Source organism: Pseudoalteromonas sp. 78C3, from assembly GCF_002836695.1.
Taxonomy (GTDB): Bacteria; Pseudomonadota; Gammaproteobacteria; order Enterobacterales; family Alteromonadaceae; genus Pseudoalteromonas; species Pseudoalteromonas arctica.
In genome coordinates this window covers 1-57,671 of sequence record NZ_PJAV01000169.1, presented here as the reverse complement: position 1 = coordinate 57,671, position 57,671 = coordinate 1, and the positions used below count along the sequence as shown (strand labels likewise).

Genomic DNA, 57,671 nt, shown 5'->3' with positions numbered 1-57,671 from the left:
GATGAAACATCTTTTGGTATTAGTGCGTCGGGTAAAATAAACCTTGGTGAAGACAACCTTAAATTTATGCTTACTCAAGGTAAAGGCTTAGGCCGTTACGTAGGCTTAAACGTTGCTCACGGCGCAGTACTTAATGGCGATGAACTAGATGCCATTGATTCGACTTCTGGTTTTGTTGCTTACCAGCACAAGTGGACAAGCCAATGGCGTTCAACATTCTTATACTCTTTCTTCTCTGCTGATAACAACACTGATTTATTAGCTATTTCTGGTGATCCGACTGAATCAAGCCAAAGCTATAGCGCTAACATTTTATATTCCCCTGTTAAACGCCTAACATTTGGAGCTGAGCTAAAACATGCTGAGCGTGAAACTGAAAGTGGCGTAGATGGCGATTTAGATCGTTTACAATTCTCTGTTAAATACTCTTTTTAATAACTAAAAAGCTAACTACTTTAAATAAGCGGCCTAGGCCGCTTTTTTTATAATTCAATTTAAGTTAAAAAAAACAACCATATTTTTATAAGTCATATCGCTTATCCTAATCATAATATTATTTACAGACTAAGTAATTTTCCCTAAAACAGCGTAAACGCGTTTACAAATGATAATAGTTTTTGTTTGAGTTTGTTAATTCTAAATAGTAGAATGTCCCAATTATTTAAATAAACTCAAATAATATTAAATATTAATTAAGGGAAAACATGAAACTCAATCGCACTTTTGCACTTTCTTCATTAGTTTTAGCTATGGGTTTTTCAGCTCAAGCGCAAGAAACACCAACTAAGAATACAGTTGAAAATAACAATGAACAAATGGAAGAAATATTAATAGTAGGTGTACGCCAAGATCGAGTTAGCCAAGGTGCTACCGGTTTAACTATGGAGCTTAACGAAACACCACAATCTATTAGTGTAATTGGCGCAGAGCAACTTCAAAACTTTGCAGCAAATAGTATTAATGACGCATTGAAAATGGCTACGGGTATTACTGTAGAACAAGGTGAAACTAACCGCACACGATACACGTCTCGTGGTTTTGATATTAAAAGCACTCAAGTTGATGGTGTTGGTCTACCTAATAACTGGGGCCTTGTTACTGGTGCTATGGAAAGTTACGGTTATGAAAAAATAGAAGTTATTCGTGGTGCTAATGGGCAATTAACAGGCGTTGGTAATGCAGCTGGTACTATTAATTATGTTCGAAAACGCCCAACAAATGAGAATGAAGGTGAAGTAGGTATTTCTGTAGGTACTTATGGTTTAAAGCGCTTACAAGCTGATTATTCATTTTTATTAACAGATTCTGGTAGCTGGGCTGCACGTGTTGTTGGGGCTGCAGAAAGCTCTGATTCATACCTTGATGGTTTAGAAAACGATCGTACTTACTTCTCTGCTGTAGTTGATGGACAACTTACTGGTAATTCAACACTTTCATTTGGTGCTTCACATCAAGATGCGAATACAGATGGAACCATGTGGGGAGGATTACCACTTTCATATGCCGATGGCACACAAGCGCAGTGGGATGTAAGTACAAGTACAACCCAAGAGTGGACTAAATGGGATACTCTTAATACCACAGCTTTTATTGAATATACTTATGTATTCGATAATAACTGGGAAATTAAAACAACTTATAATTACCAAGACTCAGAAGATCAAAGTAAATTACTTTACCTTTATGACGCTTATGGAATGTTTGATAGTGAAACTAATTTAGGTTTAGTCAGTATTCCTGGACGATATGATACAGAATTCTCAGCTGATTTATTTGATATAACAGCTAAAGGTGAGTACAGCTTGTTTGGTCAAGAGCATGAGTTAATGCTTGGTGGTAGTATTTCACAAAGTACATCTTACTCTTTTACTAACTCTTACGATGCAGCAACAACTGAAGCTTATGGTTTAGCGCCTGCTTTTCCATACGCATTAGATGCGATTGCTGAACCTATTTGGGGTGAACGAACTAAGTATGCTGATATTGATGTTACTTTAAAGCGTTTTTTTGGTTCTACTAAATTAAACCTAACAAGTGACTTATTTGTTATTGCGGGCTTTAACGCTATCGATTATGAGCGCACAGGCTTTAGCCAAGGCGTTGATATAGATAATGATGAAAGTGAGGTAAGCCCTTACCTTGCAACAACGTATGCAATTAATGATGATGTTAATGTATATGTAAGCTATTCCGATATTTATCAGCCACAAGAGCAGTACGATTACGATGGTAACTTTTTAGATCCAAGTAAAGGTGTTAATTACGAAGTTGGAGTGAAAACTCAATGGTTTGATGATCAACTACTTGCAACCTTTGCCGTATTTAGTGCAAAACAAGATAATATTGCAACTTATGCAGGGCTAAACGCATCTGGATTTACTTACTATAAAGGAGCTGATCAAGATACCCAAGGCTTTGAATTAGAATTAACCGGACACATAACTGATGATCTAAATGCTGTATTTGCATATACATACTTAGATATAAATGATGACGCAGGCGACAGTTCTCATGAATGGGAACCTGAAAATGTTGTTAATTTTTCATTAGATTATACGCTGCCTCAACTACCTGAGTTTCAGTTTGGTTTAGCCGGTAAATGGCAATCAAAAACAGAAAATATAGCCAGCAATGTTAAGCAGGATTCTTATTTACTTATGAACGCATTTGCTCGATGGGATGCTAGCGAAGACTTATCAATTCAAGCTAACATTGATAACATCACAGATGAAAAACATATTACTAGCTTAGCTAATGTCGGTTTTTATGGCTCTCCTATTAGCGGAAAAGTTAGCTTAACTTATCGCTTTTAAAGTTCTATTTTAATTAGGTCGCATTCTTTAACTATTAGGGCGTGCTTATCTTTGGTGGTTGAATTTGCAGCAGCATGTTTGGTTTTTAGGCAAGGCAGAGCCTATATAGTGTGGTTATTCCCCATAAATAGGCAATAACGCAGCATAAATACCAAACATGCGCTGCCCTTTGGGTTCTTTCTAGGGATGATTAACTCTTTGTTGCTCGATTTTTACTTAGTCCACTAGGTTACAAATCTCACGCCGCGATTTAACCGCCCCTAGATTGAACAAATTTTAATCCACAAAGATCAACACGCCCTAAAGAATGCTTTTATCTGATTAAAACGTATAGCGTATGATCGCTCTGCTCTTCATTTAGTATAGTAATTACTAATACAGTGCCTACTCATGCGCGATGTAACCGTAGATTTTTATAGGTTAAATTAAAAAACGACACATTTTTAATGTGTCGTTTTTATTTTTATCCGCTTTAAGTTTTTAATAACAAAAAAACGCTAATCATTACTGATTAACGCTTTTTAAAGCTCGGGTCAAATCAAGCTTAAAAACTCATTTGAGGCTGTTAAAGATCAGCGTCATCGCCCAACTTATCTTCACCATCATCTGGTTCAATAGTTGCTTTTAATAAAAGCATTTCGCGTAACTTGCCTTCAATCTCATCTGCAATTTCTGGGTTTTCTTTCAAAAACTTAATTGAGTTAGATTTACCTTGGCCAACCTTGTTGCCACAGTAGCTATACCAAGCACCAGCTTTTTCAACAATTTTATGCTTAACGCCTAGGTCAATTAGCTCGCCTTGCTTAGAAATACCTTCACCATACATGATGATAAATTCAGCTTGTTTAAACGGCGGCGCTACTTTGTTTTTAACAATTTTAACGCGAGTTTCGTTACCAACAACTTCATCGCCTTCTTTAACAGAACCAATACGACGAATATCAATACGTACCGATGCGTAAAACTTAAGTGCATTACCACCCGTTGTTGTTTCTGGGTTACCAAACATAACACCAATTTTCATACGGATTTGGTTAATGAAAATACATAACGTGTTAGAGCGTTTAATGTTACCAGTAAGCTTACGTAATGCTTGCGACATTAAACGTGCTTGTAAGCCCATGTGCGAGTCGCCCATGTCGCCTTCAATTTCAGCTTTTGGTGTTAGTGCAGCAACCGAGTCAATTACAACAACGTCTACCGCGCTTGAGCGTACTAACATGTCACAAATTTCTAGTGCTTGCTCACCAGTATCTGGTTGAGATACAAATAATTCATCTATATTTACACCCAATTTCTGGGCATATACTGGATCTAGAGCATGCTCTGCATCAATAAAGGCACATGTTTTGCCTTCTTTTTGTGCCTCTGCGATAACTTGTAAAGTAAGCGTTGTTTTACCAGATGACTCAGGTCCGTATACTTCAACAATACGTCCCATAGGTAAACCACCTATGCCTAAAGCAATATCAATACCTAATGAGCCTGTAGATACAGATTCAATGTTTAACGCTTTGTTATCACCCAATTTCATAATTGAGCCTTTACCAAATTGACGTTCAATTTGTGATAGTGCAGCGTCCAACGCTTTTTGTTTGTTATCGTTCATTTTATTCTCCAAATCCAGCTAATGGAATCAAGTATACTGTATGAAATCACAGTATCAAGCTAATTTTTTTATTTTATCTCATCTATTACACTTTTCAATGCAAATACAATAGCTTGCAGTCTAACTTGAGCCCTATCGCCAGAGAATACTTGTTTAAAGGTCAGTACTTTGTCATTAATTTGTATGCCAAACCACACAAGTCCCACAGGTTTACCTTCTGTTGCCCCGCCAGGTCCTGCAATACCCGATACAGCTATAGATATATTTGCATTTGTTGCTTTAATAGCACCTAATGCCATTTCACGCACTGTTTGTTCGCTCACAGCACCGTACTTTGCTAATGTGCTTGCACTTACATTTAGCAAATCTTGCTTTGCTTGGTTGCTGTAAGTCACAAATGCGCGGTCAATATAAGCAGAGCTTCCGGGCGTATCTGTAAGGGCATAACTCACTCCGCCACCAGTACATGACTCAGCACTAGTGATCCATAAGCATTTATCCGTTAAAATAGCGCCTAATTGCGCAGCAAGTGTTTTAATCTCTTGATGTAATTCCATATTCAGCCTTTGGGTAAATACATGTCGTTTGATCTTTATGCACCACACACTATAAAACAACAAACCCCTATGATGCAGCAGTATCTAAAAATAAAATCAGAGCATCGCGATATTTTATTGTTTTATCGTATGGGCGATTTTTACGAACTCTTTTTTGATGACGCTAAACGCGCCGCTCAATTACTCGATATTTCGCAAACACATCGCGGTAAAGCCGGTGGCGATCCTATCCCTATGGCGGGCGTGCCTTATCATGCAGTAGAAAACTACCTAGCACGCTTAGTTCAAATGGGTGAATCAGTGGCTATTTGTGAGCAAGTTGGTGACCCTGCAACCAGTAAAGGTCCTGTCGATCGTAAAGTTGTTCGTATAGTTACACCTGGTACAATTTCTGACGAAGCGCTTTTACAAGAACGACAAGACAACCTCCTTACCAGCGTTTGGCAAAGTAAAAAAGGTCTGTACGGTATCGCGTACCTTGATATTAACTCTGGTCGCTTTAACGTTGTAGAGGTTAACACCGACGAAGCCTTTAGCTCAACTATTCAGCGCTTAGCTCCGGCAGAACTTCTGTATAGCGAAAGCTTTGAAAACTTTCATTTAATTGAGCATATAAAAGGTGCCCGCCGCCGCCCAGAGTGGGAGTTCGACTTAGATACGGCCGAGCACTTATTATGCGATCAGTTTGGTACTAAAGATTTAGTTGGTTTTGGTGTTGATAAAGCCCACAGCGCGCTTGTTGCTGCCGGTTGTTTAATGCAATACGTAAAAGATACACAACGTATTGCACTGCCACATATTCGTGCAATTACACTTGAGCACAACGAACACGCTGTTATTTTAGATGCCGCTACTCGTAAAAACTTAGAACTTACCGTTAATTTATCAGGTGGGTTTGAAAATACACTTGCCCAGGTACTTGATAAAACAGCAACACCTATGGGCTCTCGTTTACTTAAGCGCCGTATTCATACACCTGTACGTAATAAAGACGAGCTAAATTCTCGCTTAAATGCAATTAGCGCTATTTTAGATGTACAACTGTGCGGCGAATTACACGAATCATTAAAAGAGATTGGTGATGTAGAGCGAGTTATTGCACGCCTAGCTTTATGCACAGCTCGCCCGCGCGATTTAACTCGCCTTCGCAGCGCATTACAAGCACTTGCGCCACTACACACTTTGTTAGGTGATGCTAACGATCCTCGTATAGCGGGTATTATCAAGCACTCGCCTGAGCTCCCTGATTTACAAGAGTTATTAGAACGTGCAGTGATAGAAAACCCACCGGTACTTATTCGTGACGGTGGCGTTATTGCCCCTGGTTACAACAGCGAACTAGATGAGTGGCGTAACTTAAGTAAAGGTGCAACCGATGTACTTGATCAACTAGAGTTGCGTGAACGCGAACGCACGGGTATTAGTACGCTTAAAATTGGTTATAACCGCGTACATGGCTTTTTTATTGAAGTAAGCCGCGCCAATGCCCACTTAGTGCCAGCCGACTACATTCGTCGTCAAACACTCAAAAATAACGAACGTTACATTATTCCAGAGCTTAAAGAGCACGAAGATAAAGTACTTGGTAGCCAATCAAAAGCCTTAGCGCTTGAAAAACAACTATACGAGGAGCTGTTCAGATTTATCGCTCCACATATTGAACAGTTGCAAATGATGGCAGCAGCACTGGCCGATTTAGACGTATTAAATAACTTGGCCGAACGTGCATTTGCACTCAATTATGCAAAACCAGAACTGTGCGATAACGACAATATAAGCATTAAACAAGGTCGTCACCCTGTTGTTGAACAAGTAATGAAAGAACCGTTTATTGCTAACCCTGTTGAATTAAACAGCCAACGTAAAATGTTGATTATTACGGGTCCAAACATGGGCGGTAAATCAACCTATATGCGCCAAACAGCACTTATTGTACTAATGGCTCACATTGGCAGTTATGTACCTGCAGACAGCGCTAAAATTGGTAATATTGACCGCATATTTACACGTATTGGTGCTAGCGATGATTTAGCATCAGGTCGCTCAACCTTCATGGTAGAAATGACCGAAACAGCGACTATTTTAAATAATGCCACGGCGCAGTCTTTAGTGTTAATGGATGAAATTGGTCGCGGTACAAGTACCTACGATGGGCTCTCGCTTGCGTATGCAACAGCCGATCATTTAGCGTCAAAAATATCTGCTAAAACATTGTTTGCTACGCACTACTTTGAGTTAACAGAACTTGCTGAACAAACAACAGGCCTTGTAAACGTGCACCTCGATGCAATAGAGCATAACGATACAATCGCCTTTATGCATACAGTACTTGATGGCGCAGCAAGTAAGAGCTTTGGCTTACAGGTAGCTGCTCTTGCGGGTGTGCCAAAAGCTGTTATTGCACAAGCAAAGCAAAAACTTAAGTTACTTGAAAATCATCAAAGCGTTACTGCACCAAATACAGAGCAACAAGCCTTTACTTTTAATAACGAAATTGCACAAAGTACACCTTCAGAAGTAGAAGAACAATTAAGCGCAATTGACCCTGATAATTTATCGCCACGCCAAGCGCACGATTTGTTATATAAACTAAAAGCATTGTTGTAATTTATATCATCTAATTTACAAGCATAAAAAAGCCGAAGAATAAATTCTTCGGCTTTTTAACACACATAGTCTCTTATACTATTTAACTAGTTACGAAAACTGATTAAACAAGCTATCTGTACTTAAACCTTCTTGTTGCAAAATGTCTTTTAAACGACGTAATGCCTCTACCTGAATTTGTCTTACACGCTCACGTGTTAAGCCTATTTCACGACCTACATCTTCAAGTGTAGATGGCTCGTAGCCAAGTAATCCAAATCGACGAGCTAACACTTCGCGTTGTTTAGGGTTCAATTCACCTAACCAATCTACAATGTGTTTATTAATATCATTATTTTGTACTTCGCCTTCAGGGCCTGCACTTTTTTCATCTGGGATGATATCAAGCAGTACACTGTCGTTTTCACCACCAATCGGCATATCAACCGATGCTATTCTCTCGTTTAAACGTAGCATTTTAGTTACGTCTTCAACGGGTCTGTCTAGGCAAGCTGCAATTTCGTCAGCTGTTGGTTCATGGTCAAGTTTTTGAGTTAATTCACGCGCTGTACGTAAGTAAACATTAAGCTCTTTAACTACATGGATAGGTAAGCGAATGGTACGCGTTTGGTTCATAATGGCACGTTCAATTGTTTGACGTATCCACCATGTAGCGTAAGTAGAAAATCTAAAGCCACGTTCAGGGTCAAATTTTTCAACAGCGCGAATTAAGCCTAAGTTACCTTCTTCAATTAAATCGAGTAGAGCAAGGCCACGGTTATTGTAACGGCGTGCTATTTTAACAACTAAACGTAAGTTACTTTCAATCATACGTTTGCGTGAGGCTTCACAACCTCGAAGTGATTTGCGAGAAAAAAACACTTCTTCTTCTGCGCTAAGCAAAGGAGAAAAACCAATTTCGCCTAAATAAAGTTGGGTTGCATCAAGGTTTTTAGTTACTTCTTCTTTTGCAAAGATTTCATCGTCTTCTACTTTATCTAGTAAAGTTGTGCTTTCATCAGCAGCGATGTCATCGAATTTCTCGTCAGTCGTAGTGTGTTTGTCAAGTTTTGCTGCGCTAGCCATAAGCCTTCTCCCGAGCAATTATCAATACCTGAAAATTAGGGTAGGTATTTAGCAGGATTGACAGCTTGCCCTCGGTAGCGAATTTCAAAACGAAGCGCGGTGACCGGAGATTCTGAATTACCAATTTCTGCTATTTTTTGTCCTGCCTTAACCTTCTGCTTTTCTTTAACAAGTAATTTCGAGTTATGTGCATAAGCACTTAGGTAATCATCATTATGTTTCAATATGATTAAACTACCATAACCTCGTAGAGCGTTACCCGCGTATACCACTGTTCCTTGTGCCGCAGCTAAGACTGAAGCCCCTTTACGATTAGTAATCTGTAAACCTTTATAACCGTTTTCCTTATTAGAAAAGCGTTTGGTAATTTTGCCCTTTGCAGGCCAAAACCAATTAACTTTACTGCTCGACAAACGTTTAGCATTACTAACTTTGTTACTGGCTTGTTTCTGAACATACTCTCGTTGTTTTGGAGGATCAAGCTCTTTCTTTAATATTATGTTATTTTTTTGTGTGTTTTTTATAGACTTTTTACTCGAATTCGTATATTTTTCATCCCTTTTTGTTTTTTCGGGCTTGGGGGTTAAGGAGATGTTTTGCCCAGGGAAAATTGTGTAAGGTGATGGAATTGAATTGTTTTTTGCAAGTAATCTAAAATCTTTACCGGCGCTAAAGGCTATTGAATAGAGCGTATCACCTTTTTGCACCTTATAAACATCGCCATTTATGTTAATGGTATGACCTAAATCATTAACATTATTATTTAGGCTGCTAACAGGCGCTGGAATATGGCGAGAAGAGCAACCAGAAAGAAAAACACCAACAAATATAGTCACATACAGTAAAAACTGTTTATTCATTGTATTTTTCTCCCAAATTAGACAATTGATATTTTTAACGCTTAACGCAATAAAAAGTACGCTAGCGCAATTAATACCACTAATCCCCAACCAAGTATTTCAATATATTGACGTAATTTTGCTTCCATTTTAGCCCCGCCCCACTTCATTAAGGCTGAAACTAAAAAGAATCGCGCACCACGTCCAATCGCCGATGCGAGTAAAAATGGTAAAAATGCCATTTGTAAAACACCTGCGCCAATGGTAAATACTTTATATGGTATAGGCGAAAAACCAGCTAAAAACACAACCCAAACACCGTAATCTTTAAACCAATTTAATGCGATATCAAACTTTTCTTGCCAGTGCATTTGTGCAATCAATGGCTCAACAACGGGTTCAAATAGCCAAAAACCAAGCAAATAACCAACTACTCCACCAACAACCGATGCTATTGTGGCAAAGCTTGCAAAACGCCATGCTTTTTTGGGCTGTGCAAGCGACATAGGTGCAAGCATTACATCAGGCGGTATCGGAAAAAAAACTGACTCTGCAAAGCTCATTGCAGCTAAATAACGTTCCGCATGGCGGTGCTTTGCCCACACTAGGGCCATATCGTATAACTTGGTAAACAACTTCAAAATGAATTCCTATTCAATATCGCCAGGTACTAACGGCACAAATCTAACGGGAGCAATAACATGCTCTTTATAATTATCGCCTTCGCGGATAACCATTACTAATTTTTGATCGCTCTCACCAATGGGCGCTAATAACACGCCTCCATCGGCTAACTGAGCAAGTAAGTCTTGCGGAACTTTAGAGGCCGCAGCAGTCACTATAATACCATCAAAAGGTGCTTGTGATTGCCAGCCTTGCCAACCATCACCATGCTTCATGGTTACATTATATAAATCGAGTTGCTGCAATCGACGCTTTGCCTGCCACTGAAGCGTTTTAATACGCTCTACCGAATAAACCTTTGTAAACGTTTTGGCTAATATTGCAGTTTGATATCCAGAGCCAGTACCAATTTCCAGCACTTTATTGCGCACACCAGCTAAGCGAAGTAGCTCTGTCATGCGCGCTACTATATAAGGCTGGGAAATAGTTTGCCCTTGCCCAATAGGTAGCGCCGTATTTTCATAAGCTTTGTGTTTTAGCACATCGTCTACGAATATGTGTCGCGGAATATCAGCTATAGCACTCAGTACTTGTGTATCTTCAACGCCTTCGCGCTTTAGTAAGTCAGATAGCGCTTTTGCACTGCGGGTATAATTAGCGAGCACGATTAATCTCCAAATCGGCTAACCAGTCTCCTACTGCTTTTAGGCTGTCTTTGGCTGTCATATCAACACTTAATGGCGTAACAGAGGCATAACCGTTATTGATTGCGTAAAAGTCGGTACCCTCACCTGCATCGCTTTCTATGCCCAGCGATCCATACCAATAAATATCTCGACCCCAAGGATCGGTTTGTTTGGTCATGGTTTCTGCTTTATGACGAGCACCTAAACGTGTTACTTGCACCCCTTTTAATTCACTTAGTGGAATATCTGGCACATTTATATTTATTATTTGATCTTTTGGAAGCGGATGCGAAGCCAAACCTTTAATAATATTTACGGTAACAGCAGCGGCTGTTTCAAAATGCTCGCCCTTATGTGAGCAAAGCGATACTGCAATTGCAGGTAAGCCTAAATGGCGACCTTCAGTTGCAGCGGCAACAGTGCCAGAGTAAAGCGTATCATCACCTAAATTGGCACCATGGTTAATACCAGCAACAACAAGGTCTGGTTTTTCATCAGCTAACTGATTTACACCTAAATGTACACAATCAGTAGGTGTGCCATTAACCGACATAAAACCATTTTCGAGTGTAGTCGCTCGTAGCGGGTTCATTAGTGTTAAAGAATTACTCGCGCCACTACAGTTGCGATCAGGTGCCACAAGGGTTACATCTGCAATTTGTATAAGCGCCTGATATAAAACCGCAATGCCTTTAGCATTTACGCCATCATCGTTACTTAACAGTATCTTCATTTATGTCATTATCCTTTTCTTTACGCTCTCGAGGGCTAGCATCTTTATAATCCACCAGCTCACGTAATAATGCAGTTGCAAAACACCCTTTTGGCAAACCAAAACTCAGTTTTAAACTGGTTTCATCTATGGTCTCAACCGTTAAGTTTTGCGGAATTAAACGCAGCATTCTGCGCTCATTTTTAAGGCCTAGCTCACCTAAGCCATCGCACCATGTTTGGAAAGGTTCAAGCCATATTTTTTCTTGTTCGGTCAAACCTTTTTCGCTTTTCCCCACCATAGGTGCCGACATCATAATATCGCCAGTGGCTAATCGTTCTATGTTTTCGTCGTTAATTACATCTTCAAAAAATGCATTACTGCCGCTGAGCATAAATACTTCACGGTGCATTGTTTTAGCTAAACCATGCTCTTTAACACGTAAATTTACTATTTGATTAAACACATGAGAACGCGCTGCTGAAATAATAATGCCGCGCAGTTTTTTATCGCGAATGCGCTCCCCAGCAAACATTTTTTCAGCCATTACTAAGTTATGACCGCCATGCCCAAAGCGTTGTTCACCAAAGTAATTAGGCACACCTGCGCGTACTGCATTAATACGGCATAAAATATCAAGGGGCTTGGTTACATTACGAAGCGTAATAGTAAATCTATTACCTTTGTGGCAACCCGTACGTAATTTACGGTCGTGGCGCTGTTGCGACACAATAAAAATACTCTCGCTATTTAAATCGCTAAAATCGATAGGCTTTTTAATCGGTACTTTTACACTAAACCACTGTGAGCACACTCCGTGGCGATCTTTCATGCCGGCGTAACTTACGTCTCGCGGTGAAACACCCGCACGTTGTGCAATTAGCTTTGCAACGTATTGCGTATTTTCGCCTTTTTTAACCACCTGTAAACACACGTGTTCGCCACTGCCGGTAAATTCTATACCTAGGTCTTCATCAACCATAAAGTCTTCAGCAGTGGTTTTAAAATCAGCTTTAGAAAGCGGTGCACCGTATAAATAATTTAAATCGCTCATGCGTTTTTTGTACTCGCAAGCTCTTTACTCATAATAACCACCGCATGGCTAGAAATGCCTTCCCTGCGCCCTTCAAAGCCTAGCTTTTCGGTAGTAGTGGCTTTAACGTTAATTTGGCTAAGGTCACAATTTAAATCGCTGGCTAAATTAGCACGCATAGCTTGAATGTGTGGCAGCATTTTTGGCGCTTGTGCAACAATAGTCACATCGCCATTGCCAATTACATAACCTTGCTCTTTAGCTAAGCTCACCACATGGCGAAGTAAAATACGGCTGTCGATATTTTCATACTCGCTAGCCGTATCTGGAAAGTGCTTACCAATATCACCCATTGCAAGCGAGCCTAAAATAGCATCACATAATGCATGAATAGCGACATCGCCATCTGAGTGCGCTAAAAAGCCTTGTGGATAATCAATTTTTTCACCACAAATAGTTAACGGGCCTTCGCCGCCAAATTTATGTACGTCAAAACCATGGCCAATTCGTATCATAATGCACTCTCGTTTTGTTGTTTATGTAATAAAAACCCAGCCAAATCTAAATCCTCTGGCGTGGTTATTTTAATATTATCGCTGCGCCCTGCCACAAGCTTTACCGGTTTGCCCGCCCATTCAATAGCACTGGCTTCGTCTGTAATAGTTGCCCCACTTGCTAATGCGTTTTGAAGTGCATTTTTAAGCTCGTCATATTTAAAAAATTGTGGGGTAAGTGCTTGCCATAAATCGTCTCGTGGCACAGTTTGTAGGGCATGTGTGTGGCCACGTTTTATAGTGTCTTTTACTTTGCTAGCTAAAATACCGCCTTCATCAGCACACATGCATTCATCAATTAAGCGTTCTATATCACTAATATTAACTAACGGGCGGGCAGCATCGTGCACCAACACCCATGTAGGCGGGTTAGGCGCTAAAAAAAGTAAGCTATTGAGTACTGAATCTGCACGCTCTTTACCGCCACTGGCTCGCACAATGCGCTTATCAAGCAGTGGGAGTTCGTCAAAATAGGGGTCGCTGTCGCTAAGGGCAACAACAATAGTGCGTAATTGAGATAATTGAGAAAGTTTAGCTAAGGTGTGTTCTAAAATGGTTTTACCGGCTAATTGTATATATTGCTTAGGCGCATTGTGCTGCATTCTACTGCCAACGCCCGCAGCAGGTACAATTGCTGCAATAGTCTGTTTATTTGTCATATTGTTTGCCCGGTAAAACACGAATAAATGTTTCGTCCGGTTTAATCATTCCCAATTCGTTGCGTGCACGCTCTTCAATGCCTTCCTGGCCAAGCTTTAAATCTTCAATATCTGCTTTAAGTACTTTATTACGTTTAATGAGCTTTTCGTTGGTTTCTTGATGCGACGCTACAGCACCTTTTAGCCGTGTGTAGTCTTGTAAACCATTATGACCAAACCATAATCTGTATTGTACAAACAGTGCTAAGCACAGTAAGCCAACTTGAAAAATACGCATTTAACACTCCTTATTTTAAATTCCAAATACCTTAACTTTAATACGCTAAGGGGCGCTTTAAATTGCGCCAATTAATACTACCCGCTAAAAGCATTTCGCGTAGTGATAAAACCCGTGGCATACAACGCTTCGAAAATTGCCACTGATGCCCGCAACATGCAGCGGTTAAACTCACTTTACTTGGCTTTATTAACTGAGCATTTTGCTGCTCTAGCCCATTTCCTAAAAAATCAAACCAACCAAGCTCGTTACAATGCAGCTTATTTTCGCCTAACTGATCGATACTGTCTATTCTAAGACGCACCTGATCGTAGCCATGTAATATAACGGGCACTATAAGCCCCACTTTGGCATACGTTTGATAAAAAAGTTCATTAGCTTGAACATTCACATCGGGTGGGGTCGGTTTTTGCTTTTCAAGCCACGTACCATTTTGCGCGTCCAGCGTAAAAGGCGTGTCACCATTGGCAACTAACGTTGCAGCTCGCTCAATATAATAAGGTAGGCTTTTTAACTGACGGCGCAGTTTATCGGCATTAGGCTCTGCAACTAATCGCTGAACCTCACGCTGATAAAACGCATTGCACAATTGTGCATACAACACTTTTTGTGCATCAGTTTGCCAAATTTCAACTTGCTGCTGAGCACCAAGTGACTGATTTTTAGCGACCAAAAGCTGTACTCAAAAATATTCAGATAAATGTTTTATAACACAGTATTGAATGTTTTTTAAGCGCAGCGCACTAATTAAGCGCTTGGCTTTTCACCTAATTTTGCTTTACCTGATTCTAAAAATTGCACAACCGTATTACGCTTTTTACCAATCAGCAAACTGCCATCAGCTAAAAACATAAAGTTTTGCCAATTGCGTTTAAATACATCAAATGTTGTTTCGATAATATTATCGCGTGCCATACAAAAATAAACAGTGGTGTTAGCTTCCCAATCTAAAAACGTTAAGATTGCTTCTGGTGGTTGCGCATCACCATTTTCCCACGCATCTTGCCAATCTACTTCTTGGCTAAAGCTTTTTTCTTGGCCACACCAATCGGTGTCTTCAAAAAAATCTGGGTGATCAAACTCACGGCTTACCATGGTTGTCCAAAGTACGGCTGCGCGCTCATCTCCCATAGGCTTTATTTTTACTGCGTCTTCATCTGATACAGGTAAGTCTTTATGACGAAAAACCCATGCTTTTTTGTAATCATCTAGCGAAATATAGTTCATAGTATTGGCAAATTAGTTAACATTAAAAGTGCAAAGCCAAATTATACAAGAGATCAAAACATGACTACAGCAATAAAACCACTTTCACTCAAACCAGGCATATACCAACACTACAAAGGGCCGCAATACAAAGTTGTTCATGTTGCCACCCATAGCGAAACCGAGGAGCAGCTTGTGATTTATCAAGCGCTATATGGTGAATTTGGTATGTGGGCGCGCCCACTTAGTATGTTTTTAGAAACTGTTGAAAAAGAAGGTGAGGTCATACCGCGTTTTGCCTACCTTGGACCTGCCGTTTAACTATGGCATTATAGCAAAACAACTTACTCCTCAGACCAGACAAGGGTACACCGTGCAATTTAATTCAACTGACAATTACATAGCGAGTAGCGCGCTTAAACAAGCTGTAAATGCTGCCATTATGCTTGAAAAACCACTTTTAATTAAAGGCGAACCTGGCACAGGTAAAACTATGCTGGCTGAGGAGTTGGCTAAAAGCCTAGATACCACGCTTATTCAGTGGCACATAAAATCGACCACTAAAGCGCAGCAAGGCTTATACGAGTACGACGCGGTTTCGCGCCTGCGCGACAGCCAATTAGGTGACGAGCGCGTACACAACATTAGTAACTACATCGTTAAAGGTAAGCTTTGGCAAGCGTTTACATATGCAGAGCTTAATGGCAAACGCCCAGTACTATTAATTGATGAAATAGACAAAGCCGACATAGAGTTCCCAAACGACTTACTACTTGAGCTCGATAAAATGGAGTTTCATGTTTATGAAACTAACGAGCGTATTGTCGCAAAAGAGCGCCCTATTGTGATCATCACATCAAATAACGAAAAAGAATTACCGGACGCATTTTTACGCCGCTGCTTTTTTCATTACATTGATTTTCCTAGCAGCGATGAAATGCAGCAAATTATTGACGTGCACTACCCTAACGTTAAACAGGATTTAGTACGCCAAGCACTTGAAGTGTTTTTTAATCTGCGCGAAGCTAACGGCCTTAAAAAGAAGCCATCCACCAGCGAATTACTCGACTGGCTTAAACTGCTTATGGCAGAAGACATAGACGCTAAAACACTGCACGACAAAGCTAAAAAAGGCGGTTTAATGCCAATGTTTGGCGCATTACTTAAAAATGAGCAAGACATAAGCCTAATCGAAAAACTCGCGTTTATGAGTCGTCGCTAACATGTTAGTACAGTTTTTTTTCACGCTACGTAAATACCGTTTACCAGTAAGCCTGCGCGAGCTACTCGATTTAATAAACGCCTTAAAAAAAGGCGTTATATTTGCCGACGTAGACGCCTTTTACCATTTAGCACGCACCATAATGGTAAAAGACGAAACGCACTTTGACCGATTTGACAAAGCCTTTAGCGACTATTTTAGTGGTATTGCTGACCTCGATTTGCTCGAGAGCTTAAAGCAACAGCACAACTTACCTGAAGACTGGCTACGTAAAGAATTCGAAAAAAACCTAAGCGAGGAAGAAAAAGCCCAACTTAAAGCCATGGGCGGACTCGACGAGCTTATGAAAACCCTAAAAGAGCGTTTAGAAGAGCAACAAAAACGCCACGCAGGCGGCAATAAATGGGTGGGCACTGGCGGCACATCACCTTTTGGTGCGTACGGCTATAACCCAGAAGGCATGCGCATAGGGCAAGACGGCAACCGTAATCGCCAAGCGGTAAAAGTGTGGGACAAACGAGAATACAAAAACCTCGACACCGACAGAGAAATTAGTTCGCGCACAGTTAAACTCGCCCTTAAAAAGTTACGTAAGTTTGCCCGCACTGGCGCAAGCGACACGCTAGATTTAAACGAGACTATTCGCGCTACCGCAAAGCAAGGTGGCATGCTTGATGTAAAAATGGCGCCCGAGCGCCACAATGCAGTAAAAGTACTCATGCTGTTTGATATTGGCGGCTCAATGGATGACTACATTCATACCTGCGAAGAGCTATTTAGCGCAGCCCACAGCGAATTTAAACATTTAGAATTTTACTACTTTCATAACTGTTTATACGAGCACGTTTGGCAAGACAACGCGCGCCGCCATTCAAACGTGATTGACACCATGACGCTCATAAACAAGTTCACCAGCGACTATAAAGTAATATTTGTCGGTGACGCCACTATGGGACCTTACGAAATAGCTTATGCGGGCGGCTCGGTAGAACACTACAATGAAGAGCCCGGCAGTGCATGGTTACAACGAGTCACAAACCACTTTGATAAAGTCGCCTGGCTCAACCCACAACCCGTTGAACACTGGCCGTACTATCAATCAATTGGCTTTATAAAAGAGTTAATGAACAACCGCATGTATGCGCTGAGCTTAGATGGGATAAGTAGAGCAATAAAAGAGCTAAGTTAGATGCGAATTAACGACAGTTCAGTGCCAGCAGCGGACCCTCAAAGCGTTTATCTGAAACTCTGTTGGGTGGCTTCGCCACTTATCCGACAAAAATGATGAATTTACTAAAAACAACACGACTTACCGCGTTGCAAATAATACTCGCATAAATTGCGCCATCGAAGACAACAAAATTGTTGTACCCCGAAAATCACTTAATACTCAATTTTAAGATGTTTATCAGCGGAGAACAGTTGAACATAAGGTTTTCTCCTAACTTCATTCATTAACTCCCAGTAACAGTTTTTCGTAAACTGGGTTTTTATGTTATCAGGAATCAAGTACTTATAACTACCTTCATCTCTATTTATCCATGTATGACTACGCTGAAATTCTGGAAGCAAATAAAAGTGTATCCCCCAGCGTATATTATTTATCATTTCGCAAAGGTAGCTAGCGTGGTAGCTTAATATGTCTGTATGAAACCTTTCATGGAAGTCTTCAAGCGCTAGGAATGATTCTTCTTCTGATATGTTTTTACCATTCTTTTGAAATATTTTGCGGAGATCATTTGCTGTTTTAGTAAGCCAGCCAAGACTGTGCTTGCAGGTATTACCGCAGATTTTTATAAAATCAAAACGTCGAATTTTTAAGTCTATATTTAGCTCTATAGAAGGAAACCACGTATCTACGCTAACTTCTTCCTCAAGCCATTCTTTAAGAATAAAAACATTTTTTTTGAGACAAGCAATTGAGTTGCTGGCATTGAAGGATGGTCTGTCACATACTTCTCTTAATGCCTTGAGACAAGACGAAGAGTTATTAAATAAACCTTTATCAAGATTGGATAAGAAATCCACAAGTAAGATGTTAAATACTTTTTTGTGAGTACTTGACGAAAAACCTACGATGACATCAGTATTTCGTTTCGGGAAATTCATGGCCTCATGATTCACCATTTCATCTATTGCTTCTGTTATAACTTTCAGCTGAATTGATTCAATTTCAATGGCGTTGTATTTCATAAGGATCTACAACTCAGCTATATGATTCAATGTTTCAGGATGACGCTGCACAAGCTTTAGCAATGTTATCGCTTGCCCATTCGGTGCACTGCGTCCTTGTTCCCAGTTTTCGAGCGTTCTTGCTGAGGTATGTAGAATGTTTGCAAATACACCGCGCGACATATTAAATGTTTCTCGAATATTTACTATTTCATCAGGTGAGATAGCAAGGTCGGTAATATTATTTACCGTATGAGTACGTAACGTAAGCTTTCCTTGTGAATGCGCTTTAGCATCATTCAGTGCTGTAGTTAATTCTGAAAATAAATCACGTTTGCTCATTGCGCCACACCTCTAAGAATTCTTTTAATTGCTTTTTCTGATCTGCTGTTAAATCGGTTACTTCGTTTTTACTGTAAATAGTGAGTAAATAAAAACGTCTTTTGTCATCCAAGTAATAATATATAACTCTTGAACCACCACGTTTACCCTTTCCTTTGCTCGCAACTCGTATTTTACGTAAGCCGCCTGTTCCTTGAATAACATCGCCCTGTTTTGGGTTAACCATTAGATCTGCTTGAAATAAACGATACTCGTCATCACTCAAGTACAACTCTCGGTACTTTTCGAATATGTTTGATTCAACAAATAGGCTTTTCATATATTAAAGTATACGCAGATAACGTATAAATTCAATTAAAGATTTTAAACAAGTAACGGCAGGTATTTTTTGCTTTAGCTAAAGCGCTTTACTCATAAACAAACTGTACGGGTCTAGCTCATAATCACCAAAGGGTTCGCATTCTTTAAAACTAAACTGAGTATAAAGCTTTTGCGCGGGTAAAAATGCCTCTGCGGTACCGGTCTCTAAACTTAGTGTTTTATAACCACGCAGTGTTGATTGCTCAATAATATGCGTGAGTAACTTAGCGGCTATGCCTTGGCGTAAATAATTACTTGATGTGCGCATTGACTTAATTTCGCCATGCGTTGTATTTAGCGTTTTTAAAGCGCCAACACCCGCTAAATTATTATCAATCCATAAGCTATAAAAAGTTATATCGGGCTGAGTGAGTTTACTCACATCAAGTGCATGTACGCTCTCAACGGGCGAGTGTTTTAACATATCGTTATGATGCGCTTGTAGTAACTTTATAACGTGTGGGTTTGAAAGTTCACCTATTCTAATATCCATTTATACCTCGTTTAATCCTAGAATTTAATGCTTTAGGGCTTTAATTAAAACCCTAAAGTAAGTGGCTGTATTTAGAATGCTAGTTTCCACACTACAAAAGCGACAGCAAACCCAACTAAGTACACCAAACCTAACCACGTTAAACTACGTAGTAAAACGCTATGCTTAATAGCAGGCTCTGATCGCACAAGGCTAAAGTTGAGCCATGCAAATACAGGCGTTGTAACAAATGAAAGTGTCATAGCAAACGTAAGCATGGGGCCAAGGGCTGATTTAAAAAATAAAATAACGGCCATACCGGCAAGTGCTTGTAGTATTAACCAAATATTTAGACTGTGTTTTGATTGCTTAAAGCCAAGTAGTTTATGAGATTCGTTAAGCGTACGGGCGTAGCCATCTAGCACGGTGAGTGTAGTGCCAAACATACATAAAAAGGCGATTGCTGATACAAGCGGCCTTGCCCACTCGCCTATTGTTAATGCGTACATATCAATAAGCTGCTTGGCAAACGCGACACCGCCGAGTTCTATACTACTGGTTTGCCCGTACTGCACTAATACACCTAAGCTAAAAAATACCAAGGCTAAGCCAGCTGTAAGCCAGTAACCTACGTTAAAATCGAACAAGCCTTGGCTTTTAGAAACTGTTTGCTGCGCTTGTTTTTCTTTTAGCCATAAAGAACTTAATGCCGATATTTCGATAGGGGCTGGCATCCAGCCCATTAAAGCCACCATAAAGCTAAGCATGGCAAGTTCATACGGTGAAGGTCCCACATAATCAGCAGGTGCCATTGGGCCGTTACTAAATGCAATGGCAAGGGCAATCAAAGTAGCGAGCGTAAGCAGCCCCATAATGCCTTTGGCAACTTTATCTAGCGCTTTAAAGTGTCCAAGTAGCAATATAACTAAACATACACCCAGCAGCATCCAACAAAGCAAGGTTACTTCAATAACCATGGGTAAGGCGTAATGCAGTAAGCTTGCAGTAAGCAGCAATACGCCGGCGGTATTAACAATGGCGGCTACAATGTTTAAGCCAATAAAACTGTAGAAGTAAAACGGGCCTTTGCTTTTATAGCCCTCCACTAGGCTATTTTTAGTGGCGAGTGTGTATTCCATACCAAAGCGAAAAAATGGGTACTTTAAAACATTAACAACGAGGATAAGCCAAAATAATTGCCAGCCAAATATTGCCCCAGCTTGCGTAGAGGCAACTAAGTGAGAACCGCCAATAGCGGCTGTTGCCATGAGTATTCCAGGTCCAAGCGCACCTAGTCGAGACTTCCATACTGCTTTTGTTGTGTGCATTAATTTCTCAAAATATGTGTGTTGTGTGTTCTTTTTATCAGGGTCTGTTGACCTTTCAGGATTGAAATTTATTCAATCTAGGGGCGATTTAATCGCAGCGCGAGGTTTGTAACCTAGTGGGCTAAGTAAAAATCGAGTAATAAAGAGTTAATCGTCCCTAGGCAGAACCCTTTGGGCAGCGTATGTTGGGCTTTTATGCTGCGTTATCGCCTATTTATGGGGAACAACCACACTACATAGGCTCTGCCTTGCCTAAAAGCCCAACATACAGCTGTAAATTCAACCTCGAAAGATAAACAGACCCTAACCTTTATAATTAATAAACTGCAAGAACGCATAACTTACCTAAATTACAGGCAATAAAAAAGAGCCATACGGCTCTTTTTTACAATACTTTGTGACTAAATTTTATTTAAGATCCATCTCTTGGATGATCTCGTGTGCGATTTCAGGTGTAGTGCTAACAGGCTTTTCGTGTAAGTTTGCTTTTATCTGCCCTTTTCGATGTTTTAGTGCTGCATCGAGTTTTTTAGCTGCACTTGCAATGGCAGGGTACATAACTTCGTTTTCCCCTTTTACCGATATGCGCGTGCCTTCATAATTAGTGCTAATTTCAGCTTGGATTTTATGATGTTCTTTAGACAAAATAATTTCGAGTGCAATAAGCGATGGGAAATGGCTCTCGATTTTTGAAAATTTTTCGTTGATGTGCTCTCTAATAGAGTCAGTAACTTCAACATGGTGACCAGAAAGATTAATTTTCATAGGGTATCCTTTTATTTGTTACCTCATAAATAGTATTGGGGGCTATTTAGATTAACACAAGGAAAAAAGAGAGATATTTGAGGTTTATTTGCGGTTTTTGGTGATTTAAATCATGTGTTGCGCAAAGTTTATGCAAAGCCCATAGTGCATGGGCTTTCAGACGTCTAGCTGTACTGATTAATCTGTGTACGAACAACAGTAGTCAGCAAAATCAGATACTTTTACTTTAAAGCTTACATTTGCATCAACATTAAACGATTCACCCGCGTTAAATGTTTTCCATTCACTTGTACCTGGTAATAAAATATCCCATTGGCCAGCTAAAAGCTCCATGCATTCTTTTTGGTTTGTATCAAAAACAAACTCACCTGGTTGCATAAAGCCTAACGTTTTCGCTTCGCCATCACCTAAAATAACGGTACGACTTGACACTTTTCCGTCAAAATATACATTGGCTTTTTTTACTACACTCACGTTATCGAACTTTGGCATTTTTAGCTCCTGCTATTAATTTAAGATTTTTATTTATAAATTTTATCGCACTACCTTGCCTGATAGCTTACTTTCTTGCAAGGAAAGCTGCATTGTTCAAGGTGAAGTTGCTTCATGTAAGGGCATAAAAAAACCCGCAACATGTGCGGGTTTTTCAATTACTTACTTTATTTAATCAAAGCGATTAAAAAAGCTCGTTTGCTTTGCTTACAATGTTTGCCACTGTAAAACCAAAGTGCTCAAACAGCTCGCCTGCAGGTGCTGACTCACCAAAGGTAGTCATACCTACTACTGCGCCGTTTAGGCCTACGTACTTGTACCAGTAGTCAGCAATACCTGCTTCTACTGCTACGCGGCGTGAAACAGATGCCGGTAATACGCTTTCTTTGTATGCTGCGCTTTGATCTTCAAAGGCATCAGTACATGGCATAGATACAACACGTACCTTTTTACCTAGGCTGCGTAGTTCACTTGCTGAATCTTGTGCTAGTTGCACTTCAGAACCCGTTGCAATGAAAATAATCTCTGGGTTGCCGTCACAGCTAAGGATGTAACCACCCTTTTTAACATCTGCTAATTGCTGTGCGTCACGCGTTTGTTGCTCAAGACCTTGGCGAGTAAAGATTAACGATGTAGGACCATCTTTACGCTCAATAGCTTGTTGCCATGCAATTGCCGACTCAACTTGGTCACATGGACGCCAGTTGTATAGGTTAGGCGTTAAACGCATGCTTGCAATTTGCTCTACTGGTTGGTGAGTTGGACCATCTTCACCTAAACCAATTGAATCGTGCGTGTATACAAAAATGCTTGGTTGCTTCATTAATGCAGCCATACGTACGGCATTTTTTGCATATTCAACAAACATTAAGAACGTAGCACCGTAAGGAATAAAACCTTTATGAAGCGCAATACCATTCATAATTGCCGACATACCAAACTCACGCACACCGTAATAAATGTAGTTACCGCTTGCATCATCGCGTGTTAAACCTTTAGAGCCATCCCAAATTGTTAAGTTTGAGCCAGCTAAATCGGCTGAGCCACCCATAAATTCTGGTAATAACGGACCAAACGCATTTAATGCATTTTGCGATGCTTTACGAGACGCTGGGTTTGCTGGGTTTGCTTGTAATTGCTCAATATACGCTTGAGATTTTTCAGCCCAATCGCCAGGAAGTTCGTTATTAATACGACGCTTGTATTCAGCTGCAAGCTCTGGGTATGCTTTTGCGTATGCTGCAAATTTTTCGTCCCAGCTTGATTCAAGCTGTTGACCTTTTTCTTTGCCATCCCACTGTGCGTAAATATCATCAGGAATTTCGAAAGCATCGCCAGTCCAACCTAAAAATTCGCGAGATGCTTTAATTTCATCATCACCTAGTGGAGCACCGTGACAATCATGGCTGCCTGATTTATTAGGTGAGCCGTAACCAATAATTGTTTTACAACAAATTAGTGAAGGTTTATCGGTAACGCTTTTTGCTTCTGCAATTGCAGCACTTACAGCATCGCTGTCGTGGCCATCAACACCACTAATTACATGCCAACCGTATGCTTTAAAGCGAGCTGGCGTGTCATCTGTAAACCAACCTTCTACTTCGCCATCGATTGAGATGCCGTTGTCATCCCAAAATGCAACAAGTTTACCCAGACCTAATGTGCCTGCAAGTGAACCTGATTCATGAGAAATACCTTCCATAAGGCAGCCATCGCCCATAAATGCATAGGTAAAGTGATCAACAATATCGTGACCTTCACGGTTAAACTGTGCAGCTAGCGCTTTTTCAGCAATTGCCATACCTACGGCATTTGTGATCCCTTGACCTAATGGACCCGTAGTAGTTTCGATTCCTGGTGCATAGCCATATTCAGGGTGACCTGGTGTTTTAGAATGCATTTGACGGAAGTTTTTAATTTCGTCCAGTGGTAAGTCGTAACCACTTAGGTGCAATAGAGAATAGATAAGCATTGAACCGTGGCCGTTTGAAAGAATAAATCTGTCACGGTCAGCCCACTCTGGATTCGTTGGGTTATGTTTTAGATAATCGCGCCATAATACTTCTGCGATATCAGCCATGCCCATAGGGGCTCCAGGGTGACCAGATTTGGCCTTTTGTACTGCGTCCATTGACAAGACGCGAATAGCATTTGCAAGTTCTTTGCGAGATGGCATGAATTCTCCTACCTTTATGTGTATTTGCGCGGGTATTTATGTGTTTGTTTATGCACCCAAGTAACTTGGGTTCGTTTATACCGACCATTCTTACTTATTGTGGGGGCTGTGTGCAATTAAAAACCCTATAAAAGTGAGGCATTATGAATATTTTTTAAGACCAAAAAGTTATTAGTAATTTTATTTAGACGTCTAGGCGTAAAAACACTATGCAAGGTGTTTTGTTTTCGATAAAATACGCCCCTTAATTTTTTAGCGCTAATACCGACGTTTGTGAAGCGCAATATTTGTGAGCAGAATTACAATGGCAAAACATTTATTTACTTCTGAATCAGTTTCTGAAGGTCATCCGGATAAAATCGCCGATCAAATCTCTGATGCGGTACTTGATGCTATCCTAGAGCAAGACTCTCATGCCCGTGTTGCATGCGAAACTTACGTAAAAACCGGTATGGTTATGGTTGGTGGTGAAATCACTACTAGCGCATGGGTTGATATCGAAGAAATTACACGTAAAACAATTCGTGACATTGGCTACACAAATTCAGACATGGGCTTTGATGCCGATTCATGTGCAATTTTAAACACTATTGGTAAACAGTCTCCAGACATTAACCAAGGTGTTGACCGTACTAGCCCAGAAGAGCAAGGCGCTGGCGACCAAGGCTTAATGTTTGGTTACGCATGTAACGAAACAGAAGTACTAATGCCTGCTCCAATTACTTACTCACACCGTTTAGTACAGCGCCAAGCTGAGGTTCGTAAAAGCGGCGAGCTTAACTGGTTACGTCCAGATGCAAAATCTCAAGTTACTTTTGCATACGAAAATGGCAAACCTGTAGGTATTGATGCTGTTGTACTTTCTACTCAGCACAGCGAAGACATTTCGCAAAAAGATTTAGTAGAAGCGGTAATGGAAACTATCATCAAGCCGGTACTTCCTGCAGAACTTATCACAAGTGCAACTAAGTTTTTCATTAACCCAACAGGTCGCTTTGTTATTGGCGGACCAATGGGTGACTGTGGTTTAACTGGTCGTAAAATCATTGTAGATACATACGGTGGTATGGCTCGTCACGGTGGTGGTGCTTTCTCTGGTAAAGATCCATCAAAAGTTGACCGTTCAGCAGCATACGCTGCACGTTACGTTGCTAAAAACATTGTTGCTGCTGGTCTTGCTGACAAGTGTGAGCTACAAGTTTCTTACGCAATTGGTGTTGCAGAGCCTACTTCTATCAGCGTTGAAACGTTTGGTACAAGCAAGCTAGAAGAAAGCCGTTTAATCGAGCTTATTCGTGAACATTTTGACCTGCGCCCTTACGGCTTAATTCAAATGCTTGATTTAGAGCGCCCTATCTACCTTCCTACAGCGGCTTACGGCCACTTTGGTCGTGACGAATTCCCTTGGGAACGTACAGATAAAGCAGACGCACTTCGCGCAGCTGCCGGCCTTTAAGCCAAAATTGTTGTAGTAAATTAAAAACGGCCCTTTTAAGGGCCGTTTTTGCATCTAAAACTTATTCGCTATATTGTTTGTAGAGCGTCTACAAAATAACTATTAAATCGACCTCGAATTCTTTTGTACTTTAGGTATATACTCATTTCATTATAAAAGCTTTAGGGACAGTTAAATGGCCGATAACTTTCGCGTTATATTTGCAGGACTTGCCGATAACGTTGACATAAAAACAGCATGTACAAATTTAGCTGCAAAATTAAAAACGTCAGATGAAAAAGTAGCTCTTTTTTTTAAAGGTAAGCCACTGTTTGCACCAAGCGATAAAGACAAAGCGTTAAAACAGGCTAAGTTACTAGCAGGCTTAGGCATTAAAAGTAAGCTTCAAGCTGTTTCAAACATCATTCAAAATGGCTCAAACCCTGCTGCAAATAACAATCAACGTGATGAACGTATTTTTGATGCACTCGATTACATCACTAGCAGCTTAATTCGCCTTGAAGAAAAGTTAGACGAGTTAGAGCAACGCCTTCCTGAAGCTCAATTAAAAACACCAGACGAAAGTATTGACGAATGGCAAGGTGACGATCTAATGCTAGATGATGATTTAGCGCCTCCTAAAAAACGCAGTAACTTACTTTTATATTCATTGATTGCAACTGCCACCATTTTGCTAGTCGTACTGGCTGTTTTTTTAATTTTTCCCGATTTATTCTCTTTTTAAGAATGGCTAATTAATTTAATGAGCAATAAACGTGCAAAAATAAGAGCAGAAATTCGTAACACCCGTAAAAACTTGTCAAATAATCAGCAAATAATTGCTGCGCAATCGCTAAAAATGAATTTTATTCAACATTTAAAAAGCGAAAAAACAACGAATTCAAAGCATATTGCCATTTACTTAAGTAACGATGGGGAGCTAGACACTTCATTGTTAATTAAAGAATTATGGAGTTTAAACCATACCGTTTACCTACCTATAATACACCCATTCAATGGCGCTAATTTACTATTTCAGCGCTATGAGAAAAACTCACCCATGAGAGCAAATCGCTATGGTATCTTGGAGCCTAAGCTGAACTGCTCTCAAATATGCCCATTACCAGTGCTTGATTACCTCCTTATGCCATTAGTTGCATTTGATAAACAAGGTAATCGCCTAGGAATGGGAGGTGGGTTTTACGACCGGACATTGGCGCGTTTACACGAACAAAATTGGCAAAAACCACAACTAATTGGCCTTGCACATGAATGCCAAAAAGTTGAGGCCCTACCAATCGAGTCGTGGGATGTACCACTTAAAACCATTATCACCCCAGATAAAACATACTGTTGGTAACAATTAAATTTGATTACTAACCGCATATTTCTGACATACATGAGCACAAAGCAATGACACAAGACGAATTAAAAAAAGCAGCTGCTTGGGCAGCACTCGAGTTTGTAAAAGAAAACACTATTGTAGGTGTGGGTACAGGCTCTACTGTTAATCACTTTATTGATGCCCTTGGCTCAGTAAAGGACACTATTGTAGGCGCTGTATCAAGTTCAGAAGCCTCAACCGCGCGCCTACAAGCGTTAGGTATTGAAGTATTTGAGCTTAATAACGTTGCTGCTTTAGATGTATACGTTGACGGTGCTGACGAAATAAACGCCCAAAACGAAATGATTAAAGGTGGCGGTGCAGCCCTCACTCGCGAAAAAATAGTAGCCGCTGTAGCTAAACAATTTGTGTGTATTGTAGATGACACAAAATTAGTAAAAACATTAGGCGACTTCCCGCTTCCGGTAGAAGTTATTCCAATGGCTCGCAGCTACGTTGCACGAGAATTATTAAAGCTTGGTGGTGACCCGGTTTATCGCCAAGGCGTAGTTACCGATAACGGTAACGTTATATTAGATGTATTTAACTTAAAAATTACCAATGCTAAACAACTTGAAGCACAAATAAATTCAATTGTTGGCGTAGTTACCAACGGCCTATTTGCTATGCGTGGTGCTGATAAAGTGATTATCGGTACTAAAAATGGGCCACAAATTAAATAGGATGAGGTTATGAGTAAGGTATCGTTAGCAAAAGACAAAATTAAAATTCTCTTGCTTGAAGGTGTTCACCAAAGCGCTGTTGAAACGCTAAAACGTAACGGTTACAGCAATATCGACTACGTTAAAACATCCTTACCTGAGGACGAATTAAAAGAGCGCATTAAAGATGTTCACTTTGTAGGACTTCGTTCTCGTACTCATATTAACCAAGCCGTATTAGACTCAGCTGACAAGCTAGTTGCTGTTGGGTGTTTTTGTATTGGTACAAACCAAGTTGATTTAGATGCAGCACGCGAACGCGGTATTGCTGTATTTAACGCACCATTTTCTAATACTCGTTCAGTTGCTGAACTTGTACTTGGTGAAATCCTACTTTTATTACGCGGTATTCCAGAGCGTAATGCAGCGGCTCATCGTGGTGGCTGGTTAAAAACAGCAAATGGTTCGTTTGAAGCACGTGGTAAAACATTAGGTATTATTGGCTACGGTCACATTGGTACTCAGCTAGGTATTATGGCTGAAAATATCGGTATGAACGTGGAGTTTTACGATATCGAAGATAAATTATCACTCGGTAATGCAAAACAAGTTCACAACCTAACTCAGCTGTTACAACGCTCTGATATTATTAGCTTACACGTACCAGAAACACCGCAAACTAAAAATCTTATTGGTAGTGCAGAACTTGCTGTTATGAAGCAGGGATCTATTTTGATCAACGCTTCACGCGGAACTGTTGTTGATATTGATGCACTTGCAGAAGCACTAACAGAGAAAAAACTAAGTGGTGCAGCAATCGATGTGTTCCCTACTGAGCCAAAATCTAACGATGAAGAATTTGTATCGCCACTGCGCCAATTCGACAATGTTATTTTAACGCCGCACATTGGTGGTTCTACACAAGAAGCGCAAGAAAACATTGGTATTGAAGTAGCGGGTAAACTGGCTAAATACTCAGATAATGGCTCAACTATTACTGCCGTTAACTTCCCTGAAGTATCGCTGCCTGAGCTTGCTAATCGTAGCCGTTTATTACACGTACACCACAACCGCCCTGGTGTACTAACGCAAATTAACCAAGCGTTTGCACAGCATGGTATTAACATTGCTGCGCAATACCTACAAACAGACGCATCTATTGGTTATGTAGTTATTGATGTAGATACAGATCAATCTGAAGTAGCACTTAAAGAACTAAGCGCAGTTGAAGGTACAATTAGAGCACGTATTCTGCATTAGTAATTTAATCAGCTATTCTAATATCAAAAAGGGTCACTTCATTAAGTGACCCTTTTTTGTATTTAGATTACATATACTTTCTTAGGTATTTTTTGAATACCGGATCTGTTGCAGCCAACTCTTTTTGCTCAGCTAATATCTCTTTTAAAATAGCGCCTGAGGTAAGCGGGTTTGCAAGTACCACCCTAAATACAACCGTTGGTTGATTGTCGTATTTAGAAGGCGTTAAACGAGTACGTGATACAAATGAGCGACCAGACTCTCGCTGACGTTTTTGCATACTGGCAGTAAAACGGTTCAGTGAAGCAAAAATATCTAACCGAGTTGCTGCATCAGCATCGGCTATTGCTTGTTTAATTTTCTTAGGTACATAACGATACGTTAATAAGCACAATTCAGGTTCTGAAATAAGCTCAAAGTCTTCATCAGCTTTAATTAAATCAGCAAAGTAATGTGCTTTTTTGATGCTTCGATCAATCAGCATTTCGTAACCTTTACGACCAATAACACGTAAGCAAGCATGTACTAACATTGCCATACCAGGTCGGCTGCCTTCAAGCGTGTGGCTACCTAAGTCTTTTGAACCTTTACGTAATATGTACTCAGCGTGATGCTCTATTGCATCAGTTGCAGCGGGATCTTTAAATAAAACTAAGCCCGCTCCCATTGGTACATACATTTGTTTATGTGCATCGATGGTAATTGAATCTGCTCGCTCAATCCCTTTAAGTAAAGGGCGATGCGTGTTCGATAAAAGGGTTGCTCCTCCCCATGCAGCATCTACATGAAAATGGCAGTTAATGTCTTGTGCTAAGTCAGCCATTTCATCAAGTGGGTCAATATTACCGGTTTCGGTTGTACCCGCTACCCCAATAATCGCCATTACTTTAATGCCTTGCGATTCAAGCTCACGTGCTTTTTCGCGCATAGCTCCTACATCAACTTTATTATTTTCGCAGGTTTTAATACCAATTAAGTTATCGCGGCCAATACCGAGTAAATCAACCGATTTACCTAATGAGTAATGTCCGCGTTCTGATATTAATACTGCTAAACCTTTATAGCCGTAATGCAGCATACCGGCAATTAGGCCTTGTGCGCCGATACCTCTAAAATCGCCATCGGGTTTTAATAAGCGGTTTCGAGCAATCCAAAGCGCAGTAATATTAGCAACCGTTCCACCAGAGCAAAATGCACCTAGTGAGGTTTTAGCACTGTGCATCCATTTAGAATAAAATGAATCTTCTTGCCCATAAGCTAAATGATGCATCATTCCAAGCACTTGACGTTCAAGAGGCGTAAACGCTTTAGACGTTTCTATTTTTACTAGATTTTGATTTAGCCCTACCATCAATTTTGACAGCGGTAATAAAAAATGCGGCAAGGCAGAGGTCATGTGACCAATAAAGCTAGGCGCAGCTGTATGCACAGAATGTGCAACAAGTTGCTCCATTATGTCTTGGGCATAAGCAGATACAAACGTTGGATCCTCTGGGATCACTGCCGACTGAAAATCTTTTTCGATTTCATGTAATGGTTTTTCAATTGCCGCTATATTTTCGTTTAGAAAACCTGCTAAATTACTCGAAATTTCAAGCTCGATTTTGCTTAAAGTTGAGTCTGGCGCTTCAGGTACAGTAAATATACGCTTAAGGCTTTCTTTAGAGGCGACGGCACAACGCTTTTGATCCATCTCAATACCTAGTGTGTGTAGCTAAAACACGCGCTTACCCATCAAAAACACCTACTTATTAGGACATTTAGAGCAATCGTGTTTCTTTAAAAATTGCGCTAACTTTACTGCAATATAACTAAAATGTCTCGTTTAAACCTATAAAAGCAATCAAAGCGATGACAAAAAAATGATAATTTAATTAAAACTCTACCAAACCTAATTATTTATTGGGCATTTACTTATTTTGGGTATAATAAATTTGATAACAAAAAAGGGACACATATGCCAGAAGGAAGAGTCAAAGTTAGTTGGATAGTGGCAGGCTTTAGCTTGTTTTTAATAAGCTTGCTTACCTATGTTTACTACACATACCAAACCACGCGTGCTGAAATAATGCAGTCGGTTGATAATCGCTTACTTAATGCCGCCACCAGCGTTAAACATATTCTAGGTGAAAATTACTTAAGTGCGGTTAATCAAGGCGACAACATAAGTTTTTCTTACTATCAAAATAAGAGTAAACAGCTCTCTGAGTTTGCTCAAGCACTTGATATTGCTTATGTATATTCAATGATTTTAAAAGACGGAAAGGTTCTTTTTAGCTCATCAAGCTACACGCAAGACGATCAGAATAATGGCAAAGTAACTCAATTTTTAGATCTCTACCCTGAAGCTACCGATGCAAATATAAGTGCTTTTTACTCAACCGAGCCTGTATTTGAAATATCGAGCGATCAGTGGGGCCACTTTAAAACTATTTTTATTCCTTACGTTGACCCTATTAACGGCAATACCTATTTAACGGGTGCCGATATAACTATTTACAATTTAAACGAGAAACTTAAAGAAAGCGTATCGAAAGCTGCTGCAATGGCTAGCTTCTTCTTTTTTATCGCGATACTTGTTGCCGCCATATATATTTATTTACTAAAGCGCTCTTTAGCAACTGACTCAAGTACTGGTTTTTCAAATCATATTGCTCTTGAGTACTTTATTAAAAAAAGTAATGCTCATCACATGCAGTTAGCCGTTATTTGGGTTAATGAAATAGAAGATATAAACAGTTTCTACGGCACTGAAGTGGGTGACAAAGTAATGAAAAACTTACTTATTCACTTTAAACTCAGAAGCTCTGCGCATTGCCATATATACAGACTAGCAACCAACAAAATAGTATTACTCGCGCCTAAAGAAATGAGCAATGACGAATTTACCGATCTCGTAAAAACGTATAACTTTAACACCCCAGTGTTAACTGACCCTTTTATTTACATAACCTTATGTGCAGGTATTGCCAGTGGCAATAAATCGCTACTACTTGAAAACGCTCATATAGCGGCGCTGCAAGCCAAACAAGGCAGGCATAGCGTAGTTAACTACTCAAAAGCGCTACACGATGTAAAAACGCAATATCAATACAATGTTGAAATGGCTAAAGAAGTGCGTGAAGCGTTTGATAACAACCGTATAGTGCCTTACTTTCAACCCATTATTGATACAAATATCAACAAGGTCGTTCAATACGAATGTTTAGCTCGAATGGTAACGGCGCAAGGGGAAGTGTTGAAACCTGATGCATTTTTAAATGTTGTTACTCGCTCAAGAATGGACGGAATACTTACCCGTACTATATTTTCACAATGTGTTAGTCGCTTTAGAAAAACCGATATTTGCTGGAGTTTAAATATAACAGCACAAGATATGCTCGACCCTAATTTAAGTGAATTTATTGCGGACGAACTTAAGCGCTACCCGCATCCTGGTAATATCACACTAGAGCTTTTAGAAACCCAAGCTATTGCCAACTTTTCTGAGGTGAAAGCATTTATTGGAATGGTTAAAACGAAAGGCGTTAAGGTTATTATTGATGACTTTGGCAGTGGTTATTCAAATATATCAAACGTACTTAAGCTTGAAGTGGACGGTATTAAGCTAGATGGTGCACTAATAAAGCAAATAGTGCATGACAAAGACATCTATTTATTTATTGAACATATAGCCAGTTTTGCTAATCAACTTGGTTTGCAATTAATGGCAGAGTCGGTAGAAAATGCAACCATAGTAACCGCACTTAAAAAGGCGAATGTGACACTAATGCAAGGCAACTACTTTGCCCACCCAATGCCACATGTTAGTACGGTTACAGAAGAAGAATTAGCACTTTAACTTACTTTAGCGAAGTAAGTTAATAACGAGTCGGTGGCTTTGCTGGCCACTGGCCCAGTATTTACGCTCAAAAGGCGTAATTGCATCGTCTGACTCATAAAGTGTTACATCGCAAGGGTTGCCTGTTAATTCAAGCGCCCGAGCAAACTCCTTAACGTAAATATCCCAATTGCTGCGCACTTCTAATTTTCCACCTAACTTAACGATAAATGGAAAAATAGCTGCGCCATGCCAGCGTCTACGAATATGCTTAGATTTAGGCCACGGGTTTGGATACAACAAATAATGGTGCGTAGGTTGCCAATTAGCAGCAACCGCTAAACGCCAAAAGTCATTTAAGTCTGCTTGCACTAAGATGTACTGACCACTATCTGTTTGCTTATATTCAACATCGTGCTTATCTAATCGGTGCGACGATTTATCAATACCAATTATAAGTGCATCAGGGTGGCGCTTAGCTAAGTTAGCTGAGCTTTCACCTACGCCACAACACGAGTCTAAAATAAGCGGGCCACTAAAGGCTTGTACTTTAGCATTAACCTCGTCAAATGCGGCTTGGGTGTGTGCTGCAATTGGCTTTTTAAATTCAGCATCTAAGTGCTTATTTACTATTTCATCAAGCTTTTCGTGAATACCCGCTTGATTAGATACAATACTACGTGAATTTGCATCACTCATTAGTGTCTTAGCCCCACACCTTTTTTGATCAATGTAAGCGCTAATGTAAATAACGCTGTTATAAATACTAAAATAACCCCAAGAGCCACGCTCAAATCAACATCCGACACACCTAAAAAGCCATAACGAAATGCGTTAACCATATAAATTATAGGGTTGATTTGTGATACATTCTGCCAAAATTCAGGCAGCAACGTAATTGAATAAAATACACCGCCTAAGTAAGTTAGTGGCGTTAGTATGAAGGTGGGGATAATGCTTATATCGTCAAAGCTGTTTGCGTAAATCGCATTAATTAAGCCACCTAAAGCAAATACAGCTGAGGTTAAAATAACCGTCGCCATAATTACAAAAATATTATGAATTTGAATATCAACAAATAATAACGACACACAGGTAACTATAAAGCCCACCATAATACCGCGCGTCATGCCGCCGCCCATATAACCTAGAACAATGATGTAGTTAGGTACAGGTGCAACTAAAAGCTCTTCAATGCTTTTTTGAAACTTTGTTGAGTAAAAACTAGAGGCTACGTTGGAATAAGAGTTAGTAATAACCGACATCATTATAAGGCCAGGTACAATAAACTCCATATAACTAAAGCCGCCCATGTCGCCAATGCGTGAACCAATTAAGTTACCAAAAATAACAAAATATAAGCTCATCGTAATTGCTGGCGGTACTAAAGTTTGCACCCAAATACGTAAAAAACGAATGCACTCTTTAATCCACAAACTCTTTAAGGCTACGCCATATTTAAACATTTATTCGCCCCGCCCTTGCTCTAATAATCCTACAAATAACTCTTCTAGTCTGTTTGCTTTATTTCGCATACTCAATACAGTATTACCTTGAGTTGTTAATGCACTAAAAACCGCATTTAAGCCTTGAGACTTAGCGACTTCCACTTCAACAGTATGATCGTCCGTCATGGTAAATTTATAGCCTTCAAGCGTGACGGGGTTTGCTGGCATTTTTAAATCTAAAATAAAGGTTTCTTTATCAAGCTTTGCAAGCAATGCTTTAATGGTCGTATTTTCAACAATTCGGCCATTATCGATTATGGCGATGTTTTTACACAGTAACTCTGCTTCTTCAAGGTAGTGTGTAGTTAAAATAATAGTTACGCCTTGCTCATTTATTTGGCGTAAAAAATCCCACATTGAACGACGAAGTTCTATGTCTACCCCCGCTGTTGGCTCATCAAGTATAAGCAACTTAGGTTCGTGCATAAGGGCACGCGCAATCATTAATCGGCGTTTCATACCGCCTGAAAGCGTACGTGCTTGTTTGTCTTTTTTCTCAAGTAAGCCAAGCTGCGCTAAGTACTTATCAGCACGTTTATGGGCTTCGCCACGTGGCACACCATAATAACCGGCTTGGTTAACAAGTATTTGGCTAAGTGTTTCAAACTGACTAAAGTTAAACTCTTGCGGCACTAAGCCTAAATGCGCTTTTGCAGCTTCTAAGTCAGTATCAATATTACAACCGAATACTTCTACTTTGCCTTTTGTTTTATTAACAAGTGACGAAATAACACCAATGGTGGTTGATTTACCTGCTCCGTTTGGACCAAGTAAAGCAAAAAAGTCGCCCTCTTTAACTTGCAAATCAACGCCTTTAATAGCCTCAACACCATTTTTATAAACCTTGGTAAGGCCTTCTATATTTAAAGCAATATTTTGCTTATTCATTACTTACCCTCACCATAACCCCAACGTTTTGTTAGGTTATGTTCAATATTTAAATGATCTAAAATTCTCGCCACCATAAAATCAACTAAGTCTTCAATACTTTGTGGCTTATGATAAAAGCCAGGCGCTGCTGGCATTATGGTCACACCTAAACGAGATAACTTAAGCATGTTTTCTAAATGAATTTCGTTAAACGGTGTTTCGCGCGGCACTAAAATTAACTGTCCGCGTTCTTTAATTACCACATCAGCGGCGCGCTCTAATAAGTTATCTGACGCCCCTACTGCAATTGCAGAAACCGATCCTGCACTACACGGGCATACCACCATTTTTTTAGGTGCAGCAGAGCCCGAAGCCACAGGGCTAAACCAGTTATCTTTACCGTATACTTTTAACTGCCCAGATTTAGCATTAAACAGCGTACTTAACTGCTCAGTGGCTTTATCTTCATTACCAGAGAGCTTAATATTTGATTCTGTATCAAGCACCACTCGTGCTGCACTTGAGATAAGTACGTAAACTTGAAATTGCTGTTCAAGCAACACTTCAAGTAACCTTAAACCATAAGGCGCACCTGATGCACCGCTAAAAGCGAGCGTAATTCTATCTTTAAATTGCACATTATTCTCCGCTGTATTTATCAGCTAAACCATCAACAAGGTGTTGATGAAGGCCATTAAAACCGCCATTGCTCATAATTAAAATATGCTGATTAGGCTCAATATTTTCAAGCACCGTATCAATAATTGTTTGCGTGCTGCTAAAGCACTGCATGCCTGCTTTATCTGCTTGCTCTTTTAGCGACCAATTTAGATTCTCTGGTTCAAAAAGTAGTACGTCGTCAGCATCACGCAGTGAATCTAATAATGTATATTGGTGCACGCCCATTTTCATAGTGTTTGAGCGCGGCTCTAAAATAGCGATAATTTTTTCATCACCTACTTTTGCGCGCAGTCCTGCAAGCGTAGTTTTAATTGCTGTTGGGTGATGCGCAAAATCGTCATACACCTTAATATTATTAATATCAGCCTTTAGCTCCATACGCCTTTTAGGGCTAATAAATTCTCCTAAGGCATCAATACTATGATCAACAGCTATACCCACATGACGCGCTGCTGCGATAGTCATAATTGCATTTTTAACGTTATGCTCGCCTATTGCTTGCCAGCAAACAGTGCCCTGCTTTTCGTTATTTAAAAGTACATTAAACTCACTACCATCAGCTTTTATTAATTCATAGCTCCAATCATCGCCTAGCGTTTCGCTTTCGCTCCAAAGCCCTTGTGCTATTACGTCATTAAGCGCTACGTCTTGCTTAGGCCAAATTACCTTGCCGCTTTGAGGTAATGTACGCATTAAGTGATGAAATTGTTTTTTTATTGCGTTCAAATCTTCGAAAATATCAGCGTGATCGAATTCAAGATTATTTAAAATAAGTGTACGTGGAAGGTAATGGACAAACTTACTGCGCTTATCAAAAAAAGCAGTGTCGTATTCATCGGCTTCAATAACAAAAAATGGCGTTTCACCCACTTTTGCCGATACACCAAAATTTTGGACTATGCCGCCAATTAAAAACCCTGGTTTTAAACCTGCATACTCTAAAACCCACGCAAGCATACTTGCTGTGGTTGTTTTTCCATGCGTACCCGCTACAGCAAGTACCCACGATTTTTGTAATAAATTATGTTTAAGCCATTCAGGGCCTGAGGTGTAAGGCAGACCTTTATCAAGCACATATTCAACACACGGGTTACCACGGCTCATTGCATTACCGATAACTACCATATCTGGTTTTGGCTCTAATTGAGATACGTCGTAGCCTTGAGTCAGTTCAATGCCAAGCTCTTCAAGTTGCGTACTCATTGGTGGGTAAACGTTTTGATCAGAACCCGTTACTTTATGACCTAATGATTTAGCAATGGCTGCAATACCACCCATAAACGTGCCACAAATGCCCAAAATATGTATATGCATATACTTTCCTTAAATCGTATGCTCACTTTACAGCTATGCAAAGTTTAATGGCGCTATAATGCCAAAATTCGTGCTTAGTTACTATGTACGTCTGCACAATTCACTCGTGCCAAAAACACGTTAATTAGTTTTTTAAACGCTAAAAATCAAAAAATAGGCACGTTCACCTACCCTGTATTGCTTTTAATCAATTATTATCAATGTTATAAACCAGCTTGCTGTATAACTTTAAAACTTAAAAAGGACTTAATATGAAAAAACTATTCTTTATAGCCTGTATTTTACTTAGTCAAAAAAGCTTTGCTTTGGAATTTGCTAAGTACCCAATAGAACTAAGTTCGGGCGAAGGCGTTAATGTTGTTATTGCCCCAACAACAGATAAAAAACAAGCTTTAGTAAAAGTAACAGGCATAAACCATGATATTGATGGCATTGTATTTTTAACCGATTTAAAACCTCATGGTAGTAATAAAGCTTACAAATATACTTACGATGGTACACAAAGAAGTTTAGTAAGTGTTGAGGAAGGCTACCGCTGTTGCTCTTACAATCTTTATATTCCAGACACTCGTGATGGAATTTACTTATCAAAAAAAGAAGAGTCAAACCCTGCCATTGTTGAAGACTTAAAAGCGCAATACGATCAACAATTAAATAAAGGTACTCAAGCTAAACTAGCGGAGTTTAATCGTGAAAAGCATTTAGGGTATCAACAAAAAAATATAGCTGCCGCTAATAGCGAAATAGATAAGCAATGCGGATTAAAAATAAATACCAATGTTGATTGGGAAAGCATTGATGATGAAAACCTAAAAGAATATCCAGTGGGTTCATTTTGTGCACAAGTTGCAAACGAAATGGCATACATGTGCGAAAAAGACCAAAGTTTTAAAAACGACATAGCTCAGTTCAATGCTATCGAATGTAAATTTACTAATGAGCTAAAACTACGTAAAAATGGTAATACACTTATATTTAAAACAGCGCCAAAAGCCGCTAACCAACGCCGCTTTATTGAAGCTTATTTATTAAATTTATAAGCTGAGTTTAAAACCAAAAAAGCACCTAAAGGTGCTTTTTTTGGTTTTACTAATTAAGTTTGTTTATAGCGTTAAAAATACAATCAAACCGACACCGAGTAATAAACGATATATTACAAATGGCAACATACCCATTCGCTCTATTACTTTTAAAAACATAAATATACATGCATAAGCCGATAAGAACGATAGCACCACACCAAGCAATAATGTATTCCAATCAACTACATGGTCACCCAGTGCAAGCTCTGCAATATAATAAAGCCCCATCATAGAAATAATCGGAATCGCTAGTAAAAACGAAAAACGCGCTGCGCTTTGCTTATTCATACCCAACATTAAACCAGCGGTCATCGTGATACCTGATCGAGAAGTACCCGGGATCATTGCAACAGCTTGTGCGAAACCAATGATAAGTGCCGTTTTCCAATTGAGCTGATAAATAGTTTTAATTTGTTTCCCTTTTGCATCTGCGTACCAAAGCAACAAACCAAATACAATGGTGGTAGTAGCAATTACCCAAGCGCTTCGCAAATATAACTCAATAAAGTCTTTTAAAAGTAAACCTAAAATAGCGGCAGGCACTGTACCTAGTATAATCCACCAGCCTAATTTACTGTCATCGGTAGTGCCTTGCTTACCAAAAGATTTAAACCATGCGCTTAGTATATCTACTACTTCTTTACGAAAATAAATAACAACGGCTATTAAAGTACCAACATGTACTGCTACGTCAAACGCAAGCCCTTGATCTTCCCAACCTAAAATTTGCGATGGGAGAATTAAATGCGCAGAACTCGATATTGGTAAAAACTCAGTAAATCCCTGTATGAGGGCTAAAATAATTATTTCGATAATACTCATAGGTTAGAAAACTCCACCTTCCATAGCTTTTGTTGAGGGTTATTATATTCATTCCATAACTGCGCAATCGTTTGCTTAGCTACAGGATGATAAAAATCTGGGGCAACCTCACTCAGAGGTTGTAATACAAATGCATTTTTAGTTATTTCATCACGTGGTAATTGCGCTGGGGAATCGCAAGTTACATCATCATAAAACAGTAAATCTAAATCGAGCGTTCGTGGACTAAATTTTTTATCGTTCGCTGTACGCCCATTATCACGCTCTATTTCTTTTAATAAAGCGCATACATCAGCAAGCGACATATCAGTTGTAGCGCCAACTACTGAATTATAAAAATTATTGCCAGCAAACCCAACTGCTTCACTTTCAAAAACAGACGAGTGCACAATGTGCTCAAAGTGCTGCTTAAGTGCAATTAATGCACATTGTATATAATGCGCTTTATTTATATTTGACCCTAGGCTGATATAAATTTGAGCCATTTAGTCAGTTGCCTTAACACGTGTAATTTCAACACCTACAGTTTGTGCTTGTGCTACTGCTGCAGGTTTACTTACTCTTATAGTAACTTGTGGCGTATTAAACTCGCTTAAAATAATCTCAGCCAACTGCTCAACCAAAGTCTCTAGCAACTCAACAGGTTTTGCAGTGCAGTGCTTAATAACGCGTTCGCTTACTTTTGAGTAATCCAGTGCTAAATTAATATCGTCATTTTCGGCTGCAGGCTTAATATCACTAAGCATTTCAATATCAAAATAAAGGCTCTGTTTACTTTCTTTTTCAAAGTCGTACACTCCAATAATAGTGTCGACGTGCAATTGAGATATAAAAACCTTATCCATTGATACTCCAAATAACAACAAACGACTAAGCAACTATACAAAGCATCAATAAAATTAATACTGTATATGGTTTAGCCAGTGTTTAAATATGTGAAAATAACTTCTACAATAGCAAAATAACCAAACTAGCTATTAAATAGTCTGTTAATAATTTTCACGATAAATTTTGCTGCCAATAATAGCTTAAAAGTACTATCAATTGGTATAGTAATTAAAAAATAAGGAAGCGTGTGTTAGCCACTTTAATGTTTGTTTTAGCTTATTTACTTGGGTCGATTTCGTCGGCTATTTTAGTGTCGCGGTTGTTCAAACTCCCTGACCCTCGTAATAGTGGTTCTAACAACCCAGGGGCTACAAATGTTTATAGATTAGGCGGAGCATTTCCGGCTTGCTTGGTTTTAGTGTTTGATATTTTAAAAGGCACTATTCCAGTATGGGGGGCTTATTTTTTAGAAGTTGAACCTTTAGAGCTTGGATTAGTCGCAGTAGCTGCTTGTTTAGGTCATATGTACCCACTGTTTTTTAGCTTCAAAGGAGGTAAAGCCGTAGCAACGGCATTTGGCTCATTATTACCTATTGGCTTATCATTGGCTGGTTTACTTGTATGCACTTGGTTAGTTATAGTGGCAATAACACGCTATTCATCGCTGGCAGCGCTTGTAGCTGTATCTTTAGCGCCCTTATATACATGGCTGATAAAGCCACTTTATACTCTTCCCGTTACTTTTATCACGCTGTTAATTATATTTCGTCACCGTACTAATATTATTCGATTATTTAGCGGGGAAGAACCAAAAGTGGGTGCTAAAAAAGCACCCACCGATGAAAACAAAAATATCTAAAATATGAGTCATTAAATCGGCTCAAGGCTATCTATAGGCCAACGAGGTTTTGTTTTCATATCAAGCGTGGCAAATTGCCCTGCTTTTAAACGTTGCATTCCTGCATAAGCAATCATTGCACCGTTGTCGGTACAAAATTCAGTACGCGGATAAAAAACTTCGCCTTTCATACCTTTCATTACGCGTTCAAGCTGCAATCGAAGCTGTGTATTTGCACTTACGCCACCGGCGATTACTAAACGCTTAATACCTGTTTGTTTAAGCGCTCGCTTGCACTTAATAACCAACGTATCAATAACCGCTGTTTGAAATGCATGCGCTATATCAGCTTTAGTTTGATCGTCATCGTCATTTTCACGAATAGTGATTGATGCTGCAGTTTTTAAACCACTAAAACTAAAATCAAGACCTGGTTTGTCGGTCATCGGGCGAGGAAAAATAAAGCGCTTCGCAACGCCTTGTTCGGCCATTTTGGCTAAGCGCGGACCTCCAGGGTAGTCAAGACCAAGTAACTTAGCCGTTTTATCAAAGGCTTCGCCTGCGGCATCATCAACTGACTCACCTAGTACTTCGTATTGTCCAATACCCGCTACTTTAACCATCATGGTATGACCGCCCGATACAAGCAATGCAATAAACGGAAACTCAGGAATATTTTCTTCAAGCATCGGAGCAAGTAAATGCCCTTCCATATGATGAACAGCAACAGCTGGAATATCCCAACCGTATGCTAATGAACGACCAATAGAAGTACCTACCAACAATGCTCCAACTAAACCTGGGCCTGCAGTATAAGCAATACCGTCTAAATCTTCTGGGCCGCAACCCGCTTGTGCAAAAGCTGCGTCTATAAGTGGTAGCGTTTTACGAACATGATCGCGCGATGCAAGTTCCGGTACTACACCGCCATAATCAGCGTGTACTTTTACCTGGCTGTATAATTGATGAGCTAACAAGCCTTTTTCGTCATCGTATATTGCAATACCTGTTTCATCACATGACGATTCAATGCCTAAAATTCGCACTGTACTTCTCCTGCCTTTAAAATTTCACTTCGCTGTTTTTATAACGTAAGGCCAATATTTGTTTGGCCATCTTCTAGGGCAAACTTTTTAAGTGCCTTCACGCTATCAGAGGTAATACGCCCCATATTTTCTACAAAATCAATTAGCTCACCTAATACTTCAATTTCGTATTGCATTAATGGATGCTCTCTAACTGCTGTGTTATCTGCAACCTCACCTTCAACCGTCATTTGATATTCAATAAAGCGAGCCACTGTTGCTTGAGATATTTTACTGACACTAATGAACTCTTGCTCATCTTGCGCCATTAAACCATGCATTAAGCTAAGTAAAGACGTTGCAGCATCAATAGCAGGGTAAGTACCAAACATATCAAAATCAGCAAGTTCAGGAACATTCGGTTCTATTTTTTCAACTTGTTTTTCGAGATCTATTTTACTTTTAGGCAGTAATATTTTTTCCCAACAAACATTAAGCGAATTACGAAGTAAGGTTTCATCACCAAACCCCGTTGCTTCGCTAAATAAACCGTAATTTGGCAGCATTCGCTCTATTAAAGCACTTGCTAAAACAGCTTTTTGTAAATAGTTAAGCTCTCTAATACGCTGAAAATTATTTGCTTTAGTCATTCTTTAACGTCTCACACGACCAACAAAAATCAAATGTTGATCCATTATGCTCATTACAGTTAGGGCATACCCAATCTGGAGCGGATTGTTTTACTTGTTGATAGTTTAACAATATTTGGCGCGCATGGCGCTCTTTTATCGCATAAACCTGCACACTAACTTGTGCTTGATCAAATGGAATTTCTCCCAATGCGCCTTGGAGCATCTCACCTTTTATTTTGCATTCAATGCCACTGGTTTGTATTAAACCTTTAATAATATTAGCTTCAAGGGTATTTTCGGCTTTATAAATTGTAACCCATTGAAAAGAGCTATCAGTTGAATTTTTATTATTAATATTTTGCAATATTCACCTCATTTATTTTGTGTTAACAATATCCTACGCTAAATTATTAGCATGCTGCACTTTTAAGGAATAAACATGACACTTACAACCCCGGGCTTACTTTTTCCGGCCATATCGCTGCTATTATTAGCCTATACAAACCGATTTTTAGTTTTAGCGCAATTAATTAGGGAGTTAAATGCGCGCGAAGGTGAATCTATCCGACCTGTTGTAGTCGCTCAAATCACTAACTTACGTAAACGAATAAACTTAATAAGAACAATGCAGGTATACGGCGTAGCCTCTTTTTTACTGTGTACATTTTCGATGTTTGCTTTATTTATTGAATTTAATACCACAGGGATTATTTTATTTGGCATTAGCTTAGCTTGCTTAAGTTTATCGTTATTAACGTCTTTATTCGAAATACATATTTCCTGTGATGCGATTGAAATAGAACTACAAAGCATTGAAAATAAACCATTAAGCAGCCGAATAAATAGAAATTTTGTAAAATAAACTCTTATAGATAAAACACCCTATTATTTGTCATAATCATGTTATATGTGCGCCCTATTTTGGGGCGTACTTTTTTATTAATTAGAACAATTAAATTCCAATCTCCTAACTAACCCACTGAGTTAAAATAACTTTGCCTAGATAGTAAATTGCAAAAATATAGACAAAACACAATAAACAACTAGTTATCAATTAAAAAAGTAATACTATTTGGTCGCTTTCCTCTTTAATTAATACTAAAAGGGGGGTATCCTGCTGGAAACACGTATGAACTTGCAACCGTATTTCAATATATAATTTTACTAAACTTTAGAATAAAAATTAATATATTTGATATCCGTGGTATCTGCGACTTACTTATAAAAAGGGACTATAAAGTGAGATTTGAACAATTAGAGCAATTTGTAGCACTTGGTGTATTACGTCACTTTAGACAAGCAGCTGAACAAACCCAAATTAGTACTTCAGCGCTAACGCGCAGCATTCAAACACTTGAAAATGAAATGGGATATGAGTTAGTAAAACGCTCAACTCGTTCTGTTAAATTAACGCCTGAAGGCGAACTTTTCCTTGAATATGCTAAAACGACTCTATCGGAACTTGAGCTAACGAAAAAACGGATTTTTCAATCAGTAAACGGTAATGCTAATGAAAAACTTGTTATTGGCTATACCAATAAGGCAAGCAGCATAGTACCTATTTCTTGTGGACAGTTTTTAGCTCAATATCCTCATATAAAAATTGAAATGCAGTTACAAGATCAACAAGAGCTAACACGCAGACTCCAACAAGGTGAAATAGACATAAGTGTATACTCTCAAGCTATTAATAGTATTGGCAGTGACATTCACTTACCTGATCAGCTTGTATTATTTGTTTCAAAAAATCACCCTCTTGCACATAAAAACGATATAAGTAAGCAAAATCTTGATAGCTACCCTATGTTTGGCTGCTTCTCTCAATCTAAACAAGTGCAAACTATGCTTAATGAAGCAATTGATTCTTTAAATAAATCATCAAGTATTAAAGTGGGTAGCATTGAGCAAGTAATGGCTGGTGTAGTTAAATCAGATCACTTTGCTATTGCAAGCATTGAGCATGCAAACACAATCGCAGAGAACTCTGAACTCGTGCAACTAAAAACAAATAAAGATTTAAATCACGAACAACTCGTTGTACAAACAAGCCAACAAACGTCTATTACCGAACATGTAGAACACTTGTTGTCGCTTATAAAAAAGGCGGGAGCTGCATTTAACTAACCCTTCTTTTTGAAAAAGTGCGGCACAATAAACAGTAGCTTTAAATCGCTTTTCGGCTACACTGTCGCACCTTTTTTAAACAGCTGATGTGAATGAACACACTTTTTGGTCCTGATGTCTATTTAGATGATATAGAACGCCAAGGATACACCGTAATTCATAACGCGCTTATTGCCGATTTAGTTAACGATTTAGTTGCAGATTGTCACCGTATAAACCCCCACTTTAGCCTTGCCGGTATTGGTCGATTAAATAACTTACAAATAGATAAAACTATTCGCACTGACAAAACCTATTGGTTTGACGGCAGCTCTCAAGCACAGCTTACGTATCAAGCAATAATGCAAAGTATAAAAACCACGTTAAATCGTAGCTTTTTTATGGGGCTATTTGACTACGAATGCCATTATGCAAAATATACACAGGGTGATTTTTACAAAAAACACTTAGATGCATTTAAAGGTCGATCTAATCGTGTATTTACAACGGTGCTTTATTTAAATACGCCAGAGCAAGGTGGCGAACTTGTTATATATAAACCTAAAAGTAAAGAAGTAGAAATAACCATTAAACCAACTGCTGGCACATTGGTTATGTTTGAAAGCGAACGTTTTGCTCATGAAGTGCTTCCTGCAGTTGACGAACGCTATTCTATTGCTGGATGGTTTAGAAAAAATGCCTCTATTAGCGGCATTATTGATCCACCCCGATAGCTCTAAATAGAGAATTTTAACAGCCTTTATTAAGGCTTTAAAATGCTATTGGGTATGAAAGTAATAACCCTATAAAGATAGCCAAGCCCACATAATGATTATTTAAAAATGCTTTAAAGCAGGCATCTCTTTCACGTTTATGAATAAGCGTTTGTTGATATGCCAATAAACCAGCTGCTACACTCAAACCAACGCCAAACGCGACACTTAAATGATTACTTATACCAATAAACGCAACCAGCGCTATAAATACAGCATTAAGTAAAAAGATTATGTGGCGGTCGAATTTACCAAATAAAATAGCGGTTGATTTTACCCCTATTTTTAAATCGTCATCTCTATCAACCATCGCATACATAGTGTCATAAGCGACTGTCCAGCAAATGTTGGCTATAAATAATAACCATGCCTGCTGCGGTAATGCATTTATTGAAGCCATATAGGCCATTGGAATAGACCAACCAAATGCAGCCCCTAAAACAACTTGTGGTAATTGTGTATAGCGTTTCATAAAAGGGTAGCAAAAGGCTAAAGCCAAAGCACCAAAAGAAAGCAAAATAGTATTAACGCTAAGCATTAATACTAAAATAAACGCAATAACTATGAGTAGTAAAAATAGGCTAAGTGCCTCACCACTACTAACCCGCCCTGAAGCTAGCGGCCGCTGAGCTGTGCGTTTTACAGAGCCGTCTATTTTCCTATCTGCAAAATCATTAATTACACACCCTGCACTTCGCATAACAACAACGCCCAGCGTAAATATAATAAAGTTAAGTAAGCTCGGCATCCCACTATTAGCAAGCCATAAAGCCCAGTATGTTGGCCAAAGTAATAACAAGGTACCAATGGGCTTATCTATACGCATTAGCTGTATATAGTAAGAAATATGTTTTGGCTTTAAAGCGGCTAATTTCATGAGTATAAATATGCTCCTGGTAAAAACACTTCACACACTAAAAATTTATATTCTTTGAGTGAAAATACACTTCGACGCCCTAGTAAGTTTTTTTCGGGTAGGTTTAATTTTGCAACTAATAGCTGAACGGGGTGCTTGGCATCAAAATAAGCAATTTCTATATCCGTTCGTTTTAGTGCTGGGTCTTGAAAAATCACATCACCAAGAGGTCGTTCACCCATATTGTGCAAAGGATTGATCGAATCATTTTTAGGAAGCCAGCTCTGTGCGTATACCACAGGTTTGTTATCGCACAATAAGAGTACTTCTCTATTAATAGCTGTTTTAGCGCTACAGTTTAGTAATAACTTTTGCTCTAGACTTAAAGTAAATAACTGCTCGCTTAATACTCTTACACTAAAAATTTGTGATTTACTTTTTAATTTAGCAGTTAAAGAATTAGGTTCAAAAAGCCATTCTTGCTCTAGAGGAGATAAGTCACTTACATATGAAGTGGACTGCCAATTAGCAGATATAGACAGAGGATAAGTAATCACAATAGCTCAACAAAATAAAAAACAACGAGATGATACCATTGCCAAAGCTTTTGAAAAAGTGATGTTTTATAACCATAAATAATAGCTTGGCGCTGTTTATTACCCACTATTAAGTATAAACTATTTGTAACAAGTTTTAAGAAACGCTTTAAATATGAAAAAAATAGTATACGCAGGTCTTTTTACGTTCTTTGTCAGTGTCATAAGCTTTACAGCTCGTGCTGAATCTACAGTTGGTTATTTTGGTTTTGAGCCCGATATAATCACCAACTACATTGGCGCATCAAGTAAAAAAATGGGCTATGTACGTGTAACTATTGATTTAATGCTTAATGACACTTCAGATATTGCAGTAGTAGAGCACCACACGCCATTACTACGTGATGCCCTAGTAGAGATTTTATCTAAAGAGCCAGAAGAAAAAATAAAATCCCTTACTGGCCGTGAAGAAATACGCGCAAAGTGCGCCGAAAAACTAAAAAGCCTCTTAAAAGAAGAAACAGGACAAGAGATCATCCGTGAAGTCTTGTTCACTAAATATTTATATCATTAGTATTTAACGTTTTGCGTTAAATACTTTGGCGGTGTAGGCAAAAGCCATACCGCTAACTAATCCACCTAAGTGCGCCCAATTAGCCATACCTACAAACAATACATCTGCAAACCCAAGCACTAACCAAATCAACATAAAACCAACAATAGCCGTACTAACCAGTGCAGGTTTGTTCGGATTTAAAAAGCTATGAATCCAACAAAAACCAAGTAACCCATATACTACGCCACTCAAACCGCCAAAGTTGGGACCAACCATTAGGTATTGCGCCCAATTACTAATAAGCGCAGTCACTAAAAACAAACCTATTAAGCTGAGTTTTCCGCATTGCTTTTCGATATTGTCGCCAAGCGACATCCACCAAATTAAATTAAACACAATATGGATCGCGCTAAAATGCACAAGCGCGGGAGTTAGCCAGCTTAGTGGTTGTGATGGATTAAATTGCAGAACTGTATAAATTTCATCAAATCCACCCAATAAAAAAGCGACATAAATAACAATACTCAATATGCTAACAGTTTGGTTAAGCCAGCTAAGCGCTTTAAACCGCGCCATAAGATTAAGTGATTGCCCTTGATATTTAAGCGGCGATTGTGTGCTGCCTACATCCCAAGATGCTTGCTGGTATTTTTCATGATTAGGGTTTTGTGTAAACTCAACCCATAAAGGCTGAACTTGATGAAAGTCCTCCTCAGTCACGCTAATAATGACATTACTGCCATCTGCTGAGTGTATCTTTGCATCTAGGCCTTGGCTTTTTAAATAATCTATAAAGCCTTGTGCGGCGCGTGGGTTATTTAAACTGCCAAGCTCTATCATCGTTCTACTTTCTCGCTATAAGACGCTTCCCAAGCAGTAAAACCGCCATCCATGCTGTATACGTCTTCAAAACCTTGCTCAACTAAATAACTAGCTGCGCCCTGAGAGCTCATACCGTGGTAACACACAATAATAATTGGCTGCTCGAATTCTTTTTCCATCATAAATTGTGCAATATTACCGTTAGAAAGTGCTTCTGAGCCTGGAATACGACCAGCTTGATACGAATTTGGATCGCGAATATCTGCAATTACAACGTCTTCTTTATCTAGAAGTTCTAACGTTTGCGCTATAGAAATGTGTTTAAATGCCATTGAAGTCTCTTTAATTAATAGTATAAAAAAGGCGGCTAAAGCCGCCCTTCTTGTAATTTAGTTAGGAACTAATCCCAGTTTAAAATTACTTTACCTGACTGACCTGAAATCATCATATCAAAGCCAGCTTGGAAGTCATCCACAGAATACTGATGTGTAATAATTGGGTTCAAATCAAGACCAGATTGAATCAAGCTTGCCATTTTGTACCACGTTTCGAACATTTCGCGACCGTAAATACCTTTAATCACTAAACCTTTAAAAATAACTTGGTTCCAATCAACTGCCATATCAGATGGTGGAATACCTAGCATGGCAATTTTACCGCCGTGGTTCATGTTATTAAGCATTGAATTAAAAGCGCTTGGCACACCTGACATCTCAAGACCAATATCAAAGCCCTCTGTCATACCTAAGTCTTTTATTACATCTTCAAGCTTTTCGCTTGCCACGTTTACAGCACGTGATGCACCCATTTTGCGGGCTAAGTCTAGGCGGTATTCATTTACGTCGGTAATAACGACGTGGCGAGCACCAACGTGTTTTGCAACCGCTGCTGCCATAATACCAATTGGGCCGGCACCAGTAATAAGTACATCTTCGCCAACTAAGTCGAACGATAATGCGGTATGAACTGCATTGCCAAACGGGTCAAAAATTGAAGCCAGTTCGTCAGAAATATTATCTGGAATTTTAAATGCATTAAATGCAGGAATAACTAAATACTCTGCAAATGCACCTTCACGGTTTACGCCAACACCCGTTGTATTACGGCATAAATGTACACGCCCAGCACGACAGTTACGACAATGCCCACATGTAATATGACCTTCACCCGATACGCGATCGCCTACTTTAAAGCCACGAACTTCCTGGCCCATATCAACGACTTCACCAACATATTCGTGACCAACAACCATAGGAGTAGGAATCGTTTTACTTGCCCATTCATCCCATTTGTAAATATGTACGTCGGTACCACAAATAGCTGTTTTACGAATTTTAATCAGTAAGTCGTTATGACCCACTTCTGGCTTTGGTGCATCTGTCATCCAAATGCCCGGTTCTGCTTTTAATTTAGATAATGCTTTCATAATCCACACTCAACTAAAAAACCGAAGCGAGGCTTCGGTTTAAAATAAAATTAAATAACGCCCATTTCTTTACCAATACGGGTAAATGCATCAATAGCAATATCGAGTTGCTCAATGCTATGCGCTGCTGAAATTTGTGTACGAATACGCGCTTGCCCTTTTGGTACTACAGGGAATGAAAAACCAGTGACGTAAATGCCTTCAGCAAGTAGTTTATCAGCCATTAACGAGGCTACTTTGGCATCTCCTAGCATTACAGGGATGATTGCATGATCTTTACCTGCACACGTAAAACCAACAGCTTCCATTTGCTCACGGAAATATTTAGCATTTGACCAAAGTTTAGCGCGAAGCTCGCCGCCATTTTCTAGCATTTCAAGTACTTTAATTGATGCAGTAACAATTGAAGGTGCTAATGAGTTTGAGAATAAGTATGGGCGTGAGCGCTGACGTAACCATTCAACAATTTCTTTTTTACCTGATGTATAACCACCTGATGCACCGCCTAGCGCTTTACCTAATGTACCGGTAATAATATCTACACGGTCTAATACATTACAGTACTCTGGTGTACCTTTACCGTTTTCGCCAACAAAGCCAACAGCATGAGAGTCATCAACCATTACAAGTGCATCATATTTATCAGCTAGGTCGCACACAGCTTCTAAATTACAAATAACGCCATCCATAGAAAACACGCCATCGGTAGCAATTAGTTTCGTTTTAGCGCCAGCTTCATCTGCTGCAATAAGTTGCTTTTCAAGATCAGCCATGTCGTTATTTGCATAACGAAAACGCTTAGCTTTACACAAACGTACACCATCAATAATTGATGCATGGTTTAACGAATCAGAAATAATAGCGTCTTCTGCGCCTAAAATAGTTTCAAACAAACCGGTGTTTGCATCAAAACACGAAGAATATAGAATGGTGTCTTCAGTTTCCAAAAACTCACTGATTTTTTTCTCTAGTGTTTTATGAATATCTTGCGTACCACAAATAAAACGAACAGACGCAACACCAAAACCATGATTATTTAAACCGTTTTGCGCAGCTTCAATTAGCTCTGGGCTATTAGCTAAACCTAAGTAGTTATTAGCACAAAAGTTGATTACTTTACCTGACGCAACTTCGATTTGAGCTTGCTGCTGAGATTTAATAATACGTTCGCTTTTATACAAACCTTCGGTTTTTACGTCTTCAATTTGCTGTTGTAGCTGGCTAAAAAAAGCAGATGCTCTCATCTGTGTTCTCCATTTATTTGAACGGGTAAACAACCACATTTAAGCGACTGTTTATTATGGGGGGTATTGTAAAAGTTTAATGGGGAAAATGCACGGTTTGCAGTTCGTCGCAAACGCCCTAAACTGGAAGGAATTCCTGCCAGTTTACAGGCTAATCTGTTTAGTCTATTTATGTCTTTAAAAGTGCAGGTAAACTGTTTATAGAATCGATAATTAAATCAGCCTCTTGCTTGGCACTTTCATCAAAGCTTTGACCTGAACGCACTAAAACGCGAGTAGTGATCCCTGCTTTTTTCGCAGCCTGCATATCACTGAGTTTATCGCCCACCATTATACTGCAAGCAGGGTCGATGTTATGCTCTTGTATGCCTTGCAATAACATCCCTGGCGCAGGCTTTCTGCAACTGCACTCTTTCAAATATTCAGGGTGCGCTTTTTTAGGGTGATGAGGGCAAAAGTACACATCGGCAACTTCAATACTGTGATCGCTAAATTGGGTTTTCATCCAATCAGTTAGTGCTAAAAAATCAGTTTCGGTGTAATAACCTCGGCCAATTCCAGATTGATTAGTGACGATTATGATTTTATAGCCCGCATCATAAAATGCTTTACAAGTACTAAAAACACCTTCAATAAATTCAAATTTATCGCTTTGATACACATAACCATGGTCAACATTTACTACGCCATCTCGGTCTAAAAAAAGTGCTTTATTTTTTTTTTGTGCATTCATTACAAAGACTCTTTTTGTACAACATGATCAAACATCGCTTTTACGTCATCAACTGTAATTTGGCTCATTAAATCATCGCCTTTTACGCGCGTACCCCACGGCACTTGCTCAGCTGTTTTACCAGTTTGCTTAAGCAAATTTTGATGATAAACCTCTACCACGTAGTCTTGGTATAAGTAAGGACCTGTGCGTGCTGGGTTTGAATGTGCGTATAAACCAATAACCGGCGTACCAACCGTTACCGCCATATGTGCAGGACCCGTATCGGGCGCAAGCACTAAGCTGCCACGCTTTAACACGCACAACAACTCTTTGAGTTTCGTTTTACCCACTAAATTTAAAATAGGTGTTTTACTATACTCAACAATACTATTTGCTAGGTTAATTTCAAGTTCTGTTGGCCCCCCCGTCAATACCACCTTAAAGCCTTGCTCATTTGCATAATCAGCCAATGCTGCATAACGATCAGCGAGCCAATTGCGCTGTGCTTTACTTGCTGCTGGCGATATTACTAACAGTTTATTAGTTAGGTACTCTGGTGTTAGTAGTTCATCAGCAACCGCTTGGTCTTGCTCTGTATATGGCATGTCCCAACTCGGTTTATAATCAGCTACACCAATGGCTTTTGCAAAACCTTTAAAGCCTTCAAGCACATGCGCCTGAGCTTCTGGGGCTATTCGTTTATTAATAAACAAGCTGTGCAATTCTTTTGAACGCGCCCAATCAAACCCTATTTTTACTTTTGCAGGAATACAACGCGCTACAAACCCAGCCCTTAATGCAACTTGCATATTAAGTAGTACATCAAACTGTTGATCTTTAAAGCGTTGCTTTAAGCTTTTAAGTGCTGCTTTACCTTGTTTTTTATCAAATACCACCAGCTCAACACCCGGTAAGTCGGCAAGTAACATCGCTTCTATTTTACCAATAACCCACGTGATTTTTGCATTTGGGTGTGCTTTTTGAATGGCTTGTACAGCACTCACACCATGACATACGTCACCAATGGCTGAAAGTCTTAATATACAAATAGATGAATAGTTAGGAGCTTGAGTCACACATTCCCTTAGGTATTAAATACAAAAGCCGATCTTAAATTATAATCACGCTATTGCAAGCACTTATCCTCAGCTTTAAAACGCGCTAATATAGGCACATTATTTAGCAATTACGCAGAGCTATGTTTAAACAACACGTGCAAGGCAATCACACTGTATTAAGCCACCCTAAATACACGAGCCAAATTACCCTCGATTGGTTTGATGCAAATTATTGGCAACAACAAAATAAAATTGTGGGCGCTAAAAAAGGTCGAGCAACTGCGTGGTTTTTTAAGCAAGACGAATTAACAGCCGTACTTAGGCATTATTGGCGCGGTGGCTTAGTGGGTAAATTGCTAAGCGATCAGTATTTATACCCTGGGCTTGAACAAACCCGTGTGTATAAAGAGTTTAGCTTAATGAGTAAACTTATAGAGCTTGGTTTAAACGTACCAACCCCTATTGCAGCTAAAGTAACCCGCAGCGGATTAATTTATCGTGGTGATATTATTACCGAGGCTGTTAAAGGCGCTAAAAGTGTACTCGATGTATTAATTGAACGCCCATTGACCGAAGATGAGTTGGAGCGCATAGCTAAAACAATCGCGCTATTTCATTCAAAAGGTGTGTATCACGCCGATTTAAACATTAATAACATTTTGTTTGATGATACTGGTGATGTGTACATTATCGACTTTGATAGAGGTGAAATAAAAATGCCTAATGTGCAGTGGCAACAAAGTAATATGGAACGACTTGAGCGCTCATTTTTAAAAGAACAAGGTCGAAACGAGTCATTTAATTGGCAAGCGACTGACTGGCAAACTCTGCATAGCAACTACCTCAAAGCACTCGCTAATATAAGTTAACCTAATATAAGTTAACTTAGTTAGCCAATGCTAAATACTGCAGAGCAACCTGCTCTGCCTGTACTTGTTTTAGAATATCTGCGTTTTCTACATTTGGCTTATCTGCTAGCACCTGCTTAACGGCATTGGCTAATGCCTCACTTTGCTGAACGGGTACTAAATATTTACTTAGCTCGCCTGTTAATATCTCGCTTGGTCCAAATGTACAATTAGTACTAACTACCGGAGTACCCACCGCTAAAGCCTCAATTAATACCGTTGGAAGTCCTTCAAAATCAGAACTCAACACTAAAGCTTTGGCATGCTTAATCCAGTTGTACGGGTTTTGTTGAAATCCTGGCACTACTAACTGTTTTTCTATGCCGTATTCCTGTGCAAGCTTTAGCGCTTTAGCCGGTTTATTACATAAAAGTACTAACTTGTATTTTTTATCAAGCTTTGCAAATGCTGCAAATAATATATCGTGGCGTTTTTGTTTGGCGAGTCTTCCTACATGAATTAAGTAGGGCTCATTTGGGATATTGTTATTTTGCTCATTTGCTTGCTGTCTTATTTTTTCAAAATCGAACGGGTTGTAAATAGTCGCAATTGCACTTGGGTTAATTAAATCCCCTTGTATTATTTCTTTTTCAACACCCTTTGATACGCAAATAAGTGATTTACCATTTAAATTTTGCTTACTTTTTTTAAGGTATAAGTATGAAAATGGACCTAACTTTTTTTGACGTGCAAGTTCTGCATTAACTGAGTTGTGAATAACAAAATGAACATTTTTGATATTACTACGCGCGAGCAAGTTATTACTTCTATCAAGATTAGAAAGCACTAAATCAATATTGCCCAGCTCGCTTTGTTTTTTTTCAAACCAAGTTTGTAGTGTTAAAATGCTATTTTTACGCTGCCAAAATCGATCTACTTTTGATGCCCTATGTGCGAATAAACTCTCCACGTTAAGTACTTCAGGGATATTATATTCAATAGAGTTAGCAAGAGACAAAATAGTGATTCTGTGCTGTAACTTGGCCATTTCCTCAGCAAGGGTAAGCATTACTTTTTCAGCACCACCACCCACTAGGGAATCAATTACAATCACTATATTCATTAGCGATCCCCTATAAGCATATTTTTTATGCCATTAGTGATCACATCGAAGCTATGTGTATTATCAAGTTGGCTATATTTAGCAACGAATTCATTATAGAAAGGCTCGCTAATAACCTGAGCTATTTTCGTAGTGATTTCATCAATATCAAGATTTGCTTTTATGACAACACCTGCATTAACACAATGATCCAAACGTGTATTTTGATCTTTTGAGATAGCACATGCAACAATAGGTGTTTTAACGGCGATTGCTTGTAGTAGGGTATCGCCGCCACTTAGTAATGCGATTTTAGCTTGGCTCATTAATGCCAAAAAATCAGTGCTTTGCAAGCTTGTTAAACAAATTAGCTCATCACTTTTGGGAATGATTTTATTATAATTTGGACCAAAAACAACAACGCCTTTTAAGCCTGTGAGTTTAGTTATTTTAAGTGCAGCTTCAAAATATACATCAGCGCAGTTTAGGTTATTTACACTATGGCCGCCTGAGCCAGCATTTACAATAAAATAGCCTTCAGGTACTAAGTTATAGCGATTTAAAACATCACGTTTTTGCGCGCAAGAGGCAAATGTAACAAAAGGACCTACATTTCGAGGATGTGCCAAGGGAAACATGTCTAACTTCGTACTTTCAGCCCATGTAAGTGGCTCAATACAATAATCAGGCTGTACAACCCAATGTGTATCAATTAAATTAATTCTGTTAAGTTTTAAGCCTTTAGCACGTTTTTTTGCATGCTGAGAAATGAATATAACTTTAGCGCCTACCTTTTTAGCCGCCTTCATATGCCCTGCACGTCCTGCACAATCAAAAACAACGACATCAGGTTTAAATTGCTCTATAAACTCGCAAACAAAATCAAGCTCTTTAGTCGCTGAGTGTTCGAGTAGTGTGGCTTCAAAAGGACAATCTTTTGCATAGCTTGTATGCTTATTTAATATAAAGTGAATATCGAGAGAATCTGCAAGTTCTGCCTTTAAACTTTGAGCCAACAACAACGAGCGCATATATTCACCAATGCCTTCTGGTGATGATACTGGAATAAATAAAAGTCGTTTGTTGCTCATTGCATTCTCAATGTCCTATTTGAGCTCCAGTATATCAATCAGATACTTATTACGATAGACAGGTTACATTTTAATATATTAAATTAACTCTATAAATTTGATTATTTACTGCAATAGCAGACTTAGATTGATAAACTTAGCCGCAATCTTAATCACAAGGATCTGAACTTTGCGAAACAGAATTTTTCTACTTTCTACTCTTTTTTGCGCTATGAGCGCATCAGTTAATGCTGAGCCATGGGTAAAACCCGATGATTATGGTCTAAGAGCTGATATTCAACAATTAGCTGATGCCGGTGTTATTTTAGCTCCTGTAACTACCTATCCGCTTATGTGGAAAAGTTTTATAAGCGATGTGGAAAGTATGCCGCTGGAGCAATTATCTCCAAGCTTACAAGATGCTTTACTTCGCGTTAAACATCGATATAAATCAGAAAATAATAGCTCACATAGTCTTCAATTATCAGCTTTTGCAGCCACAGATCCAATCATAGCAACAAGCTTTGGTGCAACAAATACTCAAGAAACAGAGCTTTCTGCAGCTTACGCTTATTTAGGCGATAACTTTGCAGCTAAAGTAGCTATAAATTATAGAAAAGACGGTAAAAAGTGTTTAGTTGATGGAAAAACGACTGACGATATAGTTACCAACGAGCAAGCTTTAACCGATTGTAACGATACCTCACTTGATGATAGTTACTTAGCTTACCGTTTAGGTAACTGGATTTTTAGAGCCGGTGCTGTTGAACAATTTTGGGGACCTGGTGTTGATAACAGCTTAATTATGTCAGGTAATGCGAAACCTTTACCTGCACTAAGTGTTACCAGAGAAAAAAGTACTGCTTTCGAGACACCATGGCTGAGCTGGATTGGTCAATGGAGCTTTACTGCACAAATGGCTAAACTTGAGTCTACGCGTGTTATACCTGATGCTTTACTGTGGAGTACTCGTGTTAATTTTCGCCCTATTCAACAGTTAGAAATTGCACTTAGCTGGTCTGCACAATGGGCTGGCGATGGACAACCTAGCTCTGCGGGTGATTTTATTGATGTTATAACTGGCCAAACAACTTGCACAGATGGTAATGACAGCTGTGACAGTCAATTTGAGTCAAAAATAGGTAATCAACTGGCTGGTATTGATATGCGCTGGTCTGATACCTTGTTAACACACCCATATGCAATCTACATTAGCACTATAGGTGAAGACGCAAGCTCTCAATTTAAGCCTTCCGACAGAGCATATCTTTTTGGTATTCAAACAACACAACGCATATACGCTCAGAACATATTAGTAAATGTTGAATATATAGATACTGGTGTTTCATGCCAAGCTGAATCAAAAGTTGAAAATTGTTACTATGAGCATGATGATAAGTTGTCGGCTTATAGATCAGGCTACCGATACCATGGTCGTACAATTGGCTCAACCTACGATAACGATGCACAATCAGTCGTTTTAACTCTGCTAGGTCAGTTATCTAATGGAAACGATTGGCAGGTAAAATTACGTAGTGTTGATTACAACAGCGATAACAGGGACCTTTACCCTAACAACCCAGATTTAGGCAATTCTATTACTAAAACAGGGTTTAACTCTAAGCAATTAGAACTGCGTTACAGAATGCTTTCTATGGGAGGACGCGTCACTTTAGGTGCTTTTGCGTCTAACAACGACGGCGCTGAAAACGATACTTCTGCATTTGCTAAGTACGAATATAACTTTTAATAAAGTAACGTATTAAAAGTAAGAAAGGGATGAAAACAGTGTTTTCATCCCTTTTTTGTATTTTTTAAGCAAACTAAATCA

At 39.2% G+C, this 57,671-nt stretch carries 63 protein-coding genes (1 of these 63 running past the window's edge); 20 read left to right on the top strand and 43 right to left on the bottom strand.

Going from position 1 to position 57,671, the window contains the following annotated elements; genetic code table 11:
• Window positions 1-435, top strand: the final stretch of a protein-coding gene (locus tag CXF76_RS16955; RefSeq protein WP_010554447.1) for a DcaP family trimeric outer membrane transporter. Its footprint begins 732 nt before the window's first position; 435 of the gene's 1,167 nt are visible here — the last part of the coding sequence; its start codon lies off the left edge, out of view; it ends in the stop codon at window positions 433-435.
• 269 nt (window positions 436-704) lie between these two features.
• Window positions 705-2,813, top strand: coding sequence for a TonB-dependent siderophore receptor (locus CXF76_RS16950; protein WP_101164193.1), 2,109 nt, complete (start codon window positions 705-707; stop codon window positions 2,811-2,813).
• 565 nt (window positions 2,814-3,378) lie between these two features.
• Here the strand turns inward: CXF76_RS16950 and recA are convergent.
• Both recA and CXF76_RS16940 read right to left on the bottom strand, forming a co-directional pair.
• On the bottom strand, window positions 3,379-4,422 hold the full coding sequence (gene recA, locus CXF76_RS16945) for a recombinase RecA (RefSeq protein WP_024591486.1): 1,044 nt from the start codon (window positions 4,420-4,422) through the stop codon (window positions 3,379-3,381).
• A gap of 68 nt (window positions 4,423-4,490) precedes the next feature.
• Window positions 4,491-4,979: a CinA family protein gene (locus CXF76_RS16940; protein ID WP_024591485.1), complete on the bottom strand. Its 489-nt coding sequence runs from the start codon at window positions 4,977-4,979 to the stop codon at window positions 4,491-4,493.
• A 21-nt stretch (window positions 4,980-5,000) separates the two neighbouring features.
• On the opposite strand from CXF76_RS16940, the gene mutS reads away from it, so the two are divergent.
• The gene (gene mutS / locus CXF76_RS16935) at window positions 5,001-7,586 is read left to right on the top strand and encodes a DNA mismatch repair protein MutS (RefSeq protein WP_101164192.1); all 2,586 of its coding nucleotides are present in this window, start codon (window positions 5,001-5,003) and stop codon (window positions 7,584-7,586) included.
• Between the two features lie 90 nt (window positions 7,587-7,676).
• Here mutS and rpoS read toward each other — a convergent pair whose 3' ends face one another.
• From rpoS to CXF76_RS16880, 11 genes are all read right to left on the bottom strand, one after another.
• A complete protein-coding gene (rpoS, locus tag CXF76_RS16930; RefSeq protein ID WP_007584786.1) occupies window positions 7,677-8,651 on the bottom strand; it encodes an RNA polymerase sigma factor RpoS in 975 nt (324 codons plus the stop codon).
• A gap of 35 nt (window positions 8,652-8,686) precedes the next feature.
• Window positions 8,687-9,511, bottom strand: a complete 825-nt coding sequence (locus CXF76_RS16925; protein ID WP_101164191.1) for a peptidoglycan DD-metalloendopeptidase family protein — start codon at window positions 9,509-9,511, stop codon at window positions 8,687-8,689.
• Between the two features lie 41 nt (window positions 9,512-9,552).
• Window positions 9,553-10,131, bottom strand: coding sequence for a YqaA family protein (locus CXF76_RS16920; RefSeq protein ID WP_007584782.1), 579 nt, complete (start codon window positions 10,129-10,131; stop codon window positions 9,553-9,555).
• A 9-nt stretch (window positions 10,132-10,140) separates the two neighbouring features.
• Window positions 10,141-10,779, bottom strand: a complete 639-nt coding sequence (locus CXF76_RS16915) for a protein-L-isoaspartate(D-aspartate) O-methyltransferase (RefSeq protein WP_007584780.1) — start codon at window positions 10,777-10,779, stop codon at window positions 10,141-10,143.
• Window positions 10,769-11,533, bottom strand: a complete 765-nt coding sequence (gene surE / locus CXF76_RS16910) for a 5'/3'-nucleotidase SurE (protein ID WP_007584778.1) — start codon at window positions 11,531-11,533, stop codon at window positions 10,769-10,771. The genes CXF76_RS16915 and surE overlap by 11 nt, the downstream gene beginning before the upstream one ends.
• Window positions 11,514-12,566 (bottom strand): tRNA pseudouridine(13) synthase TruD, encoded by a 1,053-nt coding sequence (truD, locus tag CXF76_RS16905; RefSeq protein WP_101164190.1) that lies wholly within the window; start codon window positions 12,564-12,566, stop codon window positions 11,514-11,516. The genes surE and truD overlap by 20 nt, the downstream gene beginning before the upstream one ends.
• Entirely contained in the window at window positions 12,563-13,060 is a 498-nt protein-coding gene (ispF, locus tag CXF76_RS16900) for a 2-C-methyl-D-erythritol 2,4-cyclodiphosphate synthase (protein ID WP_010554441.1), read from the bottom strand. Before ispF ends, truD begins: the two co-directional genes overlap by 4 nt.
• Entirely contained in the window at window positions 13,057-13,758 is a 702-nt protein-coding gene (ispD, locus tag CXF76_RS16895) for a 2-C-methyl-D-erythritol 4-phosphate cytidylyltransferase (RefSeq protein ID WP_101164189.1), read from the bottom strand. The genes ispF and ispD overlap by 4 nt, the downstream gene beginning before the upstream one ends.
• Entirely contained in the window at window positions 13,748-14,035 is a 288-nt protein-coding gene (ftsB, locus tag CXF76_RS16890) for a cell division protein FtsB (RefSeq protein WP_007584772.1), read from the bottom strand. The genes ispD and ftsB overlap by 11 nt, the downstream gene beginning before the upstream one ends.
• Window positions 14,036-14,072: 37 nt before the next feature.
• Window positions 14,073-14,708: a hypothetical protein gene (locus tag CXF76_RS16885; protein ID WP_002958964.1), complete on the bottom strand. Its 636-nt coding sequence runs from the start codon at window positions 14,706-14,708 to the stop codon at window positions 14,073-14,075.
• A 74-nt stretch (window positions 14,709-14,782) separates the two neighbouring features.
• Window positions 14,783-15,262 (bottom strand): DUF2947 domain-containing protein, encoded by a 480-nt coding sequence (locus CXF76_RS16880; RefSeq protein ID WP_010554439.1) that lies wholly within the window; start codon window positions 15,260-15,262, stop codon window positions 14,783-14,785.
• 60 nt (window positions 15,263-15,322) lie between these two features.
• Here CXF76_RS16880 and CXF76_RS16875 point away from each other — a divergent pair, with 60 nt between their 5' ends.
• Genes CXF76_RS16875 through CXF76_RS16865 form a run of 3 tightly spaced genes read left to right on the top strand, consistent with a single transcriptional unit; the run spans window position 15,323 to window position 17,652 of the window.
• Entirely contained in the window at window positions 15,323-15,562 is a 240-nt protein-coding gene (locus CXF76_RS16875) for a DUF1653 domain-containing protein (protein WP_010554438.1), read from the top strand.
• A gap of 52 nt (window positions 15,563-15,614) precedes the next feature.
• The gene (locus tag CXF76_RS16870; protein WP_024610526.1) at window positions 15,615-16,463 is read left to right on the top strand and encodes an AAA family ATPase; all 849 of its coding nucleotides are present in this window, start codon (window positions 15,615-15,617) and stop codon (window positions 16,461-16,463) included.
• Window position 16,464: 1 nt separating this feature from the next.
• Window positions 16,465-17,652 carry a vWA domain-containing protein gene (locus CXF76_RS16865; protein WP_101164188.1) on the top strand — a complete coding sequence of 396 codons (1,188 nt, stop codon included), beginning with the start codon at window positions 16,465-16,467 and terminating at the stop codon, window positions 17,650-17,652.
• Window positions 17,653-17,846: 194 nt separating this feature from the next.
• Here the strand turns inward: CXF76_RS16865 and CXF76_RS16860 are convergent, their stop codons facing one another.
• The 8 genes from CXF76_RS16860 to tkt form a co-directional block, all read right to left on the bottom strand.
• Window positions 17,847-18,656: a hypothetical protein gene (locus CXF76_RS16860; RefSeq protein WP_101164187.1), complete on the bottom strand. Its 810-nt coding sequence runs from the start codon at window positions 18,654-18,656 to the stop codon at window positions 17,847-17,849.
• 6 nt (window positions 18,657-18,662) lie between these two features.
• Window positions 18,663-18,977: a helix-turn-helix domain-containing protein gene (locus CXF76_RS16855; RefSeq protein ID WP_101164186.1), complete on the bottom strand. Its 315-nt coding sequence runs from the start codon at window positions 18,975-18,977 to the stop codon at window positions 18,663-18,665.
• A complete protein-coding gene (locus CXF76_RS16850) occupies window positions 18,964-19,296 on the bottom strand; it encodes a type II toxin-antitoxin system RelE/ParE family toxin (protein ID WP_039486712.1) in 333 nt (110 codons plus the stop codon). The genes CXF76_RS16855 and CXF76_RS16850 overlap by 14 nt, the downstream gene beginning before the upstream one ends.
• Window positions 19,297-19,374: 78 nt before the next feature.
• Window positions 19,375-19,830, bottom strand: a complete 456-nt coding sequence (locus tag CXF76_RS16845; protein WP_101164185.1) for a GNAT family N-acetyltransferase — start codon at window positions 19,828-19,830, stop codon at window positions 19,375-19,377.
• Window positions 19,831-19,901: 71 nt separating this feature from the next.
• Entirely contained in the window at window positions 19,902-21,077 is a 1,176-nt protein-coding gene (locus CXF76_RS16840) for an NRAMP family divalent metal transporter (RefSeq protein ID WP_101164184.1), read from the bottom strand.
• Between the two features lie 468 nt (window positions 21,078-21,545).
• Window positions 21,546-21,902, bottom strand: a complete 357-nt coding sequence (gene hpf / locus CXF76_RS16835) for a ribosome hibernation-promoting factor, HPF/YfiA family (RefSeq protein WP_007584763.1) — start codon at window positions 21,900-21,902, stop codon at window positions 21,546-21,548.
• 177 nt (window positions 21,903-22,079) lie between these two features.
• The gene (gene ppnP / locus CXF76_RS16830) at window positions 22,080-22,394 is read right to left on the bottom strand and encodes a pyrimidine/purine nucleoside phosphorylase (protein ID WP_024608024.1); all 315 of its coding nucleotides are present in this window, start codon (window positions 22,392-22,394) and stop codon (window positions 22,080-22,082) included.
• A gap of 184 nt (window positions 22,395-22,578) precedes the next feature.
• The gene (gene tkt, locus CXF76_RS16825) at window positions 22,579-24,570 is read right to left on the bottom strand and encodes a transketolase (protein WP_024608023.1); all 1,992 of its coding nucleotides are present in this window, start codon (window positions 24,568-24,570) and stop codon (window positions 22,579-22,581) included.
• A gap of 304 nt (window positions 24,571-24,874) precedes the next feature.
• Between tkt and metK the strand changes: the two genes are divergently transcribed.
• The 5 genes from metK to serA all read left to right on the top strand — a co-directional run bounded on the left by metK (window position 24,875) and on the right by serA (window position 29,311).
• Window positions 24,875-26,026 carry a methionine adenosyltransferase gene (gene metK / locus CXF76_RS16820; protein ID WP_101164183.1) on the top strand — a complete coding sequence of 384 codons (1,152 nt, stop codon included), beginning with the start codon at window positions 24,875-24,877 and terminating at the stop codon, window positions 26,024-26,026.
• A 175-nt stretch (window positions 26,027-26,201) separates the two neighbouring features.
• A complete protein-coding gene (locus tag CXF76_RS16815; RefSeq protein WP_101164182.1) occupies window positions 26,202-26,750 on the top strand; it encodes a hypothetical protein in 549 nt (182 codons plus the stop codon).
• Between the two features lie 18 nt (window positions 26,751-26,768).
• Window positions 26,769-27,365, top strand: coding sequence for a 5-formyltetrahydrofolate cyclo-ligase (locus CXF76_RS16810; protein WP_101164181.1), 597 nt, complete (start codon window positions 26,769-26,771; stop codon window positions 27,363-27,365).
• Window positions 27,366-27,418: 53 nt separating this feature from the next.
• Complete coding sequence (rpiA, locus tag CXF76_RS16805) at window positions 27,419-28,072, top strand: ribose-5-phosphate isomerase RpiA (protein WP_007584757.1); 654 nt, start codon at window positions 27,419-27,421, stop codon at window positions 28,070-28,072.
• Window positions 28,073-28,081: 9 nt separating this feature from the next.
• Entirely contained in the window at window positions 28,082-29,311 is a 1,230-nt protein-coding gene (serA, locus tag CXF76_RS16800; protein ID WP_007584756.1) for a phosphoglycerate dehydrogenase, read from the top strand.
• Window positions 29,312-29,378: 67 nt separating this feature from the next.
• On the opposite strand, the gene panP is transcribed toward serA, so the two are convergent.
• Window positions 29,379-31,004, bottom strand: a complete 1,626-nt coding sequence (panP, locus tag CXF76_RS16795; protein WP_010554416.1) for a pyridoxal-dependent aspartate 1-decarboxylase PanP — start codon at window positions 31,002-31,004, stop codon at window positions 29,379-29,381.
• A gap of 264 nt (window positions 31,005-31,268) precedes the next feature.
• On the opposite strand from panP, the gene CXF76_RS16790 reads away from it, so the two are divergent.
• Window positions 31,269-33,152, top strand: coding sequence for a bifunctional diguanylate cyclase/phosphodiesterase (locus CXF76_RS16790; RefSeq protein WP_101164180.1), 1,884 nt, complete (start codon window positions 31,269-31,271; stop codon window positions 33,150-33,152).
• A gap of 6 nt (window positions 33,153-33,158) precedes the next feature.
• Here the strand turns inward: CXF76_RS16790 and trmB are convergent, their stop codons facing one another.
• Genes trmB through mpl form a run of 5 tightly spaced genes read right to left on the bottom strand, consistent with a single transcriptional unit; the run spans window position 33,159 to window position 37,504 of the window.
• A complete protein-coding gene (trmB, locus tag CXF76_RS16785; protein ID WP_101164179.1) occupies window positions 33,159-33,830 on the bottom strand; it encodes a tRNA (guanine(46)-N(7))-methyltransferase TrmB in 672 nt (223 codons plus the stop codon).
• A complete protein-coding gene (locus CXF76_RS16780; RefSeq protein WP_007584748.1) occupies window positions 33,830-34,597 on the bottom strand; it encodes an ABC transporter permease in 768 nt (255 codons plus the stop codon). Before CXF76_RS16780 ends, trmB begins: the two co-directional genes overlap by 1 nt.
• Complete coding sequence (locus tag CXF76_RS16775) at window positions 34,598-35,527, bottom strand: ABC transporter ATP-binding protein (protein ID WP_007584747.1); 930 nt, start codon at window positions 35,525-35,527, stop codon at window positions 34,598-34,600. It abuts the gene before it with no gap.
• Window positions 35,527-36,147 carry a flavin prenyltransferase UbiX gene (locus CXF76_RS16770; protein WP_007584746.1) on the bottom strand — a complete coding sequence of 207 codons (621 nt, stop codon included), beginning with the start codon at window positions 36,145-36,147 and terminating at the stop codon, window positions 35,527-35,529. The genes CXF76_RS16775 and CXF76_RS16770 overlap by 1 nt, the downstream gene beginning before the upstream one ends.
• A 1-nt stretch (window position 36,148) precedes the next feature.
• Window positions 36,149-37,504, bottom strand: coding sequence for a UDP-N-acetylmuramate:L-alanyl-gamma-D-glutamyl-meso-diaminopimelate ligase (mpl, locus tag CXF76_RS16765; protein WP_101164178.1), 1,356 nt, complete (start codon window positions 37,502-37,504; stop codon window positions 36,149-36,151).
• A gap of 251 nt (window positions 37,505-37,755) precedes the next feature.
• On the opposite strand from mpl, the gene CXF76_RS16760 reads away from it, so the two are divergent.
• Window positions 37,756-38,544, top strand: a complete 789-nt coding sequence (locus CXF76_RS16760) for a hypothetical protein (RefSeq protein WP_024591466.1) — start codon at window positions 37,756-37,758, stop codon at window positions 38,542-38,544.
• A 63-nt stretch (window positions 38,545-38,607) separates the two neighbouring features.
• On the opposite strand, the gene CXF76_RS16755 is transcribed toward CXF76_RS16760, so the two are convergent.
• From CXF76_RS16755 to folB, 3 genes are read right to left on the bottom strand one after another with little or no spacing between them, the layout of a single operon-like run.
• Complete coding sequence (locus CXF76_RS16755) at window positions 38,608-39,408, bottom strand: undecaprenyl-diphosphate phosphatase (protein ID WP_007584742.1); 801 nt, start codon at window positions 39,406-39,408, stop codon at window positions 38,608-38,610.
• Complete coding sequence (folK, locus tag CXF76_RS16750) at window positions 39,405-39,893, bottom strand: 2-amino-4-hydroxy-6-hydroxymethyldihydropteridine diphosphokinase (RefSeq protein WP_024591465.1); 489 nt, start codon at window positions 39,891-39,893, stop codon at window positions 39,405-39,407. Before folK ends, CXF76_RS16755 begins: the two co-directional genes overlap by 4 nt.
• Window positions 39,894-40,253 (bottom strand): dihydroneopterin aldolase, encoded by a 360-nt coding sequence (gene folB / locus CXF76_RS16745; protein WP_007584738.1) that lies wholly within the window; start codon window positions 40,251-40,253, stop codon window positions 39,894-39,896.
• Window positions 40,254-40,483: 230 nt separating this feature from the next.
• On the opposite strand from folB, the gene plsY reads away from it, so the two are divergent.
• Window positions 40,484-41,095 carry a glycerol-3-phosphate 1-O-acyltransferase PlsY gene (plsY, locus tag CXF76_RS16740; protein ID WP_007584736.1) on the top strand — a complete coding sequence of 204 codons (612 nt, stop codon included), beginning with the start codon at window positions 40,484-40,486 and terminating at the stop codon, window positions 41,093-41,095.
• Between the two features lie 11 nt (window positions 41,096-41,106).
• Here plsY and tsaD read toward each other — a convergent pair whose 3' ends face one another.
• From tsaD to CXF76_RS16725, 3 genes are read right to left on the bottom strand one after another with little or no spacing between them, the layout of a single operon-like run.
• Complete coding sequence (gene tsaD, locus CXF76_RS16735; RefSeq protein ID WP_007584734.1) at window positions 41,107-42,120, bottom strand: tRNA (adenosine(37)-N6)-threonylcarbamoyltransferase complex transferase subunit TsaD; 1,014 nt, start codon at window positions 42,118-42,120, stop codon at window positions 41,107-41,109.
• Window positions 42,121-42,158: 38 nt separating this feature from the next.
• The gene (locus CXF76_RS16730) at window positions 42,159-42,749 is read right to left on the bottom strand and encodes a YjaG family protein (RefSeq protein WP_007584732.1); all 591 of its coding nucleotides are present in this window, start codon (window positions 42,747-42,749) and stop codon (window positions 42,159-42,161) included.
• Window positions 42,742-43,095 (bottom strand): putative signal transducing protein, encoded by a 354-nt coding sequence (locus tag CXF76_RS16725; protein ID WP_007584731.1) that lies wholly within the window; start codon window positions 43,093-43,095, stop codon window positions 42,742-42,744. Before CXF76_RS16725 ends, CXF76_RS16730 begins: the two co-directional genes overlap by 8 nt.
• 75 nt (window positions 43,096-43,170) lie before the next feature.
• On the opposite strand from CXF76_RS16725, the gene CXF76_RS16720 reads away from it, so the two are divergent.
• The 3 genes from CXF76_RS16720 to CXF76_RS16710 all read left to right on the top strand — a co-directional run bounded on the left by CXF76_RS16720 (window position 43,171) and on the right by CXF76_RS16710 (window position 45,568).
• Window positions 43,171-43,593: a DUF2721 domain-containing protein gene (locus CXF76_RS16720; protein WP_007584730.1), complete on the top strand. Its 423-nt coding sequence runs from the start codon at window positions 43,171-43,173 to the stop codon at window positions 43,591-43,593.
• Window positions 43,594-43,970: 377 nt separating this feature from the next.
• The gene (locus CXF76_RS16715) at window positions 43,971-44,855 is read left to right on the top strand and encodes a LysR family transcriptional regulator (protein ID WP_007584725.1); all 885 of its coding nucleotides are present in this window, start codon (window positions 43,971-43,973) and stop codon (window positions 44,853-44,855) included.
• Between the two features lie 92 nt (window positions 44,856-44,947).
• Window positions 44,948-45,568: a 2OG-Fe(II) oxygenase gene (locus tag CXF76_RS16710; RefSeq protein ID WP_007584723.1), complete on the top strand. Its 621-nt coding sequence runs from the start codon at window positions 44,948-44,950 to the stop codon at window positions 45,566-45,568.
• A 37-nt stretch (window positions 45,569-45,605) separates the two neighbouring features.
• On the opposite strand, the gene ubiA is transcribed toward CXF76_RS16710, so the two are convergent.
• On the bottom strand, window positions 45,606-46,484 hold the full coding sequence (gene ubiA, locus CXF76_RS16705) for a 4-hydroxybenzoate octaprenyltransferase (RefSeq protein WP_007584721.1): 879 nt from the start codon (window positions 46,482-46,484) through the stop codon (window positions 45,606-45,608).
• On the bottom strand, window positions 46,481-47,020 hold the full coding sequence (locus tag CXF76_RS16700) for a chorismate--pyruvate lyase family protein (RefSeq protein WP_101164177.1): 540 nt from the start codon (window positions 47,018-47,020) through the stop codon (window positions 46,481-46,483). Before CXF76_RS16700 ends, ubiA begins: the two co-directional genes overlap by 4 nt.
• Window positions 47,021-47,174: 154 nt before the next feature.
• Between CXF76_RS16700 and CXF76_RS16695 the strand changes: the two genes are divergently transcribed.
• Entirely contained in the window at window positions 47,175-47,573 is a 399-nt protein-coding gene (locus tag CXF76_RS16695) for a flagellar basal body-associated protein FliL (protein ID WP_007584719.1), read from the top strand.
• Window positions 47,574-47,576: 3 nt separating this feature from the next.
• Here the strand turns inward: CXF76_RS16695 and glpG are convergent, their stop codons facing one another.
• From glpG to CXF76_RS16665, 6 genes are all read right to left on the bottom strand, one after another.
• Window positions 47,577-48,395, bottom strand: a complete 819-nt coding sequence (gene glpG, locus CXF76_RS16690) for a rhomboid family intramembrane serine protease GlpG (RefSeq protein ID WP_024591461.1) — start codon at window positions 48,393-48,395, stop codon at window positions 47,577-47,579.
• Window positions 48,392-48,709, bottom strand: a complete 318-nt coding sequence (glpE, locus tag CXF76_RS16685) for a thiosulfate sulfurtransferase GlpE (RefSeq protein WP_024608044.1) — start codon at window positions 48,707-48,709, stop codon at window positions 48,392-48,394. The genes glpG and glpE overlap by 4 nt, the downstream gene beginning before the upstream one ends.
• A gap of 68 nt (window positions 48,710-48,777) precedes the next feature.
• Window positions 48,778-49,803: an L-threonine 3-dehydrogenase gene (tdh, locus tag CXF76_RS16680; RefSeq protein WP_007584716.1), complete on the bottom strand. Its 1,026-nt coding sequence runs from the start codon at window positions 49,801-49,803 to the stop codon at window positions 48,778-48,780.
• A gap of 50 nt (window positions 49,804-49,853) precedes the next feature.
• Window positions 49,854-51,047, bottom strand: a complete 1,194-nt coding sequence (locus tag CXF76_RS16675) for a glycine C-acetyltransferase (protein ID WP_024591460.1) — start codon at window positions 51,045-51,047, stop codon at window positions 49,854-49,856.
• A 169-nt stretch (window positions 51,048-51,216) separates the two neighbouring features.
• Window positions 51,217-51,780, bottom strand: a complete 564-nt coding sequence (gene gmhB / locus CXF76_RS16670; RefSeq protein ID WP_024591459.1) for a D-glycero-beta-D-manno-heptose 1,7-bisphosphate 7-phosphatase — start codon at window positions 51,778-51,780, stop codon at window positions 51,217-51,219.
• A complete protein-coding gene (locus tag CXF76_RS16665) occupies window positions 51,780-52,838 on the bottom strand; it encodes a glycosyltransferase family 9 protein (protein WP_024591458.1) in 1,059 nt (352 codons plus the stop codon). Before CXF76_RS16665 ends, gmhB begins: the two co-directional genes overlap by 1 nt.
• Before the next feature lie 122 nt (window positions 52,839-52,960).
• Between CXF76_RS16665 and CXF76_RS16660 the strand changes: the two genes are divergently transcribed.
• Window positions 52,961-53,689 (top strand): 3-deoxy-D-manno-octulosonic acid kinase, encoded by a 729-nt coding sequence (locus CXF76_RS16660; RefSeq protein WP_007584712.1) that lies wholly within the window; start codon window positions 52,961-52,963, stop codon window positions 53,687-53,689.
• Window positions 53,690-53,705: 16 nt separating this feature from the next.
• Here the strand turns inward: CXF76_RS16660 and CXF76_RS16655 are convergent, their stop codons facing one another.
• Window positions 53,706-54,791, bottom strand: coding sequence for a glycosyltransferase (locus tag CXF76_RS16655; RefSeq protein WP_101164176.1), 1,086 nt, complete (start codon window positions 54,789-54,791; stop codon window positions 53,706-53,708).
• Window positions 54,791-55,861 (bottom strand): hypothetical protein, encoded by a 1,071-nt coding sequence (locus CXF76_RS16650; RefSeq protein WP_101164175.1) that lies wholly within the window; start codon window positions 55,859-55,861, stop codon window positions 54,791-54,793. Before CXF76_RS16650 ends, CXF76_RS16655 begins: the two co-directional genes overlap by 1 nt.
• 211 nt (window positions 55,862-56,072) lie before the next feature.
• Between CXF76_RS16650 and CXF76_RS16645 the strand changes: the two genes are divergently transcribed.
• Complete coding sequence (locus CXF76_RS16645) at window positions 56,073-57,590, top strand: capsule assembly Wzi family protein (protein WP_081709170.1); 1,518 nt, start codon at window positions 56,073-56,075, stop codon at window positions 57,588-57,590.
• Window positions 57,591-57,671 lie beyond the last annotated feature (81 nt).

Coding starts and splice junctions, on each gene's coding strand:
- CXF76_RS16860 (WP_101164187.1), bottom strand. CDS start 18,656: ATGAAATACAACGCCATTGAAATTGAATCAATTCAGCTGAAAGTTATA.
- CXF76_RS16940 (WP_024591485.1), bottom strand. CDS start 4,979: ATGGAATTACATCAAGAGATTAAAACACTTGCTGCGCAATTAGGCGCT.
- hpf (WP_007584763.1), bottom strand. CDS start 21,902: ATGAAAATTAATCTTTCTGGTCACCATGTTGAAGTTACTGACTCTATT.
- CXF76_RS16855 (WP_101164186.1), bottom strand. CDS start 18,977: ATGAGCAAACGTGATTTATTTTCAGAATTAACTACAGCACTGAATGAT.
- ispF (WP_010554441.1), bottom strand. CDS start 13,060: ATGATACGAATTGGCCATGGTTTTGACGTACATAAATTTGGCGGCGAA.
- recA (WP_024591486.1), bottom strand. CDS start 4,422: ATGAACGATAACAAACAAAAAGCGTTGGACGCTGCACTATCACAAATT.
- ftsB (WP_007584772.1), bottom strand. CDS start 14,035: ATGCGTATTTTTCAAGTTGGCTTACTGTGCTTAGCACTGTTTGTACAA.
- glpE (WP_024608044.1), bottom strand. CDS start 48,709: ATGGCATTTAAACACATTTCTATAGCGCAAACGTTAGAACTTCTAGAT.
- CXF76_RS16655 (WP_101164176.1), bottom strand. CDS start 54,791: ATGAATATAGTGATTGTAATTGATTCCCTAGTGGGTGGTGGTGCTGAA.
- tkt (WP_024608023.1), bottom strand. CDS start 24,570: ATGCCATCTCGCAAAGAACTTGCAAATGCTATTCGCGTCTTGTCAATG.
- serA (WP_007584756.1), top strand. CDS start 28,082: ATGAGTAAGGTATCGTTAGCAAAAGACAAAATTAAAATTCTCTTGCTT.
- mpl (WP_101164178.1), bottom strand. CDS start 37,504: ATGCATATACATATTTTGGGCATTTGTGGCACGTTTATGGGTGGTATT.
- truD (WP_101164190.1), bottom strand. CDS start 12,566: ATGAGCGATTTAAATTATTTATACGGTGCACCGCTTTCTAAAGCTGAT.
- surE (WP_007584778.1), bottom strand. CDS start 11,533: ATGAAGATACTGTTAAGTAACGATGATGGCGTAAATGCTAAAGGCATT.
- CXF76_RS16880 (WP_010554439.1), bottom strand. CDS start 15,262: ATGAACTATATTTCGCTAGATGATTACAAAAAAGCATGGGTTTTTCGT.
- CXF76_RS16730 (WP_007584732.1), bottom strand. CDS start 42,749: ATGACTAAAGCAAATAATTTTCAGCGTATTAGAGAGCTTAACTATTTA.
- metK (WP_101164183.1), top strand. CDS start 24,875: ATGGCAAAACATTTATTTACTTCTGAATCAGTTTCTGAAGGTCATCCG.
- glpG (WP_024591461.1), bottom strand. CDS start 48,395: ATGATAGAGCTTGGCAGTTTAAATAACCCACGCGCCGCACAAGGCTTT.
- rpoS (WP_007584786.1), bottom strand. CDS start 8,651: ATGGCTAGCGCAGCAAAACTTGACAAACACACTACGACTGACGAGAAA.
- CXF76_RS16720 (WP_007584730.1), top strand. CDS start 43,171: ATGACACTTACAACCCCGGGCTTACTTTTTCCGGCCATATCGCTGCTA.
- ubiA (WP_007584721.1), bottom strand. CDS start 46,484: ATGAAATTAGCCGCTTTAAAGCCAAAACATATTTCTTACTATATACAG.
- CXF76_RS16840 (WP_101164184.1), bottom strand. CDS start 21,077: ATGGCAACAGCCGCTATTGGCGGTTCTCACTTAGTTGCCTCTACGCAA.
- CXF76_RS16790 (WP_101164180.1), top strand. CDS start 31,269: ATGCCAGAAGGAAGAGTCAAAGTTAGTTGGATAGTGGCAGGCTTTAGC.
- CXF76_RS16660 (WP_007584712.1), top strand. CDS start 52,961: ATGTTTAAACAACACGTGCAAGGCAATCACACTGTATTAAGCCACCCT.
- panP (WP_010554416.1), bottom strand. CDS start 31,004: ATGGATCAAAAGCGTTGTGCCGTCGCCTCTAAAGAAAGCCTTAAGCGT.
- CXF76_RS16780 (WP_007584748.1), bottom strand. CDS start 34,597: ATGTTTAAATATGGCGTAGCCTTAAAGAGTTTGTGGATTAAAGAGTGC.
- CXF76_RS16850 (WP_039486712.1), bottom strand. CDS start 19,296: ATGAAAAGCCTATTTGTTGAATCAAACATATTCGAAAAGTACCGAGAG.
- CXF76_RS16645 (WP_081709170.1), top strand. CDS start 56,073: ATGAGCGCATCAGTTAATGCTGAGCCATGGGTAAAACCCGATGATTAT.
- CXF76_RS16650 (WP_101164175.1), bottom strand. CDS start 55,861: ATGAGCAACAAACGACTTTTATTTATTCCAGTATCATCACCAGAAGGC.
- CXF76_RS16815 (WP_101164182.1), top strand. CDS start 26,202: ATGGCCGATAACTTTCGCGTTATATTTGCAGGACTTGCCGATAACGTT.
- CXF76_RS16925 (WP_101164191.1), bottom strand. CDS start 9,511: ATGAATAAACAGTTTTTACTGTATGTGACTATATTTGTTGGTGTTTTT.
- CXF76_RS16695 (WP_007584719.1), top strand. CDS start 47,175: ATGAAAAAAATAGTATACGCAGGTCTTTTTACGTTCTTTGTCAGTGTC.
- CXF76_RS16845 (WP_101164185.1), bottom strand. CDS start 19,830: ATGGATATTAGAATAGGTGAACTTTCAAACCCACACGTTATAAAGTTA.
- gmhB (WP_024591459.1), bottom strand. CDS start 51,780: ATGAATGCACAAAAAAAAAATAAAGCACTTTTTTTAGACCGAGATGGC.
- CXF76_RS16755 (WP_007584742.1), bottom strand. CDS start 39,408: ATGAGTATTATCGAAATAATTATTTTAGCCCTCATACAGGGATTTACT.
- CXF76_RS16760 (WP_024591466.1), top strand. CDS start 37,756: ATGAAAAAACTATTCTTTATAGCCTGTATTTTACTTAGTCAAAAAAGC.
- folK (WP_024591465.1), bottom strand. CDS start 39,893: ATGGCTCAAATTTATATCAGCCTAGGGTCAAATATAAATAAAGCGCAT.
- CXF76_RS16810 (WP_101164181.1), top strand. CDS start 26,769: ATGAGCAATAAACGTGCAAAAATAAGAGCAGAAATTCGTAACACCCGT.
- CXF76_RS16675 (WP_024591460.1), bottom strand. CDS start 51,047: ATGAGAGCATCTGCTTTTTTTAGCCAGCTACAACAGCAAATTGAAGAC.
- CXF76_RS16710 (WP_007584723.1), top strand. CDS start 44,948: ATGAACACACTTTTTGGTCCTGATGTCTATTTAGATGATATAGAACGC.
- ispD (WP_101164189.1), bottom strand. CDS start 13,758: ATGACAAATAAACAGACTATTGCAGCAATTGTACCTGCTGCGGGCGTT.
- CXF76_RS16865 (WP_101164188.1), top strand. CDS start 16,465: ATGTTAGTACAGTTTTTTTTCACGCTACGTAAATACCGTTTACCAGTA.
- folB (WP_007584738.1), bottom strand. CDS start 40,253: ATGGATAAGGTTTTTATATCTCAATTGCACGTCGACACTATTATTGGA.
- CXF76_RS16950 (WP_101164193.1), top strand. CDS start 705: ATGAAACTCAATCGCACTTTTGCACTTTCTTCATTAGTTTTAGCTATG.
- CXF76_RS16775 (WP_007584747.1), bottom strand. CDS start 35,527: ATGAATAAGCAAAATATTGCTTTAAATATAGAAGGCCTTACCAAGGTT.
- rpiA (WP_007584757.1), top strand. CDS start 27,419: ATGACACAAGACGAATTAAAAAAAGCAGCTGCTTGGGCAGCACTCGAG.
- ppnP (WP_024608024.1), bottom strand. CDS start 22,394: ATGCCAAAGTTCGATAACGTGAGTGTAGTAAAAAAAGCCAATGTATAT.
- mutS (WP_101164192.1), top strand. CDS start 5,001: ATGTCGTTTGATCTTTATGCACCACACACTATAAAACAACAAACCCCT.
- tdh (WP_007584716.1), bottom strand. CDS start 49,803: ATGAAAGCATTATCTAAATTAAAAGCAGAACCGGGCATTTGGATGACA.
- CXF76_RS16875 (WP_010554438.1), top strand. CDS start 15,323: ATGACTACAGCAATAAAACCACTTTCACTCAAACCAGGCATATACCAA.
- trmB (WP_101164179.1), bottom strand. CDS start 33,830: ATGAGTGATGCAAATTCACGTAGTATTGTATCTAATCAAGCGGGTATT.